This is a genomic window from Ornithinimicrobium sp., assembly GCF_030537745.1.
Classification (GTDB): Bacteria; Actinomycetota; Actinomycetes; order Actinomycetales; family Dermatophilaceae; genus Ornithinicoccus.
In genome coordinates this window covers 1-56335 of record NZ_JAUNVI010000002.1, presented here as the reverse complement: position 1 = coordinate 56335, position 56335 = coordinate 1, and the positions used below count along the sequence as shown (strand labels likewise).

The 56335-nt window shown below is 67.8% G+C and carries 54 protein-coding genes and 1 tRNA gene (1 of these 55 cut by a window edge); 36 read left to right on the top strand and 19 right to left on the bottom strand.

Annotated features, from left to right (window positions below):
• The 3 genes in view from Q4P07_RS00895 to Q4P07_RS00885 are tightly spaced (each overlapping or abutting the next) and all read right to left on the bottom strand, a layout consistent with a single transcriptional unit that may run on beyond the window.
• On the bottom strand, positions 1 to 1082 hold the 5' portion of the coding sequence (locus Q4P07_RS00895; RefSeq protein ID WP_303372999.1) for a branched-chain amino acid ABC transporter ATP-binding protein/permease. 802 nt of this gene lie to the left of the window's left edge; 1082 of the gene's 1884 nt are visible here — the first part of the coding sequence; the start codon lies at positions 1080 to 1082; its stop codon lies off the left edge, out of view.
• Complete coding sequence (locus Q4P07_RS00890; RefSeq protein WP_303372998.1) at positions 1082 to 1951, bottom strand: branched-chain amino acid ABC transporter permease; 870 nt, start codon at positions 1949 to 1951, stop codon at positions 1082 to 1084. Before Q4P07_RS00890 ends, Q4P07_RS00895 begins: the two co-directional genes overlap by 1 nt.
• A complete protein-coding gene (locus Q4P07_RS00885) occupies positions 1948 to 3162 on the bottom strand; it encodes an ABC transporter substrate-binding protein (protein ID WP_303372997.1) in 1215 nt (404 codons plus the stop codon). Before Q4P07_RS00885 ends, Q4P07_RS00890 begins: the two co-directional genes overlap by 4 nt.
• A gap of 84 nt (positions 3163 to 3246) precedes the next feature.
• Between Q4P07_RS00885 and Q4P07_RS00880 the strand changes: the two genes are divergently transcribed.
• The 12 genes from Q4P07_RS00880 to Q4P07_RS00825 all read left to right on the top strand — a co-directional run bounded on the left by Q4P07_RS00880 (position 3247) and on the right by Q4P07_RS00825 (position 16462).
• Positions 3247 to 3948 carry an IclR family transcriptional regulator gene (locus Q4P07_RS00880; RefSeq protein WP_303372996.1) on the top strand — a complete coding sequence of 234 codons (702 nt, stop codon included), beginning with the start codon at positions 3247 to 3249 and terminating at the stop codon, positions 3946 to 3948.
• 66 nt (positions 3949 to 4014) lie between these two features.
• Positions 4015 to 6969 (top strand): excinuclease ABC subunit UvrA, encoded by a 2955-nt coding sequence (gene uvrA / locus Q4P07_RS00875; RefSeq protein ID WP_303373034.1) that lies wholly within the window; start codon positions 4015 to 4017, stop codon positions 6967 to 6969.
• Between the two features lie 10 nt (positions 6970 to 6979).
• Positions 6980 to 7399: a Rieske (2Fe-2S) protein gene (locus Q4P07_RS00870; protein ID WP_303372995.1), complete on the top strand. Its 420-nt coding sequence runs from the start codon at positions 6980 to 6982 to the stop codon at positions 7397 to 7399.
• Entirely contained in the window at positions 7392 to 9350 is a 1959-nt protein-coding gene (uvrC, locus tag Q4P07_RS00865) for an excinuclease ABC subunit UvrC (RefSeq protein WP_303372994.1), read from the top strand. The genes Q4P07_RS00870 and uvrC overlap by 8 nt, the downstream gene beginning before the upstream one ends.
• A 46-nt stretch (positions 9351 to 9396) precedes the next feature.
• A complete protein-coding gene (gene rapZ / locus Q4P07_RS00860; RefSeq protein WP_303372993.1) occupies positions 9397 to 10332 on the top strand; it encodes an RNase adapter RapZ in 936 nt (311 codons plus the stop codon).
• Positions 10329 to 11288 (top strand): uridine diphosphate-N-acetylglucosamine-binding protein YvcK, encoded by a 960-nt coding sequence (yvcK, locus tag Q4P07_RS00855; protein WP_303372992.1) that lies wholly within the window; start codon positions 10329 to 10331, stop codon positions 11286 to 11288. Before rapZ ends, yvcK begins: the two co-directional genes overlap by 4 nt.
• A gap of 143 nt (positions 11289 to 11431) precedes the next feature.
• On the top strand, positions 11432 to 12412 hold the full coding sequence (gene whiA, locus Q4P07_RS00850; protein WP_303373033.1) for a DNA-binding protein WhiA: 981 nt from the start codon (positions 11432 to 11434) through the stop codon (positions 12410 to 12412).
• Between the two features lie 146 nt (positions 12413 to 12558).
• Complete coding sequence (gap, locus tag Q4P07_RS00845) at positions 12559 to 13563, top strand: type I glyceraldehyde-3-phosphate dehydrogenase (RefSeq protein WP_303372991.1); 1005 nt, start codon at positions 12559 to 12561, stop codon at positions 13561 to 13563.
• Between the two features lie 4 nt (positions 13564 to 13567).
• Positions 13568 to 14779, top strand: a complete 1212-nt coding sequence (gene pgk, locus Q4P07_RS00840) for a phosphoglycerate kinase (protein WP_303372990.1) — start codon at positions 13568 to 13570, stop codon at positions 14777 to 14779.
• Positions 14780 to 14781: 2 nt separating this feature from the next.
• On the top strand, positions 14782 to 15573 hold the full coding sequence (tpiA, locus tag Q4P07_RS00835; protein WP_303372989.1) for a triose-phosphate isomerase: 792 nt from the start codon (positions 14782 to 14784) through the stop codon (positions 15571 to 15573).
• 149 nt (positions 15574 to 15722) lie between these two features.
• The gene (gene secG, locus Q4P07_RS00830; RefSeq protein WP_303373032.1) at positions 15723 to 15965 is read left to right on the top strand and encodes a preprotein translocase subunit SecG; all 243 of its coding nucleotides are present in this window, start codon (positions 15723 to 15725) and stop codon (positions 15963 to 15965) included.
• 131 nt (positions 15966 to 16096) lie between these two features.
• Positions 16097 to 16462: an RNA polymerase-binding protein RbpA gene (locus Q4P07_RS00825; RefSeq protein WP_303372988.1), complete on the top strand. Its 366-nt coding sequence runs from the start codon at positions 16097 to 16099 to the stop codon at positions 16460 to 16462.
• 68 nt (positions 16463 to 16530) lie between these two features.
• Here Q4P07_RS00825 and pgl read toward each other — a convergent pair whose 3' ends face one another.
• The 5 genes from pgl to tkt are packed head-to-tail and all read right to left on the bottom strand — an operon-like array spanning position 16531 to position 25028.
• Complete coding sequence (gene pgl / locus Q4P07_RS00820) at positions 16531 to 18399, bottom strand: 6-phosphogluconolactonase (RefSeq protein WP_303372987.1); 1869 nt, start codon at positions 18397 to 18399, stop codon at positions 16531 to 16533.
• On the bottom strand, positions 18396 to 19943 hold the full coding sequence (gene zwf / locus Q4P07_RS00815) for a glucose-6-phosphate dehydrogenase (protein WP_303372986.1): 1548 nt from the start codon (positions 19941 to 19943) through the stop codon (positions 18396 to 18398). The genes pgl and zwf overlap by 4 nt, the downstream gene beginning before the upstream one ends.
• Positions 19940 to 21607: a glucose-6-phosphate isomerase gene (locus Q4P07_RS00810; protein WP_303372985.1), complete on the bottom strand. Its 1668-nt coding sequence runs from the start codon at positions 21605 to 21607 to the stop codon at positions 19940 to 19942. Before Q4P07_RS00810 ends, zwf begins: the two co-directional genes overlap by 4 nt.
• The gene (tal, locus tag Q4P07_RS00805; RefSeq protein ID WP_303372984.1) at positions 21604 to 22767 is read right to left on the bottom strand and encodes a transaldolase; all 1164 of its coding nucleotides are present in this window, start codon (positions 22765 to 22767) and stop codon (positions 21604 to 21606) included. The genes Q4P07_RS00810 and tal overlap by 4 nt, the downstream gene beginning before the upstream one ends.
• 11 nt (positions 22768 to 22778) lie before the next feature.
• Positions 22779 to 25028 carry a transketolase gene (tkt, locus tag Q4P07_RS00800; protein WP_303372983.1) on the bottom strand — a complete coding sequence of 750 codons (2250 nt, stop codon included), beginning with the start codon at positions 25026 to 25028 and terminating at the stop codon, positions 22779 to 22781.
• Between the two features lie 196 nt (positions 25029 to 25224).
• On the opposite strand from tkt, the gene Q4P07_RS00795 reads away from it, so the two are divergent.
• On the top strand, positions 25225 to 26193 hold the full coding sequence (locus Q4P07_RS00795; protein ID WP_303372982.1) for a heme o synthase: 969 nt from the start codon (positions 25225 to 25227) through the stop codon (positions 26191 to 26193).
• Between the two features lie 16 nt (positions 26194 to 26209).
• Entirely contained in the window at positions 26210 to 27205 is a 996-nt protein-coding gene (locus Q4P07_RS00790) for a heme A synthase (RefSeq protein ID WP_303372981.1), read from the top strand.
• A 146-nt stretch (positions 27206 to 27351) separates the two neighbouring features.
• On the opposite strand, the gene Q4P07_RS00785 is transcribed toward Q4P07_RS00790, so the two are convergent.
• Together Q4P07_RS00785 and Q4P07_RS00780 are read right to left on the bottom strand one after the other, a co-directional pair.
• On the bottom strand, positions 27352 to 28170 hold the full coding sequence (locus Q4P07_RS00785) for an ABC transporter permease (RefSeq protein WP_303372980.1): 819 nt from the start codon (positions 28168 to 28170) through the stop codon (positions 27352 to 27354).
• Complete coding sequence (locus Q4P07_RS00780; RefSeq protein ID WP_303373031.1) at positions 28167 to 28859, bottom strand: ABC transporter ATP-binding protein; 693 nt, start codon at positions 28857 to 28859, stop codon at positions 28167 to 28169. The genes Q4P07_RS00785 and Q4P07_RS00780 overlap by 4 nt, the downstream gene beginning before the upstream one ends.
• A 186-nt stretch (positions 28860 to 29045) precedes the next feature.
• Here Q4P07_RS00780 and Q4P07_RS00775 point away from each other — a divergent pair, with 186 nt between their 5' ends.
• From Q4P07_RS00775 to Q4P07_RS00735, 9 genes are all read left to right on the top strand, one after another.
• A complete protein-coding gene (locus Q4P07_RS00775; protein ID WP_303372979.1) occupies positions 29046 to 29837 on the top strand; it encodes a metalloregulator ArsR/SmtB family transcription factor in 792 nt (263 codons plus the stop codon).
• Entirely contained in the window at positions 29834 to 31255 is a 1422-nt protein-coding gene (sufB, locus tag Q4P07_RS00770; RefSeq protein ID WP_303372978.1) for a Fe-S cluster assembly protein SufB, read from the top strand. Before Q4P07_RS00775 ends, sufB begins: the two co-directional genes overlap by 4 nt.
• A complete protein-coding gene (gene sufD / locus Q4P07_RS00765; protein ID WP_303372977.1) occupies positions 31255 to 32484 on the top strand; it encodes a Fe-S cluster assembly protein SufD in 1230 nt (409 codons plus the stop codon). The genes sufB and sufD overlap by 1 nt, the downstream gene beginning before the upstream one ends.
• Entirely contained in the window at positions 32481 to 32876 is a 396-nt protein-coding gene (locus Q4P07_RS00760; protein WP_303372976.1) for a non-heme iron oxygenase ferredoxin subunit, read from the top strand. The genes sufD and Q4P07_RS00760 overlap by 4 nt, the downstream gene beginning before the upstream one ends.
• Positions 32877 to 32940: 64 nt before the next feature.
• Positions 32941 to 33702: a Fe-S cluster assembly ATPase SufC gene (gene sufC, locus Q4P07_RS00755; protein ID WP_303372975.1), complete on the top strand. Its 762-nt coding sequence runs from the start codon at positions 32941 to 32943 to the stop codon at positions 33700 to 33702.
• A gap of 33 nt (positions 33703 to 33735) precedes the next feature.
• The gene (locus tag Q4P07_RS00750) at positions 33736 to 35073 is read left to right on the top strand and encodes an aminotransferase class V-fold PLP-dependent enzyme (protein ID WP_303372974.1); all 1338 of its coding nucleotides are present in this window, start codon (positions 33736 to 33738) and stop codon (positions 35071 to 35073) included.
• Positions 35070 to 35555 carry a Fe-S cluster assembly sulfur transfer protein SufU gene (sufU, locus tag Q4P07_RS00745; RefSeq protein ID WP_303372973.1) on the top strand — a complete coding sequence of 162 codons (486 nt, stop codon included), beginning with the start codon at positions 35070 to 35072 and terminating at the stop codon, positions 35553 to 35555. Before Q4P07_RS00750 ends, sufU begins: the two co-directional genes overlap by 4 nt.
• A gap of 25 nt (positions 35556 to 35580) precedes the next feature.
• Positions 35581 to 35907, top strand: coding sequence for a metal-sulfur cluster assembly factor (locus Q4P07_RS00740; RefSeq protein ID WP_303372972.1), 327 nt, complete (start codon positions 35581 to 35583; stop codon positions 35905 to 35907).
• A 13-nt stretch (positions 35908 to 35920) separates the two neighbouring features.
• Positions 35921 to 36619, top strand: coding sequence for an acVLRF1 family peptidyl-tRNA hydrolase (locus tag Q4P07_RS00735; protein WP_303372971.1), 699 nt, complete (start codon positions 35921 to 35923; stop codon positions 36617 to 36619).
• Between the two features lie 4 nt (positions 36620 to 36623).
• On the opposite strand, the gene Q4P07_RS00730 is transcribed toward Q4P07_RS00735, so the two are convergent.
• Positions 36624 to 37496, bottom strand: coding sequence for a neutral zinc metallopeptidase (locus Q4P07_RS00730; RefSeq protein ID WP_303372970.1), 873 nt, complete (start codon positions 37494 to 37496; stop codon positions 36624 to 36626).
• Between the two features lie 161 nt (positions 37497 to 37657).
• On the opposite strand from Q4P07_RS00730, the gene abc-f reads away from it, so the two are divergent.
• The gene (gene abc-f / locus Q4P07_RS00725) at positions 37658 to 39256 is read left to right on the top strand and encodes a ribosomal protection-like ABC-F family protein (protein WP_303372969.1); all 1599 of its coding nucleotides are present in this window, start codon (positions 37658 to 37660) and stop codon (positions 39254 to 39256) included.
• A 76-nt stretch (positions 39257 to 39332) separates the two neighbouring features.
• A complete protein-coding gene (locus tag Q4P07_RS00720) occupies positions 39333 to 41198 on the top strand; it encodes an ABC transporter ATP-binding protein (RefSeq protein WP_303372968.1) in 1866 nt (621 codons plus the stop codon).
• A gap of 67 nt (positions 41199 to 41265) precedes the next feature.
• Here the strand turns inward: Q4P07_RS00720 and Q4P07_RS00715 are convergent, their stop codons facing one another.
• Positions 41266 to 42033 carry an SDR family oxidoreductase gene (locus tag Q4P07_RS00715; RefSeq protein ID WP_303372967.1) on the bottom strand — a complete coding sequence of 256 codons (768 nt, stop codon included), beginning with the start codon at positions 42031 to 42033 and terminating at the stop codon, positions 41266 to 41268.
• Positions 42034 to 42286: 253 nt separating this feature from the next.
• Here Q4P07_RS00715 and Q4P07_RS00710 point away from each other — a divergent pair, with 253 nt between their 5' ends.
• Genes Q4P07_RS00710 through Q4P07_RS00700 form a run of 3 tightly spaced genes read left to right on the top strand, consistent with a single transcriptional unit; the run spans position 42287 to position 44555 of the window.
• On the top strand, positions 42287 to 42430 hold the full coding sequence (locus Q4P07_RS00710; RefSeq protein WP_303372966.1) for a hypothetical protein: 144 nt from the start codon (positions 42287 to 42289) through the stop codon (positions 42428 to 42430).
• Positions 42427 to 43974: a sodium/proline symporter gene (locus Q4P07_RS00705; RefSeq protein ID WP_303372965.1), complete on the top strand. Its 1548-nt coding sequence runs from the start codon at positions 42427 to 42429 to the stop codon at positions 43972 to 43974. Before Q4P07_RS00710 ends, Q4P07_RS00705 begins: the two co-directional genes overlap by 4 nt.
• 5 nt (positions 43975 to 43979) lie before the next feature.
• Complete coding sequence (locus Q4P07_RS00700) at positions 43980 to 44555, top strand: hypothetical protein (protein WP_303372964.1); 576 nt, start codon at positions 43980 to 43982, stop codon at positions 44553 to 44555.
• A gap of 81 nt (positions 44556 to 44636) precedes the next feature.
• Here the strand turns inward: Q4P07_RS00700 and Q4P07_RS00695 are convergent, their stop codons facing one another.
• From Q4P07_RS00695 to Q4P07_RS00685, 3 genes are read right to left on the bottom strand one after another with little or no spacing between them, the layout of a single operon-like run.
• The gene (locus tag Q4P07_RS00695) at positions 44637 to 45494 is read right to left on the bottom strand and encodes an SURF1 family protein (protein WP_303372963.1); all 858 of its coding nucleotides are present in this window, start codon (positions 45492 to 45494) and stop codon (positions 44637 to 44639) included.
• The gene (locus Q4P07_RS00690) at positions 45463 to 45696 is read right to left on the bottom strand and encodes a hypothetical protein (RefSeq protein ID WP_303372962.1); all 234 of its coding nucleotides are present in this window, start codon (positions 45694 to 45696) and stop codon (positions 45463 to 45465) included. The genes Q4P07_RS00695 and Q4P07_RS00690 overlap by 32 nt, the downstream gene beginning before the upstream one ends.
• Positions 45693 to 46112, bottom strand: a complete 420-nt coding sequence (locus Q4P07_RS00685) for a DUF3099 domain-containing protein (RefSeq protein WP_303372961.1) — start codon at positions 46110 to 46112, stop codon at positions 45693 to 45695. The genes Q4P07_RS00690 and Q4P07_RS00685 overlap by 4 nt, the downstream gene beginning before the upstream one ends.
• Between Q4P07_RS00685 and fabG the strand changes: the two genes are divergently transcribed.
• Together fabG and fabI are read left to right on the top strand one after the other, a co-directional pair.
• A complete protein-coding gene (gene fabG, locus Q4P07_RS00680) occupies positions 46105 to 46875 on the top strand; it encodes a beta-ketoacyl-ACP reductase (RefSeq protein ID WP_303372960.1) in 771 nt (256 codons plus the stop codon). The two genes, Q4P07_RS00685 and fabG, sit on opposite strands and share 8 nt — an antisense overlap.
• Before the next feature lie 31 nt (positions 46876 to 46906).
• A complete protein-coding gene (gene fabI / locus Q4P07_RS00675; protein ID WP_303372959.1) occupies positions 46907 to 47662 on the top strand; it encodes an enoyl-ACP reductase FabI in 756 nt (251 codons plus the stop codon).
• A gap of 91 nt (positions 47663 to 47753) precedes the next feature.
• Here fabI and glgC read toward each other — a convergent pair whose 3' ends face one another.
• A complete protein-coding gene (gene glgC / locus Q4P07_RS00670; RefSeq protein WP_303372958.1) occupies positions 47754 to 49010 on the bottom strand; it encodes a glucose-1-phosphate adenylyltransferase in 1257 nt (418 codons plus the stop codon).
• Between the two features lie 66 nt (positions 49011 to 49076).
• Between glgC and glgA the strand changes: the two genes are divergently transcribed.
• On the top strand, positions 49077 to 50312 hold the full coding sequence (gene glgA / locus Q4P07_RS00665) for a glycogen synthase (RefSeq protein ID WP_303372957.1): 1236 nt from the start codon (positions 49077 to 49079) through the stop codon (positions 50310 to 50312).
• A 79-nt stretch (positions 50313 to 50391) separates the two neighbouring features.
• Here the strand turns inward: glgA and Q4P07_RS00660 are convergent, their stop codons facing one another.
• Positions 50392 to 51156 (bottom strand): hypothetical protein, encoded by a 765-nt coding sequence (locus tag Q4P07_RS00660; protein WP_303372956.1) that lies wholly within the window; start codon positions 51154 to 51156, stop codon positions 50392 to 50394.
• Between the two features lie 43 nt (positions 51157 to 51199).
• Here Q4P07_RS00660 and Q4P07_RS00655 point away from each other — a divergent pair, with 43 nt between their 5' ends.
• From Q4P07_RS00655 to Q4P07_RS00645, 3 genes are read left to right on the top strand one after another with little or no spacing between them, the layout of a single operon-like run.
• On the top strand, positions 51200 to 52033 hold the full coding sequence (locus tag Q4P07_RS00655) for an ABC transporter ATP-binding protein (protein ID WP_303372955.1): 834 nt from the start codon (positions 51200 to 51202) through the stop codon (positions 52031 to 52033).
• Entirely contained in the window at positions 52030 to 52794 is a 765-nt protein-coding gene (locus Q4P07_RS00650) for a sulfite exporter TauE/SafE family protein (RefSeq protein WP_303372954.1), read from the top strand. The genes Q4P07_RS00655 and Q4P07_RS00650 overlap by 4 nt, the downstream gene beginning before the upstream one ends.
• Entirely contained in the window at positions 52791 to 53654 is an 864-nt protein-coding gene (locus tag Q4P07_RS00645; RefSeq protein WP_303372953.1) for an RNA methyltransferase, read from the top strand. The genes Q4P07_RS00650 and Q4P07_RS00645 overlap by 4 nt, the downstream gene beginning before the upstream one ends.
• On the opposite strand, the gene Q4P07_RS00640 is transcribed toward Q4P07_RS00645, so the two are convergent.
• Both Q4P07_RS00640 and Q4P07_RS00635 read right to left on the bottom strand, forming a co-directional pair.
• Positions 53643 to 54188, bottom strand: a complete 546-nt coding sequence (locus Q4P07_RS00640; RefSeq protein ID WP_303372952.1) for a YbaK/EbsC family protein — start codon at positions 54186 to 54188, stop codon at positions 53643 to 53645. The genes Q4P07_RS00645 and Q4P07_RS00640 overlap by 12 nt on opposite strands.
• The gene (locus Q4P07_RS00635) at positions 54185 to 54715 is read right to left on the bottom strand and encodes a YbhB/YbcL family Raf kinase inhibitor-like protein (RefSeq protein ID WP_303372951.1); all 531 of its coding nucleotides are present in this window, start codon (positions 54713 to 54715) and stop codon (positions 54185 to 54187) included. Before Q4P07_RS00635 ends, Q4P07_RS00640 begins: the two co-directional genes overlap by 4 nt.
• Positions 54716 to 54799: 84 nt before the next feature.
• On the opposite strand from Q4P07_RS00635, the gene Q4P07_RS00630 reads away from it, so the two are divergent.
• Positions 54800 to 56203, top strand: a complete 1404-nt coding sequence (locus tag Q4P07_RS00630) for a DNA polymerase IV (RefSeq protein WP_303372950.1) — start codon at positions 54800 to 54802, stop codon at positions 56201 to 56203.
• A gap of 47 nt (positions 56204 to 56250) precedes the next feature.
• Positions 56251 to 56334, top strand: a tRNA-Leu gene (locus tag Q4P07_RS00625).
• Position 56335 lies beyond the last annotated feature (1 nt).

Genomic DNA, 56335 nt, shown 5'->3' with positions numbered 1-56335 from the left:
AGCCCACGCACCTCCAGCACGCGGCTCCCGGGGGGACCCACGTCAGCTTGGGCCAGCAACGCATCCAGCTCGGGCCCCAGTGCCTCCGGCGTCTCGGAGTCGTCAACGCCGGGGTCCTCGCGGATGCCCCGGACCCGGCGCCGGAGGATGTCCCAGAGCTGGGCTAGACCACCGGGGAGCAGGACCACGACCAGCACCAGCACCAAACCGAAGCCGAGCAGCTGGACTTCTCCGGACGCGCCCGGGATCAGGTGGGGGATGAGAGCGCGCATGCCCTCATCCATGGTCTCGACCAGGATCGCGCCGGTCAGTGCGCCCCAGATGGTGCTCAGACCGCCGAGCACGACCATGAGGAGGAAGGACACGGACAGCGGGAAGTTGGCGGACTCAGGGCTGACGACTGCGAGCCAGTGAGCGTAGAAGGCGCCAGCCAACCCGGCGTAGGCCGCCGCAAGGACGAAGACCTTGACGCGGAGCCGGAAGGTGTCGACACCGAGGCACTCGGCGGCGACCTCAGAGTCGTTGACCGCGCCGAGGGCGCGTCCGATCCGTGAGTGCTTCAGCTTGTCACCAAGAGCGACGGCGAGGACCACGACGGGAGAGATGAGCCAGAAAAATTCGGCAGGGGTGTTGTAGACCCGGCCGCCGAAGTCTGGTTTGGGGATGCCGTAGATGCCGGACGTCCCGCCCGTGTAGTCCAGCTCGCGGGCGACGATCGTGACGATGATGCCCAGGCCGAGCGTGGCGAGGGCGAGGAAATGTCCACGCAGCCGCAGCATGGGCAGACCGACGAGCAGCGCGACGACCATGGACATGAGCATCGAGACCGGGATGGCCATGAACATGTTCCAGTCGTGCTTGGTGACCAGGATGCCCTGGGTGTAGGCGCCGATGGAGAAGAACGCGGCGTGACCGAGGCTGACCTGGCCGGCCAACCCCATGAGCAGACTCAGGCCGACCGCAGCGATCGCGAAGATGAGGACGTAGACCCCGATGTTGACGACGCTGATGGGCGCGACCATTGGGAAGATGATGAGAGCGGCAATCAGGAGGGCGTAGGGGATGAGTTTCTTGACCGGCATCAGACCCGCACCCCGCTTCCGCGCAGCGCCAGCCCCTGCGGCCGGACCACCAGGACCAGGACGAGCACGACGAAGGCGACCGCATCGCGGTAGCCGCTGTCGAGATAGCCGGCGACCCAGTTCTCCAAAACCCCCAGGAAGAGTCCGCCGAGGAAGGCGACCCGGAAGGACACCAGGCCACCGAGGGTCGCGGCGACAAAGCCTTTGAGGCCCAGTGCCAGCCCGGACTCCCAGGAAGCGAAGTAGATCGGCGTCCCGATGACTCCGGCGACGGCACCGACCAGTCCGGCGATCGCGAAGGCAATCATGGTGGCCTTTTTCGGTGAGATGCCAACCAGGCGGGCCGCGATCGGCTGCTCGGCACAGGCCCGCAACGCCTTCCCGTAGAGCGTGTGCTCGTAGAACCACACGACGGCATACCCCAGTAGTGCGGAGATGCCCAGGATCCATAACTCCTGAGACCGGATGCTCACTCCACCGACGACGAAGTTGTGGCCGGGGAAGGGCTCGAGCGACTGCCCTTCGGGGCCCCACACCAGGAGCATGATGGCCTTCATCGCCGTAGAGACACCCAGGGTGAGGATGATCGACACCAGGGGCGTCATCTTCTTGACGGGGGCGATCGCGATGCGCTCGATGACGACCGAAACGATGACGACGAAGGGGACCACGAGCAGGATCGCTACCAACAGCGGCAGCCCGGACGCGACAGCGGTGATGGCCGCCAACCCAGCCAGGGACGAGTATTCGCCCTGAGCCAGGTTGACGATCTCGCGCACTGCGAAGACCGCGACAAAACCGAGCGCGACCAAGCCGTAAACGGCACCCTGCGCCAACCCGGAGAAGGTCAGCTGCAGGAAGTCGATCATCGGTTGCTGCCCTCCACCATCTTCCACTTCCCGTCCTCGACAGTGACGATCATGAGGGCTTCTTTAGTCAGACCGGAGTGGTCCTCAGGTGTCATCGTGAACACGCCCGAGACGCCTGGCCAGTCGGCCACCTTCTCGATCTGGTCGCGAAGCGCCTGCGGCTCCGTGCCGGCCTCGTCGATCGAGTTGACCGCGATCATGAAGCCGTCGTAGGCGTGGCCCGCGAAGGTGGACGGGCCCTTGTCGTAGGCCGCTTCGTAGTCCGAGATGAAGGTGGTCACGACTTCCTTCTGAGGGTCGTCGTCGTCAAGCTGGTCGGCGATGAGCATCCGACCGAGCGCTGCGCGCAGTCCGTTGGCGCTGTCGCCTGCCGCGTCGAGGAAGGCTTGGTTGCCGATGCCGTGGGACTGATAGACCGGCTTGTCGAGGCCGAGCTGAGCGTAGGCCTTCTGCGCGAGCGCGGCGGCTGGCGGAATGCCCCAGATGAGGACGGCGTCCGGAGCGCTGTTGCGGATGTTGACCATCTGGGCGGTGAAGTCCGTCGCATCGGGGGCGAACTTCTCCACCGCGACGACCTCGATCCCGGCGTCCTTGCCAATCTCGGTGAGCATCTCGGGGACGCCCTCGCCGAAGCCCGAGGCGTCCCGCGCGATGGCGATCTTGTGGTAACCGGATTTCTTCATGTCGTCCGCCATCCGCTCCAGGACAACGCGGTCGTTCTGCGCGGTCTTGAAGACCCAGGTGGAGCCGTCCACGATCTTCTGGTTGGCGGCGAGGGAGATCATCGGGATCTTGGCGTCCTCGGCGAGCGGCCTCATGGCGAGGCTGGGTCCGGTGCGCGAGGCACCGATCAGGATGTGGACCTTGTCGGAGGTGAGCAGCTTGCTGGTGGCCTTGGCGGCACCGTCCTCAGTGGACTGGTTGTCCTCGATGATGACGTCGAGCTGACGACCGTCGATCCCGCCGTCCCCGTTGACCTTCTTGGTCAGCATCTCGATGGTCTCGCGCTCGGCGACCCCCAGGCTGGCCCCCGCGCCGGTGATGTCGAGCACGACCCCCACCTTGATCGGACCCTCGTCCGCGGCAGCGCCACCGCCGGCTTGCGTCGAGGTGTCCTGATCAGGGCTCTGGGTCTCCTCTGCACATCCGGCCGTGGCCAGCGCGAGGCTGGCGACGGCGAGGACCGAGAAAATCTTGGGGTAACGCATCATTGCGATTCCTCACTTTGGGAGCTCTATAGTCGAGCAGCACGTTCGGTTGTCGAATACTCAAGAGACTAGAGGTCAGCAGACGCCATGACAAGGGACACGCGCGCACCACTGCCCCAAGGCGTCGGGTCGCAGACCCTCGATCGGGGACTGCATACCCTCGAGATCCTCGCGGGGGCTGCGTCGCCGTTGAGCGTCATCGAGATCGCCGAGCGTGCGGGACTGCACCGGTCGATCACCTATCGGATGGTGCGCACCCTCGAGCACCGAGGATTCATCGTGCGTGGGGAGGACGGCAGATACGTCGTCGGCGCGCGGCTGGCGGTGCTTGCCCGCGGGGTCGCCTCCACTCTGCGCGACGTGGCAGCTCCCAGGCTCGTGGAGCTGGCCGAACGCACCGGCAGGACCGCTTTTCTGGTAGTGCCGGAAGGCCAGCTCGCGCTGACTGTGCACGTCGAGGAGCCGCGGACGACGATGGCTCACATCGCCTACCGGCCGGGGGTGCAGCACCCGATCACCCAAGGTGCGCCCGGCCTAGCGATCCTCGCCGGCGAGGAGCCGCAAGCCGGGGAGCGCCCCGAGATCACGCTGGCCCGCGGTCGCGGGTGGGCACAGTCGCACGGTGAGGTCATCCCCGACTACCGCTCCTGCGCAGCGCCAATTCACGACGGTAGTGGTCGCTGCGTCGGTGCGATCGCCATCGTCTTCGTCGGCGCGGCACCCACCCCAGACTTGGGAGAGCAGGTCGTCGCTGCGGCCCGTGCAGTCGGGTCTGCGCTGCACGGCTGAGGGCGAGATCGCTCGGATGTGGGGTGTGTCAGTGCGGCGATCTACAGTGAGGTAGTGCCAACAGTCATGCCTACCTCCCGACCTCGCCACGACCGGATCGTGGTTCAGGGTGCGCGGGAGCACAACCTCAAGAACGTCACGGTCGACATCCCCCGTGATGCCTTCGTCGTCTTCACCGGGCTGTCCGGCTCGGGCAAGTCCAGCCTCGCCTTCGACACCATCTTCGCCGAGGGACAGCGCCGCTACGTCGAGTCGCTGTCGGCCTACGCCCGGATGTTTCTGGGTCAGATGGACAAGCCGGACGTCGACTTCATCGAGGGCCTGTCTCCCGCGGTGTCTATCGACCAGAAGTCGACCAACCGCAACCCACGCTCCACGGTCGGCACCATCACCGAGGTGTATGACTACCTCCGGTTGCTGTTCGCCCGCGTCGGGCGGCCTCACTGTCCCGTGTGTATGGAGCCGGTGGAGCGCCAGACCACGTCACAGATCGTCGACCGGTTGCTCGAGCTGCCCGAGCGCACCCGCTACCAGTTGCTCGCCCCCGTCGTGCGTGGCCGCAAGGGCGAGTTCGTCGATCTGTTCGAGGAGCTGCAGACGTCCGGTTTTTCCCGGGCGCGAGTCGACGGGGAGGTCATCACGCTGAGTGCGCCGCCCACGCTGGAGAAGCAGCGCAAGCACACCATCGAGGTCGTCGTCGATCGCCTCGTCGCCAAGTCGGCTGCCGACGGCTCGACGGACACGGCCTATGCCCGCCGGCTGACCGACTCCGTCGAGACGGCGCTGCGCCTGGCAGACGGGATCGTCGTGGCCGAGTTCATCGATGTGCCCGTCGAGGGGGGGGCACCGGTCGGCGATCGGCCGGTGCCCACGGACGCTTCCGGGGAGGTGCTGCCCCACGAGCGGCGGTTCTCCGAGCGGATGTCCTGCCCCAACGACCACCCCCTCAGCGTGGACGACCTCGAGCCGCGCAGTTTCTCGTTCAACAGCCCGTTCGGGGCCTGCCCGGTCTGTACCGGCATCGGTTCTGAGCTGGAGGTCGACCCTGAGTTGGTGATCCGCGGGGAGGACACCTCCATCGCGGAGGGCGCGATCATCCCCTGGTCGACGACCGCCGGCCTGAATGACTACTACAGACGGGTCCTGGGGGGGCTGGCCGATGATCTGAAATTTCGGCTCGAGGTGCCGTGGCGGCAGTTGCCGGCACGGGCCAAGGAAGCGATCCTGCACGGCTACCAGCACAAGGTGCATGTCCGCTACAAGAACCGATTTGGGCGGGAGCGGAGCTACTCGACGGGGTTCGAGGGCGTCGTCCCTTACGTCAAGCGCAAGCATATGGAGACCGACTCGCAAAACAGTCGAGAGCGCTACGAGAGCCTGATGCGGCGAGTGCCCTGCCCGGCCTGCCACGGGGCTCGCCTGAAGCCAGAGATCCTGGCCGTGCTCATCGGTGGCAAGAACATCTCCGAGGTCTGCGCGCTGCCCATCGATGAATGTGCGGAGTTTCTCGATGGAGTGGCCTACACACAGCGCGAGTCCTCGATCGCAGGCCAGGTCAACCGGGAGATCGCGGCGCGGCTGGGCTTCCTCCTCGACGTGGGCCTGGACTATCTCTCGCTCGACCGTCCCGCCGGGACCTTGTCCGGCGGCGAGGCGCAGCGCATCCGGCTGGCGACCCAGATCGGTTCTGGACTGGTCGGGGTCCTCTACGTGCTTGACGAGCCCAGCATCGGCCTGCACCAGCGCGACAACCACCGTCTGATCGAGACGCTGACCCGGCTGCGTGACCTCGGCAACACCCTGATCGTCGTCGAGCACGACGAGGACACGATCGCGACCGCTGACTGGGTCGTCGACATCGGGCCGGGTGCCGGCGAGCACGGTGGTGAAGTGGTGCACAGCGGCACGGTCGCTGACCTGCTGACCCACAAGACGTCCCTGACCGGGCAATACCTTTCGGGACGAAAGGCCATCCCGACCCCGACCTCGCGCCGTCCCCAGGACGGACGGCTCGTCACGGTCCGAGGTGCCCGCGAGCACAACCTTCACAACATTGACGTGTCTTTCCCGCTGGGCAACCTGGTCGCGATCACGGGAGTCTCAGGCTCGGGCAAGTCGACGCTGGTCAACGACATCCTCTACCACGTCATGGCCAACCAGCTCAATGGTGCGCGGCACGTGCCGGGCCGGCACCGCAAGGTCGAAGGGCTGCACCAGCTGGACAAGGTCGTGCACGTCGACCAGAGCCCGATCGGGCGAACCCCGCGGAGCAACCCCGCCACCTACACCGGCGTCTTCGACCACGTCCGCAAGCTCTTCGCTTCGACCCAGGAAGCCAAGGTGCGGGGCTACCTGCCGGGCCGGTTCAGCTTCAACGTCAAGGGCGGACGCTGCGAGGCCTGCTCCGGAGACGGCACCCTCAAGATCGAGATGAACTTCTTGCCGGACGTCTACGTCCCCTGCGAGGTCTGCAACGGCAAGCGCTACAACCGCGAGACCCTCGAGGTCCACTTCAAGGGCAAGACCATCGCCGAGGTGCTGGACATGCCCATCGAGGAAGCCTCGGAGTTCTTCGCGGCAGTCCCGGTGATCAGCCGCCACCTGACCACGCTTGTCCAGGTCGGACTGGGCTATGTGCGCCTGGGCCAGCCGGCCACGACGCTGTCCGGTGGTGAGGCGCAGCGTGTCAAGCTCGCGGCCGAGCTGCAGAAGCGCTCGACCGGGCGGACGATCTACGTCCTCGACGAGCCGACGACCGGACTGCACTTCGAGGACATCCGGCGACTGCTTGGCGTCCTCCAGGGCCTGGTCGACAAGGGCAACACCGTGCTCGTGATCGAGCACAACCTCGACGTGATCAAGTCTGCCGACTGGATCGTGGACATGGGTCCCGAAGGGGGCAACGGCGGGGGTAGCGTCGTCGTCGAAGGAACGCCCGAGAAGGTGGCCTCGCACCCAACCAGTTACACGGGCCGGTTCCTGGCCCCCTTGCTCGCCACCAACCGACGTACGAGTGCCTGAGGAGTTTGCCATGGACCAGCCCGTCACCTGCTGCCGCCGTCACCTTCTCCAAGCCGGTGGTCTGATTCTTGTCGCGGGCCCTCTCCTCGCGTCCTGCGGCGCTGCAGACTCCGCACCGGCCGCCACGACCGCGCCCGACGGGACGCTCCGGATCCCTACCTCGGCGGTGGCGGTCGGCAAGACCAGCTACGACAGCGAGCACAAGCTCATCGTGAGCCACCCTGCCGACGCGACCTTCATCGTGTTCGACTCGACCTGCCCCCACCAGGGCTGCGCGGTGTCCACGGTCAAGGACGGCCAGCTGGTGTGCCCGTGCCACGGAAGCATCTTTGACGCCGCCACCGGCGGCCTGATCGCGGGGCCCGCTCCCCGCGGCCTGACCGTGAAGCCGTCCACCGTGGAGGGCGAGGAGATCGTGATCGGTGGCTGACCCCTCCAGCTATCGCCCTGGACCGGGGGAGATCCCGACCGAGCCGGGGGTCTACCGGTTCCGCGACCAGCACGGGCGCGTCATCTACGTGGGCAAGGCCCGGTCGTTGCGTTCTCGGCTGTCGAGCTACTTCCAGGATCCAGCATCGCTGCATCCCCGCACTCGACAGATGGTCACTACCGGCGCGAGCGTCGAGTGGACGGTGGTGCGCAACGAGGTCGAGGCGCTCCAGCTGGAGTACTCCTGGATCAAGGAGTTCGACCCGCGGTTCAACGTCAAGTACCGCGACGACAAGTCCTACCCCTATCTGGCGGTCACGCTGGGGGAGGACTTCCCTCGCGCCCAGGTGATGCGCGGAGCCAAGCGCCCCGGCACTCGCTACTTCGGTCCCTACACGCACGCCTGGGCGATCCGCGAGACCCTCGACACGTTGCTGCCGGTCTTCCCCCTGCGGACCTGTTCCAAGGGGGTCTTCCGCCGCGCAGAGCAGGCTGGTCGTCCGTGCCTGCTCGGCTACATCGACAAGTGCTCGGCCCCGTGTGTCGGCAGGGTCACCGTCGAGGAACACCGCGAGATTGCCGAAGACTTCTGCGACTTCATGGCCGGCGACACACAACGCTTCGTCAAGCGACTTGAGGAGCGGATGCGCCAGGCGTCCGCCGGGCTTGATTTCGAGACGGCGGCCAGGATGCGCGATGACATCGCGGCGCTGCGTCGCGCGCTCGAGAGGTCTGCAGTGGTGCTCCCGGACCCCACCGATGCCGACGTCTTCGCCCTGGCTGACGACGAGCTGGAGGTCGCGGTCCAGGTGTTCCACGTGCGCGGTGGGCGCATCCGGGGCCAGCGGGGCTGGGTGAGCGAGAAGGGCGCCGAGAGCCTGGACTCCATCGTCGAGCACCTGCTCCAGCAGGTCTACGGTGGCGAACGCGGGGAGAACGTCCCGCGGGAGGTGCTGGTCCCCGTGCTCCCTACGGAAGTCGCCGATCTGCAGGACTGGCTTTCCCAGCTGCGCGGCTCCAACGTCAAGGTCCGCGTCCCGCAGCGCGGGGACAAAAGGACCCTGATGCAGACGGTCGCCCGCAACGCCCAACAAGCCTTGGCGCGACACAAAGTGGCGCGGTCGGGGGACCTGACGCTGCGCTCACAGGCGCTGCAGGAGCTGCAGGACCAGTTGGACCTAGAGGACGCACCGTTGCGGATCGAGTCCTTCGACATTAGCCACGTCCAGGGGACGGATGTCGTGGGCTCCATGGTCGTCTTCGAGGACGGCCTGCCACGTAAGTCCGAGTACCGCCGGTTCATCGTCCGGGAGGGGACCGGTGACGACACGGCGGCGATGCATGAAGTGCTGACCCGCCGCTTCCGGCACCTCGTCCAGGCACCGTCGCCCTCCGACGACTCCGTCTCCAGCCCTGCGGCGGACCTTGATGGGGCCGCCCCCACCGATGAGGTCAGGCACACCAAGTTCCGTTACCCACCCAACTTGGTCGTCGTCGATGGCGGTCTGCCACAGGTCAACGCCGCGCAGGCGGCCCTCACCGACGTTGGAGTCAATGACGTCACGGTGATCGGGCTAGCCAAGCGGCTGGAAGAGGTCTGGGTGCCGGGCCAGGAGTTCCCCATCGTCCTGCCGCGGACGAGCGAGGGCCTCTACCTGCTGCAACGTGTCCGCGATGAGGCGCACCGCTTCGCCAATACCTTCCACCGCCAGCGGCGATCCAAGTCGATGACCGTCAGCGAGCTGGACGGGATCCCCGGGCTCGGGCCGGCGCGACGGCAGGCACTTTTGGCGCGCTTCGGGTCGGTCAAACGCCTTCGTCGCGCCGAGCTCGAGGAGCTGGTGGAGGTTCCTGGTGTCGGAGCGGCAGTCGCGGCAGCGGTCCTCGCCAGGCTTCAGGGCACCGTGCAGCCTTCGGCGGTTAACCTGAGCACAGGAGAGGTTTTCGACTGACCCTCGATAACTTCGCGACCGAACCGACGACAGGATGGAGCCGGCGATGACCCTCCGGAGCACGGAGCCCGGCCAAGCACCGAGGGAGGGGACACCCGTGCACGACCCGCCGCCAGGGCGCAACGAGGTCGTCATCCTGACCGGGATGTCGGGCGCCGGACGGACGACTGCAGGTGACGTGCTGGAAGACCGCGGGTGGTATGTCGTGGACAATCTGCCTCCCACCATGATCCCCAGTCTGATGAAAGTGACAGAGGACGACCCGAAGCGTCAAAAGGTGGCGGCCATCGTGGACGTGCGCAGCCGAGACTTCACCGTCGAGCTCGCCCGCGCCCTGAAGTTGTTGACCACGTCCGGCTGGCGTCCGCGAGTCGTGTTCGTGGACGCGTCCGATGAAGCGCTGGTGCGACGCTTCGACGCGGTGCGCCGACCGCACCCGCTGCAGGGGGAGGGCCTGCTCCTGGACGGTATCCGTCGGGAGCGCCGGATGTTGGCGCAACTGCACTCCGACGCGGACGTCATCGTGGACACCAGCAATTACAACGTGCATCAGTTGACCGCCAAGATCGACTCGCTGCTCAGCGCGGACGACGCCGTCCGCCTTCGTCTGGCGCTGATGTCCTTTGGTTTCAAATACGGCATCCCCTTGGACGCGGACGTCGTGCTCGACCTCCGCTTCTTGCCCAACCCCTACTGGGACCCGGAGCTGCGGCCCTACACCGGCAAGGACGCCGCGGTGCGTGACTTCGTCCTGGGGCAGCAACTGGCAGTGGACTATCTGGCCCACGCGGAGCAGCTGATCAGGGTCGCGGTGCAGGGTTACCTCCTTGAAGGACGCCGCTATTTCACGGTGGCGCTCGGCTGTACGGGCGGGAAGCATCGCTCGGTGGCCGCTGCCGAGGAACTGGCCCGGCGGCTGTCCGACATCACCGACCTGGGCGCCCAACTGACGGCCTTCCACAGGGATCTGGGGCGCGAATGAAGCGTCCCCGGATCGTCGCTCTGGGAGGAGGCCATGGGCTCTCTGCATCTCTGCAAGCGCTGCGGCACAGCAGCGATGACATCACGGCCGTCGTCACCGTCGCCGATGACGGCGGATCGAGCGGACGCCTGCGCGAGCAGTTCGATATCCTGCCCCCCGGCGACCTGCGTATGGCCCTAGCTGCGTTGTGCGAAGACACAGCGTGGGGCAATCAGTGGTCGGCTGTCCTGCAGCACCGCTTTGGCGGCACCGGTGAGCTCGCGGGGCATGCTCTCGGCAACTTGCTGATCAGCGCACTGTGGGACCTGCTGCCCCAGCAGGAGGTGCGCGGGCTGGACCTGGTCGGTCGCCTGCTCAACACCCGTGGACGGGTGCTGCCGATGTCCCTGGTCCCCCTCAGCATCGAAGCCATCATGCAGACCCAGGACCTGGATGGCACAGTCCGGGAGGAGACCATCCGGGGGCAGTCGCAGGTGGCCGGCCATCCGGGCAAGGTCGTCTCGATCCGGTTGCTCCCAGACGCGCCGCCTGCCTGCCCGGAGGCGCTTGAGTCGATCAAGCTCGCTGACATGGTGGTGCTGGGTCCAGGATCGTGGTTCACCTCAGTGATGCCGCACCTGCTGGTCCCTGACCTGCGTGAAGCTCTGACCAACACGCCGGCCCTGCGAGTGCTGACGCTCAACGTCAGCCTCACCGACGACGAAGCCACCGGTTACACCGTGGCCGAGCACGTCGAGGCGATCACCGCGCACGCCCCCGGGCTGGCGTTCGACTACGTGATCGCGGACCCGGACGTGCTCCGTTCCGACGAGGAGCGGGCCGCGCTGGACGCCGCTGTGGATGGGGTGGGGGCCACGCTCGTGCTCTCCGGCGTCCGTAAGATGGCTACCCCCGGAGCGCACGACACGCTGCGACTGGCCGCGGCCTACCGCGATGTGCTGACGGTGGGACTGTGACCGGCGCGCGGCCCGGACCGGCGCCCGTCCACTCGACGGGTGCCGGATCCACACCGGCCCCGGCAACCCAGGACACTCGCAGTGGCCTGCCGAACGCGATGACGGGGCGACCTGTCAAGAAGTCTTCCAGGAGGATGAGCGCTGTGGCGATGACCGCCAGGGTGAAGGACGAGCTGGCCAGGCTGCCGGTCACCAAGACGTGCTGCCGCAAGGCAGAGGGATCGACCATGCTGCGCTTCGCTGGCGGTCTGCACATCGTCGGGGGGCGGATCGTGATCGAGGCTGAGCTTGACACCGCCCAGAGCGCCCGGCGCCTGCGCGCCTTCATCGCCGACGTCTACGGCACCTCCAGCGAGGTCGTCGTCATGAGCCCCGGCGGTTTGCGTAAGACCACCCGCTACATCGTTCGGGCCACGGGCGACGGGGAGTCGCTGGCGCGGCAGACCGGGTTGATCGACGGGCGAGGACGCCCCGTGCGGGGGTTGCCGCCGCGCGTCGTGGGTGCCGCGGTCTGTGACGCCGAGGCCGCGTGGCGCGGAGCCTTCCTCGCGCACGGCTCCATCACCGAACCGGGCCGATCCTCAGCCCTCGAGGTCACCTGCCCGGGTCCCGAGGCCGCCTTGGCGCTGGTCGGTGCCGCCCGCCGGCTAGGCATCCAGGCGAAGGCGCGCGAGGTCCGCGGCGTCGATCGGGTGGTCCTGCGCGACGGTGACGCAATTGGTGCGATGCTGACCCGGCTCGGCGCCCACGACGCGGTCCTGGCCTGGGAGGAGCGCCGGATGCGCCGTGAGGTGCGGGCCACCGCCAACCGCCTCGCCAACTTCGACGACGCCAACCTGCGACGCTCTGCGCGGGCCGCGGTAGCCGCGGGAGCACGGGTGGAGCGGGCCTTGGAGATCCTGGGTGAGGACGTGCCGGACCACTTGCGGGTCGCCGGTCGGCTCCGTCTCGAGCACAAGCAGTCCAGTCTGGAGGAGCTCGGGACGCTGGCTGATCCGCCGATGACCAAGGACGCGGTCGCCGGACGGATCCGTCGGCTGCTGGCAATGGCCGACAAGCGGGCCGATGAGCTCGGGGTCGAAGGCACGGAGGCGCACCTCACCCCCGAAATGTTCGAGGACTGAGCAGGCCCGCACGGCCCGCCATGACGGACATCGACCGTTGCTGAACCCGAGGGTAGCCGCCGACGTGCGTGACGGTAGATTTGGACTAGGACGACGTCTCGGCGCGCAAAGGGTGCGTCGGGAATTACCCCAGGGAAGGTTGTCACATGACCGTACGCGTAGGTATCAACGGCTTCGGGCGGATCGGGCGCAACTTCATGCGCGCCGTCATCGCCTCTGGCGCTGACATCGAGATCGTGGGGGTCAACGACCTCACCGATAACGCCACGCTGGCCCACCTGCTCAAGTACGACTCCATCCTGGGCCGCCTGGACGGCGAAGTGACCTCCACGGACGAGGACATCACGGTCAACGGCAAGACGTTCAAAGCCTTCGCGGAGCGCGACCCCTCGGCACTGCCGTGGGGTGAGCTGGGGGCCGACATCATCATCGAGTCCACCGGCATCTTCACTGACGCGACCAAGGCCAAGGCCCACCTCGATGCTGGTGCGAAGAAGGTCATTATCTCGGCCCCGGCCAAGAACGAAGACATCACCGTCGTCATGGGTGTCAACCATCAGGACTACGACCCGGCGGCGCACACCATCATCTCCAACGCGTCCTGCACCACCAACTGCCTGGCGCCGATGGCCAAGGTCCTCAACGACGAGTTCACCATCGTCAAGGGCCTGATGACGACAATTCACGCCTACACCGCCGACCAGAACCTCCAGGACGGTCCGCACCAGGACCTGCGTCGCGCCCGCGCCGCCGCGATCAACATCGTGCCGACCAAGACCGGTGCCGCCCAGGCGGTGGCACTGGTGCTGCCCGAGCTCAAGGGCAAGTTCGACGGGTTCGCCTTCCGCGTCCCGGTCCCGACCGGCTCGGCCACGGACCTCACTTTCCAGGCTGGCCGCGAGGTCACCGTGGAGGAGGTCAACGCCGCCATGAAGAAGGCCGCCGAGGGTGAGTTGAAGGGGATCCTCTACTACACGGAGGACCCGATCGTGTCCAAGGACATCGAGACCGACCCACACTCCTGCATCTTTGATGCAGGACTGACCAAGGTGATCGGTGACCAGGTCAAGGTGGTCGGCTGGTACGACAACGAGTGGGGTTACTCCAACCGTCTCGTCGACCTCACCGCTCTCGTCGGCGCGAGCCTCTAGAGCCGTGCGCACCATCCAGCAGCTCGCCGACGAGCTCGGAGGCCTGGCCGGCAAGACCGTCCTGGTCCGCAGCGACCTCAACGTGCCGCTGGACGGCGCGACAATCACTGATGACGGCCGGATCCGCGCGTCCGTCCCGACGATCGTCGCGCTGGCCGAGGCGGGGGCACGCACCGTCGTGTGCGCCCACCTCGGCCGGCCGAAGGGCACGCCGGAGCCAAAGTACTCTCTGGCGCCAGTGGCCGCGCGCCTGGGCGAGTTGCTCGGACGTGCGGTGATCTTCGTGGAGGAGACCGTCGGACCGAAAGCGGCCGCCGCCATCTCCGGCATGGCCGACGGCGATGTCCTGGTCCTGGAGAACCTCCGCTTCAACCCGGGGGAGACCGCAAAGTCCGATGAGGACCGGGCGGAGTTCGCAGGTCAACTCGCGAGTCTCGCGGACGCCTTCGTCTCCGACGGGTTCGGCGTCGTGCACCGTGCGCAAGCATCGGTGTATGACGTGGCTCGGCTGCTCCCGCACGCTGCCGGGGGTCTGGTCGCCTCCGAGGTGGACGTGATGCGCCGGCTGCGGGAAGATCCCGAGCGGCCCTACGTCGTGATCCTCGGTGGCGCCAAGATCAGCGACAAGCTGGGTGTGATCGAGTCGCTGATCACCGTGGCTGACCGGCTACTGATCGGTGGCGGAATGGTCTTCACGTTCTTGGCTGCTCAGGGCCACGAGGTGGGCAAGAGTTTGCTGGAAGAGGACCAGGTCGAGACCGTGAGGGGCTACCTCGCGAGCGCGCAGGAGCAAGGCGTGGAGATCGTCCTGCCGACCGACATCGTCGTCGCGGACTCCTTCTCCGCGGAGGCCGCCCACGAGGTGGTGCCCGCGGACTCCATACCCGCTGACCAGATGGGCCTGGACATCGGCCCAGAGTCGGAGAAGCTGTTCGTCGACAAGCTCGCCGACGCGCAGACCATCTTCTGGAACGGCCCGATGGGTGCCTTTGAGATGGAGCCCTTCGCCTCCGGGACCAAGGCGGTCGCGGCGGCCCTGGTCGCACGCACCGCAGACGGGGCGATGACGGTCGTCGGCGGAGGAGACAGTGCTGCCGCTGTGCGTGACTTCGGTTATGCCGATTCTGACTTCGGGCACATCTCCACCGGTGGTGGGGCGAGCCTGGAGTATCTCGAGGGTAAAGAACTGCCCGGACTTGCCGTACTGGAGGATTGATCGTGACGACACGGATCCCGCTCATGGCGGGCAACTGGAAGATGAACCTGGACCACCTCCAGGCCACGCACCTCGTGCAGAAGCTGGACTGGACGCTCAAGGACGGCAAGCATGACTACGGGTCGGTCGAGGTGGTGGTGCTGCCGCCCTTCACCGACCTCCGCACGGTCCAGACACTGGTCCAGGGCGACAACATGCGACTCGAGTACGGCGCCCAGGACGTGTCCCGCCACGAGGAGGGCGCCTACACCGGCGAGATTCCGGCCGCCTTCCTGGCCAAGCTGGGATGCACCTATGTCCTCGTCGGGCACAGCGAGCGGCGGGAGTACCACCAGGAGACCGACGAGCTGGTCGCCGCCAAGTTGCTGATCTCGCTGCGGCACGGTCTGACCCCGATCCTTTGCGTGGGTGAGCCGCTCGAGGTCAGGGCGCGTGGCGAGCAGGTCCCGCACGTCGTGGCCCAGCTGAAGGCGGCGCTGCAGGGCCTGGAGGCCGAGCAGATGGTCAAGGTCGCGGTCGCCTACGAGCCCATCTGGGCGATCGGCACCGGCGAGGTCGCCACTCCTGCCGATGCGCAGGAGGTCTGCGCGGCCATCCGCAGTGCCATCGCCCAGACCTACGCTGCGGACGTCGCAGCTGCGGTGCGGGTGCTCTACGGCGGATCGGTCAAGCCCTCGAACGTGGCCGAGATCATGGCGCAGGAAGATGTCGACGGCGCTCTCGTGGGCGGAGCCTCGCTCTCGGCGGAAGACTTCGCCTCGATCTGCCGCTACCAGCACCACCACGGCGGTTAGAGCTGAGCAACGGTCCCTCGGCGACCCCCCAAGGACGCGGTGTGCGCACGTTGCTTGGGTCGATGACCACCCCCTGAGTTAGGCTGTCGGACGGCGCAGTTCCCTGAATGACGCCGCCAATCTTCCCCAACGACGAAGGTGTGCCCCGCGTGGAGTATGTGCGCTGGTTCCTCAATACGCTGCTGGTCCTGACCAGTTGCTTCCTGGTGCTCCTTATCCTGATGCACAAGGGCCGCGGCGGCGGCATGTCCGACATGTTCGGTGGTGGCATGAGCAGCAGCCTGGGCGGCTCCTCGGTGGCCGAGAAGAACCTCAGCCGCATCACCATCGCCATCGCGCTCATCTGGGCCGCTGTCGTCGTCGGCCTGGGTGTCCTGACCCGCTTCAGCTGAGAGTGCCTGTGGGGACACGCCCCACCACCTGCCACGCGCAGAGGCAGCGCGGTTTAGGCTCACCCCACGAGGTGACCCGCGCTGTGGCACGCGCGAACCGGTCTGGCCGCACGCGCACACAGGAGGCATCGATGGCTGGCAACAACGCGATCAAGGGCAGGCGCGTGGGCTCAGGTCCGATGGGGGAGAGCGAACGCGGCGAGTCCGCGCCGCGGGTCTTCGTCAGTTTCTGGTGCGGGAACGGCCACGAGACGCGCCCGAGTTTCTCCGGTCACAACGAGGTGGAGATCCCGCAGGTCTGGGACTGCTCTTCCTGTGGTTTGCCGGCCGGCCAGGACAAAGAAAACCCACCGGCCCGGGTCCAGACCGAGCCCTACAAGACCCACCTGGCCTACGTCAAGGAGCGTCGCAGCGACACCGACGGCGCCGCGCTGCTCGATGAGGCGATCGCCACCATGCGGGCCCGTGGGGTGGGCCGAGGCGCGCAGGGGTCCTGACGGACTGCACGACCGGCTCGCCACAGCCTCGCAGCAGAGCGCCCCGCCTCGATCGAGTCTGAGTTGCCTCAGCGGCCCCCGGCTGCCTCGTCGGTCCACCAGATCGTCTCCGACCGCCCGCGCACGCAGGACGCAGGGACCTGATGGTCGTCGCGAGTCGCGAGGGCCCGGCGCACCGCCTCCGCCTTATCGTCTCCCGCGACCACGAACCACACCGCGCGGGCGAAATTCAGGGCCGGCAGCGTCATGGTCACCCGCAACGGTGGCGGCTTGGGCGAGTTTTCGACCGGCGCGGTCGTCGTGGAGGTGAGGGAGAGCTCGCGGCGGCCGGGAAACAATGAGGCCACGTGGGCGTCGGGACCGACGCCGAGCATGAGGACGTCGAAGGCCGGGACAGCGGGGGCATCCGCGGGCCGCTCCGCCTCCTCATTGGCCGCCGCTGCTGCCAACTCCGTCGCGTAGTCGGCAGCAGCCGTTGCCAGCCGGGCCGGGTCCTCGCCGCGGGCGTACGCCACTCGGTGCACATTCTTCTTGAGCACCGGGAGATCACTCAGGCCGACCTCGTCGGCCTGGCCGTCCGTGCGGTCCGGGTCGCCGGCGGGGACAAAACGCTCGTCACCCCACCACAGATGCACTTTTCTCCACGCCGAGCGGTCCAGCTCGCCGGCCCTGGCACGGCTGCCCAGCGCAGCCATCACGGCTGTCCCCATAGAGCCGCCGGTCAGCACGACGTGGCAGATGCCGCGAGCCCTGACCACGTCCTGCACCCGGGGCAGGAGCTCGTCGACGACCGCCTGGGAGACCGCTTTCGCGTCGGGGTAGACCCGCAGGTCGGCCTTCCTGGCAGCGGCGAGCTCGGCGTCGACCAGCTCTCGCAGCTCGTCGGTGTCGGTCTGGTCCGAGGGCGGTGCCCCTTCAAACTCGGAGGAGGAGAAGCGGTCCCGGTCGGCGATGTCGACGTCGGCGGGTCCGTCGGGGACTTTCCCGTCGCGGACCGCCTCGGACCTCGAGGCTCCCTTACGCACCAGCGGGAGTCCCACGCAGAGCGCCCGGGCGTAGACCTCGTCGGCATCCAGCCGCCGGAGCTCCTCGGCGAGAACGTCCGCCAGGGTGAGGGTATGGAGCGCCACCAGCCTGGGCAGGGTGTCGGGACGGCTCAGGGTCGCGGTGTCGCCGCCGCCGTCGGTGCGCACCAGGTCGATCGGCCCCGAGGCGCGGTCCAACCGGACGCTGACTAGCCCACTGCCCGGCGCACTGCGGACCCGGGTGACCCGCGCCCCCAGGGAAGCGGCGAGCCAGCCTGCGAGGAGGTCGGCGCTGGGTTCATCTGCCTCGGCCGTGACGTGCACCTCCTCGACCTCTTCGTAGGGTGCTCCCTCGAGGGCGGCCGCGAGCAGCGCGCGCCACCGCGTCACCCGGGTCCAGGCCAGGTCGGTGTCGCCATCCAGGTAGTTCTTCCCGCGACGACGCAACGCAGCACCCCGTTTCGGCGCAGCAGCAGCATCGGTGATGCGGCGGTGTGACATCTGGCCCAGTGGCGAGCTGCCGACATCGCTGGGGGCGTCCGCCGGCCACCAGGTCACGATCGGTGAGTCAGGCAGGAGCAGCGGGGTGACCACTGCAGCAGGCTGCCCACTGAGCTCACCGAAGAGCCGAAGCACCACGATCTCGCTCGCCCCCGCATCGCCGCCGATCCGGATCTGGGCGTCCAACCGTCCTTTGCCCCGGCTGTTGGCCGAGACGAGCACCAGGATCCGCGCGGGGTGCTGACGGGTGGCTTCGTTGGCAGCGGCGATCGCCTGGTCCGCGTCGTCCTCGCCCACCGCGACCAGCAGGGTGAGGACGCGGCCCATTGCCATGGCCCCCACGTCGTTGCGCAACCGCAGCAGTTCCTTGGTGACGGCGCGCGTCGAGGTGCTGGGCAGGTCTTGGATCATGGGAGTCTCCACTCGCGGCCATCGCGCCGCATCAACTCGTCGGCCGCGTCCGGCCCCCACGTGCCCGCGGGATACGGGTGCGGCGGGACCGGGCTGGCCGCCCAGTGCTGGATGATCGGGTCGAGGATCCGCCAGGACGACTCGACTTCCTGGTGCCGCGGGAACAGCGGGGGCTCGCCGAGCAGTACGTCGAGGATGAGCCGCTCGTAGGCCTCCGGACTGGACTCGGTGAAGGAGGCGCCGTAGCCGAAGTCCATCGTGACGTCACGCACCTCCATCTGGCTGCCGGGCACCTTGGACCCGAAGCGCATGGTCACGCCCTCGTCAGGCTGGACCCGGATGACGACTGCGTTCTGGCCCAGCTCTTCGGTCGCGGTGTCAGTGAACGGCAGGTGCGGCGCCCGCTTCAGGACGATAGCGATCTCGGTCACCCGCTTGCCGAGCCGCTTGCCGGTGCGCAGGTAGAAGGGCACACCCGCCCATCGCCGGGTGTGCACGGCGAGTCTCATCGCGGCATACGTCTCTGTGGTGGAGCCCGGGTCGACACCCTCCTCCTCGAGGTAGCCGCTCACCAGCGCATCGCCCTGCCAGCCGGCGGTGTACTGCCCTCGGCAGGTCCCCTCCTCAAGGTCCTCGGGGAGCTTGACCGACATCAGGATCTTTTCCTTCTCGCTCCGCACCGCCTCGGCGGTGAAGGCGACGGGTGCCTCCATCGCGGTGAGCGCGAGGAGCTGGAGGAGGTGGTTCTGGATGACGTCTCGCGCCGCCCCGACCTCGTCGTAGTAGCCGGCGCGACCCCCGATGCCGATGTCCTCGGCCATCGTGATCTGCACGTGGTCTACATAGTGACTGTTCCAGATCGGCTCGAACATCTGGTTGGCGAAGCGCAACGCCAGGATGTTCTGGACGGTCTCCTTGCCGAGGTAGTGGTCGATGCGGAAGACCGAGTCCGGCGGGAAGACCTCCTCGACGATCTTGTTGAGCTCCACGGCGCTGGCCAGGTCATGCCCGAACGGCTTCTCGATGACCACCCGCCGCCAGGTGCCCGGTTGCGCGTCGGACAGACCCGACTCCTTGAGCTGGTGGCACACGGGCGCAAACCAGTCCGGCGGGATGGAGAGGTAGAAAGCGTGGTTGCCCCCGGTCCCGCGCTCTTCGTCAAGCCGGTGCACCGTCTTGGACAACAGCTCGAAGGCGTCCGGGTCGTCGAAGGTGCCGGGGACGAAACGGAAGCCTTCCGCGAGGGATCGCCATACCTCCTCCCGAAACTCTGTCCTCGCGTGCGCTCGGACGGAGTCGTGGACCACCTTGGCGAAGTCTTCGTCGGCCCACTGCCGCCGGGCAAAACCGACGAGGGAGAAGCCTGGCGGCAGCAGACCGCGGTTGGCCAGGTCGTAGATGGCCGGCATGAGTTTCTTGCGGGCAAGGTCGCCTGTGACGCCGAACATCACCATGCTGCACGGCCCGGCGATGCGCGGCAGCCGCTTGTCGTCCGGGTCCCGCAGCGGGTTGTGCTCGACCGTGACCGGAGCTAGCTTCGTCACGGGCTGAGGACCTCTCGCAGTTGCTCGAGGCCACGGGTCTGATCGGTGAGGTGCAGCCGCAGCACTGGCCGGCCATGGTCAGCGAGGACGGAGGCGTCCCCGGCGGCCTGGGCGGCAATGAACTCCCCGAAGGTGAAGTCCTTGCCGGGGACGGTGAGGTCCTGCTTCGGGGCGGCGGTGACCTGCAGGTAGACGCCCTGCGCGGGGCCGCCCTTGTGGTATTGACCCGTCGAGTGGAGGAACCGTGGACCCCAGCCGAAGGTCACCGGGCGGCCGGCACGCTGCACCAGATCTGCCTGGACCTGCGCCAACTCGGCGTGCTCGAGTCGGTCGAGATAGACCATCACGGCCAGATAGCCGCGCTTCGGGTCGAGTTGGGACAGCAGCGCGTCGAGGGCACCAGAGACCGTGCTGGTCCCGGCTGGGAGCCAGTCACCACCGACCGCGCGGATCTCGACCGCGCCGTCGACGGCAGCAGCGTCGCTCGCCGCGCCGCCGCCGGCATCCATGATCTCGCGGGCTGCGTCCTTGGCGCTCTCGACATCAGGTTGGTCGAACGGGTTGATGCCCAGGATGCGCCCCGCGACGGCGGTGGCCGCCTCCCAGAGCAGGAGCTGTGCCCCGAGGCTGCCGGCGACGGACACCTGGGAGCCAGCCTCGGTCGCGGCCGCGAGGTCGGGGACCTCATGGTGGTCGTCATCCTCATCGTCATCGTCGTCGTCGTCGGCAGCGAGCACGACGACCGTGCAGTCCGCGGGGTCGGTGATGCCGACGGTGGCAGAGACGCCCTGCGGCACGACCACCGGCAAGACACCGGTGCCCTGCTTGCCCGTGGACTCGGCGATCAGCTGCTCGGCCCAGTCCGCGAGACCGACGATGCCCGAGCCGGCGTCGGTGAACAGCAGTTTGTCGCGGAGCGGCTCGGTGCCCGCGATGGCGGCGCCGAGCCGCAGCGCCGGGTTGGCCTCGTCGTCCTCGGCCAGCAGGTCGCTGACCATCTCGGCCTCGTCGAGCAGGGCCTCGATGTCAGCCCCGGCCAGCCCGGAGGGCACCAGCCCGAAGGCGGTGAGCGCGGAGTAACGTCCGCCCACGTCCGGGTCGGCGTTGACGACCCGGTAGCCGTCGGCACGGGACTGCTTGTCGAGAGGGCTGCCGGGATCGGTCACGATGACGACGCGTTCGGTGGGGTCGATCCCGGCCTGGCTGAAGGCGTGGACGAAGACCCGACGCTGAGAGTCGGTCTCCAGGGTGGACCCGGACTTGGAGGAGACGACGACGGCCGTGGAGGAGAGGTCCCCGGCCAGCGCGTCCCGGACCATGTCGGCGTCCGAGCTGTCCAGGATCACGAGGGGGACCCCGGCAGTGGCGCAGATCACCTCAGGAGCCAGCGACGAGCCCCCCATGCCGCACAGCACGATGCGGGTCACTCCACGCTCGCGCAACTGCTCGCGTAGCGCGGCGATCTCGCCCAGCAGCGGCCGGGAGGTCCGCGGAAGACCGACCCAGGAGAGCCGGACCGAGGCTTCCGCCTCGGCCTGCGGTCCCCACAGCGTCGAGTCCTGGGCAAACAGGCGGGAGGCCACCTGCTCCTCCACGAGGGTGGGGAGGTGTCGCACCACGGCGTCCGCAGCCGCGCCGACGGCTTGGACGATGACGCTGCTCATGCGTCACCGGCTGGGCCGTCGTCCGCGGTGCTCGCGTCGGTTGCGCCCTCGGTCTTGGCCAGCTGGCCCTGCACCTGCTCGAGCAGCTCTGACCAGGACTTGTCGAACTTCTCCACACCTTCGGTCTCCAGCAGTTCCACGACGTCGTTGTAGGAAACCCCGACCCGCTCAAGGTCGTCGAGCACCTGCTGCGCCTCCGCGTAGGAGCCGGTCACAGTGTCGCCCCGCAGCTCGGCGTGGTCGATGGTTGCCTCCATCGTCTTGTCCGGCATGGTGTTGACGGTGTGCGGCGCGACCAGCTCGGTGACGTAGAGAGTGTCGGGGTAGTCCGGGTTCTTCACGCCCGTGGAGGCCCAGAGCGGTCGTTGCACGTGGGCTCCGTCATCGGCGAGGTTCTGCCAGCGCGGTGTGCCGAAGACCTCTTCGAACGCCTGATAGGCCAGTTGGGCGTTGGCGACCCCTGCCTTGCCCCGCAGTCCCAGCGCCTCGGGGGAGCCGATCTTTTCCAGGCGTGCGTCCACTTCGGTGTCGACGCGGGAGACGAAGAAGCTGGCCACCGAGTGGATCGTGGACAGGTCCAGACCCTTCTCCCGGGCCTGCTCCAGTCCGGTCAGGAAGGCGTTCATCACGCCGCGGTAGCGGTCGAGAGCGAAGATCAAGGTGACGTTGACGCTGATCCCCTCGGCGAGCAGCTGGCTGATGGCGGGCAGACCTTCGAGGGTGGCGGGCACCTTGATGAACAGGTTGGGGCGGTCGACTGCGGCCCACAGCCGCTTGCCCATCGCGACCGAGCCGGCGGTGTCGGCGGCGAGAGAGGGCTCGACCTCGATCGAGACCCGACCGTCGACGCCGTCGCTGTCGGCAAAGAGCGGGGCGAAGATGTCGCAGGCGCTGCGGACGTCTTCGGTGGTCAGGGTGAAGACGGCCTCGTCGGCGTTCTGGCCGGTGAGCGTGGAGAGCTGCTCGTCGTAGGCGTTTCCTTCGGAGAGCGCGTTGGCAAAGATCGTGGGGTTGGTGGTCATGCCACGGACGCCGCGGTCGATATAGCGCGCGAGGTCGCCGCTGGTGATCATCGGACGGTTGAGGTCGTCGAGCCAGACGGAGACGCCGAGGTCGGCAAGGTCGTGCAGCGTGGTCCTGGTGCTGGGGGAATCGATCATCGTCACATCACTCACTTCTGGGACTGGTCGGTGGAGGTGGTGCCCTCGCCGGCATCACCCAGAGGGTTCTGTCCGCCGGAGGGCTCGGGGGGTGTGGAGTGGCCAGGGGTGCTGCCGTTGGCGGCGCCGGAGGCAGCCTTCAGCGAGTCCTGCGCGGCGGCCACGACGGCGTCGGCAGTGATCCCGAACTCTCGGAAGAGGGTCTGGTAGTCGGCGGAGGCGCCGAAGTGGTCGATGCTGATGATCCGGCCCGCATCACCGACCAGCTCTCGCCAGCCCAGGGCGATCCCGGCCTCCACGGAGACCCGCGCGCGCACCGCGGGCGGCAGCACGTCATCGCGGTAGTCCTGGTCCTGGGCCTCGAACCACTCGCGGCACGGCAACGACACCACGCGGGTGGGGATGCCCTCGCCCTGGAGTCGTTCACGGGCCTCGACGGCCAACGCCACCTCGGAGCCGGTGCCGATCAGGATCACCTCGGCCTCGCCTCCCTCGGCCTCAGCCAGCACGTAGCCGCCGCGGGCGGTCCCCTCCGCCGCGCCCATGACGGAACGATCGAAGGTCGGGACGTTTTGACGGGTCAGGGCCAGTGCGGTCGGTCGGTCGTGGATACCCAGGATGGTGCGCCAGGCAACCGCGGTCTCGTTGGCGTCCGCGGGGCGGATGACGTCTAGACCCGGGATCGCACGCAGCGAGGCTAGGTGCTCGATCGGCTGGTGGGTCGGTCCGTCCTCACCCAGGCCGATGCTGTCGTGGGTCCAGACGTAGATGACCGGCAGCTGCTGCAGGGCGGCGAGCCGGACGGCCGGACGCATGTAGTCGGAGAACACCAGGAAGGTGCCCCCGTAAGGGCGGTTCAGACCCTCCAGTGCCATGCCGCTGAGAATCATCCCCATCGCGTTCTCGCGGATGCCGAAGTGCAGCGTGCGGCCGTAGGGGTCGCCCGGGAACATCTGGGTGGACCACGTCGACGGGACGAAGCTGACCGCACCCTTCATCGTGGTGTTGTTGGAACCGGCCAAGTCGGCCGACCCGCCCCACAGCTCGGGCAGCACCGGTGCCAACGCGGACAGGATGTCGCCGGAGGCCGCGCGGGTGGCCAGGCCCTTCTCGTCGGCCGGGAAGACGGGGATCGCCTCGTCCAAGTCCTCGGGGAGCTCCTGGGCCAGCAGCCGGTCGAGCAGTGCCGCGCCATCCGCGTTCTCTGACCGCCAGGCCTGGTAGGTCGAGTCCCACTCGGCGTGCGCAGCCTGGCCGCGTTCGATGACCCTCCGGGCGTGGGCCAGGACCTCTGGTTCCACCGGGAAGCTGACGTCGGCCTCGAAGCCGAGCAGCTTCTTGGTCGCCGCGACTTCGTCGTCGCCCAGCGCCGAGCCGTGGGCGGCTCCGGTGTCGCGTTTGGTCGGGGCGGGCCACGCGATGATCGTGCGCAGGATGACCAGAGTGGGACGGTCGCTCGTGCGGGAGGCCTGCAGCGCGGCAGCCAAGGAGTCGACGTCCTCGGTGTAGGGCTCCGTGCTGCGCCAGTCGATGGTTACCACCTTCCAGCCGTAGGCCTCGTAGCGCTTGCCCACGTCCTCGCTGAAGGAGATGTCGGTGTCGTCCTCGATGGAGATCTTGTTCTGGTCGTAGACGACCGTCAGGTTGCCGAGCTCCTGATGCCCGGCCAGTGAGCTGGCCTCTGAGGTCACGCCCTCCATGAGGTCACCGTCAGAGGCGATGACCCAGATGTGGTGGTCGAAGGGTGACTTACCCGCCTGGGCCTGCGCGTCGAAGAGTCCGCGCTGACGACGCTGCGCCATCGCCATGCCGACGGCGCTCGCCATACCGGAGCCCAGGGGACCGGTGGTGATCTCCACCCCGGTGGTGTGGTGCACCTCCGGATGGCCTGGGGTCTGGCTACCCCAGGTGCGCAGCGCCTTCAGGTCGTCCATCTGCAGCCCGTAGCCGGACAGGTAGAGCTGGACGTACTGGGTCAGGCTCGAATGCCCGCAGGACAGCACGAAGCGGTCCCGTCCCAGCCAGTGCGGGTCCGTAGGGTCGTGGCGCATGATGTTTTGGTAGAGCAGATAAGCGAGCGGAGCCAGGCTCATCGCGGTGCCCGGGTGACCGTTGCCGACCTTCTGGACGGCGTCAGCGGCGAGGACGCGTGCCGTGTCGACCGCGCGCACGTCCGCGTCGGTCCACCCGATCTCAGAAGCGACCGGGCGGGCGAGGCTGTCGTCCCGGGTGGATGTGTAGGGCGAGGTGGTTTCGCTCACGAAGACTCCTTGACGCGTGCAGGATGTGGACCTGTTCGGCCGACCGAGGTGGGGCGGAACGGCATGCTTCGACCTTACCTGTGACCTCACGCGGGTGTCTGGTCCGACCGCCGCACGGAGTACCATCACAGGTGAAACGTCGGGGCCTTGCTGCGAGCCGCCCCCACCTGATCCCACCGGTAGACCTAAGGACACCGTGACCACGCTCGACCCGCGTTCCGCGCGCCAGACCGACGGCACCTCTGAGACCGATGGGCCAGGTGCGGCTCGCGGCTGGCGGGATGTCGTCGGGGACTACATCTCCTTGACCAAGCCCCGGATCATCGAGTTGCTGCTCGTCACGACTTTTCCCGTGATGTTCCTGGCCGAACGTGGGATCCCCCCGGTCTGGCTGATCATCGCGACCCTGATCGGCGGCACCCTGGCCGCCGCGTCCGCCAATGTGCTCAACTGCTACGTCGACCGCGACATCGACGCGCACATGCACCGCACCTCCAACCGGCCTCTCGTGCGCGGGACGGTCACGCCACTGGCGGCGATGACCTTCGGCATCACCCTGGGGATAGCGTCCGTGCTGTGGCTCGGGCTGCTGGTCAACTGGGTCTCAGCGGCGCTCGGGCTCGGCGCGATCCTGCTCTACGTCGTCCTCTACACGATGCTCCTCAAGCGTCGGACCAGTCAGAACATCGTCTGGGGTGGTGTCGCTGGATGCATGCCCGTGCTGATCGGATGGTCGGCCGTGACCGGCTCCGTGTCGTGGGCCGCGGTGATCCTCTTCCTAGTCGTCTTCTTCTGGACACCGCCCCACTACTGGCCGTTGTCGATGCGTTTCAAGGAGGACTACGCGGCCGCGCACGTGCCGATGCTGCCCGTCGTCGCTACCGACGTCGCAGTGGGCCGGCAGATCGTGCTGTATGCATGGGCGACGGTGCTTGTCTCCCTGGTCCTGGTGCCGGTCGCGCCGATGGGTTGGATCTACCTGGTGACTGCGGTCGTCTCCGGTGCACTCTTCGTGGTCGAGTCTCATCGGCTGCTTGGTCGGGCCCGGGCCGGGCTCACCGGCTCCGCGCTCGGAGCGATGCGCTTGTTCCACTACTCCATCAGCTATCTGACCCTGCTCTTCCTCGGCGTCGCCGTGGATCCGCTTCTGCACTTCCCGCTGTGAGGAAGGACGGACCGCGATGACCCTGGACACCACCTCCCACGCCCCTGCGCCGCAGGACGGCCTAGGCGCTCCCTCGCGCTCGCTGCTGCGCGCCGAGCCGGACGGCTGGGTCCGGGCCATGGCGTGGGGGTCGGTCGCGGCCAATGCGCTCCTGGTCCTGACCGGCGGATTGGTCCGACTCACGGGCTCCGGCCTGGGCTGCTCCACCTGGCCGCAGTGCACGCCCGACTCCTGGACCCCGACAGCGCAGCTGGGGATTCACGGCCTCATTGAGTTCGGCAACCGGACCCTGACCTTCCTGGTCGCGCTCGTCGCGATCCTGGCGTTCCTGGCCGTGGTCCGGATGCGCCGAGCGCACGCGGACCTCTTCTGGTTGACCTTCGCCCTGGGGATCGGCGTGGTCGTCCAGGCCGTGGTGGGTGGCGTGACCGTCCGCACCGGCCTCAATCCCTGGGTGGTGGGTGTGCACTTCGTGCTCTCCTCCGTCATGATCGCGCTGGCGATCTTCCTGGTATGCCGCGCCCGCCGACTCTCCCTCCCCAGCGTCGCGCAGGCGGAGCGTCGAGGACAGGTGACCGGGGGAGCGCGCCGGTCCCTTCGCACTCTGGTGCTGGCCATGGGGGTGCTGGGCTTCCTGGTCGTTTACGTCGGGACGCTCGTGACTGGCACCGGGCCACACGGGGGAGACGCCGGTGACGTGGCTCGGCACGCGTTCGACCCCTACTGGGTCACCCGCCTGCACACCGCACCTGCCTATCTTCTGCTCGGATGCACCGTGGGTGGACTCGTGCTCGCCGTCAAGGATCGCTGGCCCTCCACCCTGAGGCGGCTCCTGGGCATGCTCGGCGTGGTCCTGATCGTCCAGGGCCTCATCGGCTACTACCAGTTCTTCAACGGGCTCCCGGTCCTGGCAGTCACCGTCCACCTGGTCGGTGCTGCCGTCATCGTGGCGGTCCTGGCAGCTCTGATCGACAAGGCGTTTGCGGTCTCGGCCGACCTGCCCGCAGCCTGATCGACGGCATCGCGTCCACGGGCGGGACCAGCATCAGGTATGACGTTCGACCCCCGGAAACATGCATGAGCCCACTGTTATAGCAGGGGGCTCATCGACGTTTCGGGTGCGTGCGACCTTCCCGGAGGCCCGGCTCAGGCCGGACCTCAGTCGGACCAGCGCAGGAAGCGCCGCGCCACCGCTGCCGCGGCGAGACCCCACACCAGCAGCACCATCATCGGGCCCCAGGCCAAGGTGCCGTGCACGAGAGCGTCACGCAAGGCGTCCCCGAGGGCAGCCGAAGGCAGGAGGCTAGCCACGGTGGACATCCCGGCCGGGAAACTGGCTGCCGGGACGAGCACGCCACCACCAGCCGCGAGCAGGACCCACACCAGGTTGGACAGCGCCAGGACCGCCTCGGCCCGCAGGGTGCCGCCGAGGCAGGCTGCCAGCAGCGCGAAGACTGCAGCGCCGATGATCAGGACAGCCAGGGCCGGGAGCAGGCCGAGGAGCGAGGGGTGCCATCCCAGCACGAGGCCGACCGCGCCGATCACCACCAGCTGGACGGCGAGGACCACGAGCACCGACAGGGCCTTGGCAGCGAGGAGACCGTCACGCCCGAGGGGCGTGGTGCCGAGCAGACGAAGGACGCCCCAGCGTCGCTCGAAGCCGAGCAGGATCGCCTGCCCCGTGAAAGCGGTGGACATCACGGCCAGGGCCAGGACGCCAGGAACGAGCACGTCGATCCGTCTGGCGTCAGCCCATGGCCCGACCGCCAGCTCCGGGAAGGGTGCGTAGGCGAGTCCGATCAGGGCCAGGAGCGGCAGCACCATCGACACTAGGAGCTGCTCCCCGTGGGCGAGCAGGCCAGCCGCTTCGAACCTCGCCTGCGCCAGGACCCTGACCCGGGTCGTCGACGCCGCCGGCACGGGCTGGTGGGTGGAGGTCAGGTCCGGGGCAGCGGGATCGACTGGTGGTTCGTTCATCGGCGTGCTCCGTCGGTGAGTGCGAAGTAGGTGCTCTCCAGTCCGTCTGCCCCGGCTACGTGCTCCGGGGTGCCGTCGGCGACGACCTGACCGGCCACAATGATGACGATCCGGTCCGCGAGGCGCTCGGCCTCATCGAAAGAGTGGGTGGTCACCACCGTCGCAGTGCCGGCCGTTGCCGTCTCGCGGATGATCGCGTGCACCTCGCGACGGGCGTGGGGGTCGAGGCCCGCCGTCGGCTCGTCCAGGAAAGCGACGTCCGGGCGGCCGATCAGCGCGGCTGCCAGGGCCACCCGCTGCCGCTGCCCCCCGGAGAGACGGCGGATCGAGGTGCCTGCGAACGCGTCGATGCCTAGGCGTTGGACGAGCGTGTCCACGTCGGCGGGACATTCCCAGAAGCTGGACAGGTGGACCAGCAGCCGGACGGGCCGGACGGACTGCGGCAGTCCGCCGTCCTGCAGCATCACGCCCACTCGTGCTCGATGCGCGGCTGATGAGCGCCACGGGTCGGCGCCGAGGACCGAGACCGTGCCCGCGTCGGCCCGCTGCAACCCGGACGCGATCTCCACGGCCGTCGTTTTTCCGGCGCCGTTAGGTCCGAGGATGCACGTCACTTCTCCGGCCCGCGCGCTCCAGGACAGGCCGCGCAACGCCTGCGTCGTGCCGAACCGACGGGTGACGTCGGCCATGACCAGCAGGTGGGAGGGAGTCACGAGCAGGCAGTCTAGAGCGCCGGGCAGTGAGCTCCCGGGCCCCCCGCCGCTTGCGCGTGGTTCGCGCCGGCCTGAACGCATCGGTGGCGAGATCGACGACGGGAGGACAGGTGAGGCACACCTACCTTTGAACCTCCCAGGGAAATACGTCACAATGGGATGGTGAATTTGGTAGAGGTGCGCTCCGAGTCCCGGACACGGGACCGCGTTCGCCTCGCCGTGGGGGAGCAGGGGCCGGTCAGTGCCAGCGCGCTGGCGCGGGAGCTTGGCCTGACGGCGGCGGCTGTGCGGCGTCACCTGGACGCCCTTGAGGAAGCCGCCTTGATCGTCGAGCACGAGGGTGTGCAAGGCCTCAAGCGTGGTCGGGGGCGTCCGGCGCGATCCTTCATCCTGACCGATCTTGGGCAGGATGAGTTCCGCTCGACCTACGACGGGGTGGCCACCGCGGCTCTGCACTTCCTGGCCGACCAAGCGGGGGAGGGAGCCGTCGAGGACTTCGCCGAGCTGCAGATCGCCGCGCTCGAGGAGCGGCTCCTGGCCGATGTCGAGAAGCGGCTGGCGACCGCCGGGGCAGACCCCGAAGATCTCGACGCCCGCGCCCAGGCACTGGCGGGGGCACTGTCGCTGGAAGGTTTCGCCGCGACGGCTCGACCAGTAGGGCAGGGCACCGGGCTGGCAGGCATCCAGCTGTGCCAGGGACATTGCCCGGTCCGATCGGTCGCGACCGAGTTCAGACACTTCTGTGACGCAGAGACTGATGCGTTCTCCCGCATCCTCGGCGTGCACGTCCAGCGGCTGGCCACCTTGGCTGGCGGCGAGCACGTATGCACTACCTTCATCCCGACCGGGACCCTCGGGACCGGTCCACCCACGGACGAGGAACGGGCGCGAGCCCGGCCCTACGTCATACCCCGAACCGATCACACCGCCGACGACGAGAGGCTAGAGCGATGAGCACGAGGATCGAAGAGCTAAACCCAGGGATTCAAGGCCTGGGCAACTACGAATATGGATGGTCCGACGCCACTGACGCCGGAGTCTCCGCCCGGCGCGGCCTGAGCGAGGACGTCGTCCGCGACATCTCCTCACGCAAGGACGAGCCGCAGTGGATGCTCGACCTGCGTCTGAAGGCGCTGCGCCTGTTCGACAAGAAGCCGATGCCGCACTGGGGCGCCGACCTGTCCGGACTCGACTTCGACAACATCAAGTACTTCGTCAAGTCGACCGAGAAGCAGGCCACTAGCTGGGACGACCTGCCCGAGGACATCCGCAACACCTACGACCGTCTAGGCATCCCAGAGGCCGAGAAGGCGCGGCTCGTCGGCGGCGTCACCGCGCAGTACGAGTCCGAGGTCGTCTACCGGCAAATACGCGACGACCTCACCGAGCAGGGCGTCATCTTCGTCGACACCGACACGGGCCTGCGCGAGCACGAGGACCTCTTCAAGGAGTACTTCGGCTCGGTCATCCCCACCGGTGACAACAAGTTCGCGGCGCTCAACTCTGCGGTCTGGTCGGGCGGATCGTTCGTCTACATCCCCAAGGGTGTCAAGGTCGAGATCCCGCTGCAGGCCTACTTCCGGATCAACACCGAGAACATGGGCCAGTTCGAGCGGACCCTGATCATCGCCGAGGAAGGCTCCGACGTGCACTACGTCGAGGGTTGCACGGCTCCGGTCTACAGCACGGACAGCCTGCACAGCGCCGTCGTCGAGATCATCATCAAGAAGGACGCCCGCGTCCGCTACACGACCATCCAGAACTGGTCCAACAACGTCTACAACCTGGTCACCAAGCGTGCGACCTGTGCCGAGGGCGCGACCATGGAGTGGATCGACGGCAACATCGGCTCCAAGGTCACGATGAAGTACCCGGCCGTCTTCCTCCTGGGCGAGCACTCCAAGGGAGAGACGCTCTCCGTCGCCTTCGCGGGCGAGGGACAGCACCAGGACGCCGGCTCGAAGATGGTGCACGCCGCGCCGTATACCTCCTCGACCATCGTGTCCAAGTCGGTGGCCCGCGGCGGTGGACGTTCCTCCTACCGCGGCCTGGTGCAGGTGCTCGAGGGCGCCCACCACAGCAAGTCCAGCGTCGTGTGCGACGCCTTGCTGGTCGACCAGATCTCCCGCTCTGACACCTACCCGTATGTCGACGTCCGTGAGGACGACGTGCAGATGGGCCACGAGGCCACGGTCTCCAAGGTCAACGCGGACCAGATGTTCTACCTCATGTCCCGAGGCATGACCGAGACCGAGGCCATGGCCACGATCGTGCGTGGGTTCGTCGAGCCCATCGCCCGAGAGCTGCCCATGGAGTACGCCCTCGAGCTCAACCGCCTCATCGAGCTGCAAATGGAAGGAGCCGTCGGCTGATGTCGCTTCTCTTGGACCAGACCGTCGAGAAGTCCGTGGATCACCAGGATCCACAGTCGCAGTACGGAAGGGGGCTCGTCCCAGACTCTTCCCGTGCGTCCCGACCACGATCGTTCGCGGTCGCTGACTTCCCGGTGCCTACCGGCCGCGAGGAAGAATGGCGTTTCACGCCGGTCGACCGGCTCGGCAACGTCCTGTCAAACGAGCCGTCGGACGACCGCGACGGGGACGTCGCCGTGGACTACGACGTGCAGCACGCCGACCAGGCTGGCGTGAGCATCGCCACCCTGGCTCCCGGCCAGGCGCCGCGCGGCACCGCATTGATCCCCGAGGACCGGGGAGCCGCGGTCGCGAGCGAGCAGACCGGCGACGCGCTGCACCTGAGCATCGCCGCGAACGCCGAGCTGGCTGAGCCGGTGCGCCTCAATGTGCACGGCAATGGAGCGGGACGGCGCAGCAACGCGCACTACGTCCTGCAGGCTGGCGCCAACAGCCGCGGGATGGTCATCGTGAACCACACCGGTTCCAGCGACCACACCGGCAACCTCGAGGCCATCGTCGGAGACGGTGCGCACCTGACGGTCGTCACCTTGCAGCAGTGGGAGAACGACGCGATCCACCTGGGCCAGCACGAGGCCAAGGTGGGCCGGGACGCTACCTACAAGCACATCGCCATCACCCTCGGTGGCGGCATCGTGCGGATGAACTCCAACGTCAGCTACGACAGCTCCGGCGGAGAGGCCACCCTGCTGGGCGTCTACTTCGCGGACGCCGGGCAGCACCTGGAGCACCGCTCGTTCGTCGACCACAATGTGCCCAACTCGACCTCGCTGGTGACCTACAAGGGTGCGCTGCAGGGCGATACGGCGCACACGGTCTGGGTCGGTGACGTGCTCATCCGCAAGGAGGCCTCGGACATCGAGACCTACGAGCTGAACCGCAACCTGATCCTCACCGACGGCGCCCGCGCCGACTCCGTCCCCAACCTGGAGATCGAGACCGGCGAGATCAAGGGCGCGGGACACGCGAGCTCCACGGGTCGCTTCGACGACGAGCAGCTCTTCTACCTGATGTCGCGCGGCATGGACGAGAAGAATGCGCGGCGTCTGGTCGTGCGGGGCTTCTTCGCCGACATCATCGCCAAGATCGGTGTGCCCGAGGTGCAGGAAGCACTCATGGAAGCGATCGACGACGAGCTGACCCTGACGATGGGCACGTCGGCCGCATGAGTAGTGCTGCAGAGATCGACGACAGCGTGGCCGAGCCGGACACCGCCGGGAGCCTCGCTCCCGGCGCCGGCGCCGTGCTGGTCTGCCAGCTCGACGAGCTCCCCTCCGTGGGGGCCGTCGTGGCGGAGATCGAGGGGCGGAAGGTCACGATCGCCCGGGATTCGGCTGGCGAGATCCACGCCTTTGACGACACCTGCACCCACGCCAATGTCAGCCTCGCCGAGGGCGAGTTGGACGGTGAGCTCATCGAGTGCTGGCTGCATGGGTCTGTATTCAACATGCGGACCGGCCAGCCCAAGACCCTGCCCGCCACCGTTCCCGTCGCGGTCCACACCGTGACGATCACCGGCGACGACGTCTACGTCACGCTGTCGGACTCAGCCCGCAGCTGAGCCGACAGCGCGCCCACCCACCCGACCTACTTCCTACCCGCACCACCGCTCACGAAGGAGCACCATGACCACCCTGGAAATCCGCAACCTTCACGTCAGCGTCGACACCGACGACTCCACCAAGGAGATCCTCCGTGGCGTCGACCTGACCATCAACTCAGGTGAGACACACGCCATCATGGGCCCGAACGGCTCCGGCAAGTCCACCCTCGCCTACGCCATCGCCGGCCACCCCAAATACACCGTCACACAGGGCGAGATCCTGCTTGACGGCGAGGACGTCCTGGCGATGAGCGTCGACGAGCGTGCCCGCGCCGGCCTGTTCCTGGCGATGCAGTACCCCGTTGAGGTGCCCGGCGTGACCGTCTCCAACTTCCTGCGCACCGCCAAGACCGCCATCGACGGCGAAGCCCCCAAGCTGCGCCATTGGGTCAAGGACGTGAAGACCGCGATGGCCAAGCTGCGGATGGACCCGGAGTTTGCCGAGCGCAACGTCAACGAAGGCTTCTCCGGCGGCGAGAAGAAGCGCCACGAGATCCTTCAGATGGAGCTCCTCAAGCCGAAGATCGCCATCATGGACGAGACCGACTCCGGCCTCGACGTCGACGCCTTGCGCGTGGTCTCCGAGGGCGTCAACCGGATCAAGGAGGACACCGGCCTGGGTGTCATGCTCATCACGCACTACACCCGCATCCTCAACTATGTGGAGCCGGACTTCGTGCACGTCTTCATCCACGGACAGGTTGCCGAGTCCGGTGGCGCCGAGCTGGCCACCCGCCTGGAGAACGAGGGCTACGACCGCTTCCTCACCACGGCTGCGGTCTGAGCCTCCGATAGGCCTGGCACCAGGAGTTCAGGTATGACGACCCGCTGGCCGACCGATCCCGCTCCCACGGGGTTGCAGCTGAGCCGGGAAGAGCTCGCCGCCGTGCGAGCGGACTTTCCGCTGCTCGCGCGCACCGTGCGGGACGGTCGGCCGCTCGTCTACCTCGACAGCGGCGCCACTGCGCAAAAGCCGAGCGTCGTGCTGGATGCCGAACGCGAGTTCTACGAGCGGCACAACGCCGCGGTGCACCGTGGCGCGCACCAGCTTGCGGAGGAGGCCACCGAGGCCTTCGAGGGTGCCCGGGAGACGGTGGCCCGCTTCTTGGGGGCCTCGCCCGGCGAAGTCGTCTTTACCAAGAACGGCACTGAGGGCCTCAACCTGCTCGCGTACTCCTTCTCCAACGCCAACGCACCGGGGGCGTTGGACGGAGTCGACGCGAGGTGGGCAGATCGGCTCCGGCTAGGTCCGGGGGATGAGGTCGTGGTGACCGAGATGGAGCACCACGCCAACCTCGTGCCGTGGCAGGAACTGTGCCGCCGCACCGGTGCCACCCTCCGCTGGATCGGCATCACCGACGACGGCTACCTCACTGACCCGGCCGAAGCGGTGGGGGAGCGGACCAAGGTGGTTGCCGTCACGCAGGTGTCCAACGTCCTCGGCACCCTCAACGACCTTAGGCCCGTCATCGCGGCCGCCCAAGCAGTCGGGGCGTTGGTGGTTGTCGATGCCTGCCAGTCGGCTCCGCACCTGGACATCACGGACCTGACCGCCGCGGGCTCCGGCGTGGACGCGCTGGTCTTCACGGGCCACAAGACGCTGGGACCCTCCGGGGTAGGCGTGCTCTGGGCCCGACGGGCGCTGCTCGAGGCGATGCCACCGTTCCTGACCGGAGGCTCGATGATCGAGATCGTCCGGATGGAGGGCTCGACGTGGGCGCCGCCCCCGCAGAAGTTTGAGGCCGGGGTGCCGATGGCCGCCCAGGCGGTCGGCCTCGCAGCCGCTGTGGACTACCTGATGGAGCTCGGGCTGGACCGCGTGCACGCTCACGATCAGGCCCTCATGCGTCATACCCTCCAAGGTTTGGCGCAGCGACCCTGGGTGCGGGTGCTAGGCCCGGCCGACCCGGCCGATCGGGTCGGGGCCGTCTCCTTCACCGTCGACGGGGTGCACCCGCACGATGTCGGGCAGGTGCTCGACGACGACGGGGTCGCCGTGCGCACCGGACACCACTGCGCGTGGCCGCTGCACCGTCGGCTCGGCGTGCCCGCGACGACCCGAGTCAGCTTCGGGGTCTACACGACGACCGAGGAGATCGATGTGTTCCTGGCTGCGCTAGACAAGGTGCGGGCAGTCTTCGGGGTGACCGGATGAAGGATCTCTACGGCCAACTCATCCTGGACCACGCCAAGAATCCCCAGCACGCCGGATTGCGCGAGCCCTACGACGTGCAGATCCATCAGGTCAACCCCACCTGCGGCGACGAGGTGACCTTGCGGGTCCGGCTCGCCAACGGTCCCGACGGGCAGGTGCTGGAGGATCTCTCCTACGACTCGCTGGGGTGCTCGATCTCGATCGCCTCTGCCTCGATCCTGGCCGAGGAATGCCTCGGCCGGCCGGTCGCTGAGACCCTGGAGACCTACCGGCACCTGCGGACGATGTTGGCCAGCAAGGGCAAGGACCCCGGAGACATCGAGCAGATCGGTGACGGCGTAGCCTTTGCCGGGGTCTCGCGCTATCCCGCGCGCATCAAGTGCGCCCTGCTGGCCTGGACCGCCTACGTCGATGCGCTCGCACGCGCAGGCATCGACATCTCCGAACTCTTCGCCGCCACCGGTGACGACCAGACCCACTGACCACTCACCACCTCAGGAGGAAGCAATGACTACCCAGCCCAGCCCGCCCAACGTCGCCGACGTCGAGGAGGCCCTGCGCGACGTGATCGACCCCGAGCTCGGCATCAATGTCGTCGACCTCGGCCTCGTCTACGGCGTGACTGTCGATCAGGGCGCGCACACCGTGATCGACATGACCCTTACCTCCGCGGCCTGCCCGTTGACCGACGTCATCGAGGACCAGATCGCCCAGACTCTGGAGGGTCTGGTCGCCAGCCACCGCATCAACTGGGTCTGGATGCCGCCGTGGGGTCCGGACAAGATCACCGATGACGGGCGCGAGCAGTTGCGTGCCATCGGCTTCAACGTCTGATCCAGATCACCTGATGAGCTCGACCCAGCGGGTGGAGGTCGCTCCCGAGCGACTCACCGGCTGGGTCGATCGCTTTGTCGCCTCCCACGGGGAGATCGCCTGGTCGGCAGAGGTGCTCCGTCCAGGACCGGTAGAACCATTGCTTGCAGGTGCGCCGCCGGCGCGAGGCACTGCCTGGCGCGGGGAGGCGTCCGACGGCTCGTGGGTGAGATGTCAAGGGTGGGGGCCCGCCCAGGGAGAGTGGTCGGCGACTGGTCCCTGGGTGGCGCCGCCGGGGGCGCTCCTCGTGCTGCTCGTACGACGTGGGGGGTATGCGGTGGCCGTCACCACTGCGGCCGGTGAGCTCTTGGCGCACAAGGTCGGCACGCGGCACGTCCAGTCGCGCACGGCGGCCGGGGGCTGGAGTCAGCAGCGTTTTGCCCGGCGCCGCGCCAACCAGGCCGATGCGCTGGTCGATGGTGTCGTGGGGCATGCCGCAGACATCCTGGAACGCGCAGAGTCCGCCAGCAAGGGTCGCGTCGCTGCGCTCGTGACCGGAGGGGACCCAGGCCTCATTGGCAAGGTGGTCCACGCCCTGGCGAGCGGACCCCGAAGGCGGCTCCTCGGCCTACCTCGCCTGGAACTGCGAGACGTAGCCGACCCCCGCCGGGTTGTCCTCGACCGCGCCATCGAGCGGGCACGAGCGGTGCACGTCGAGGTCTTCAACGCCTGAGGGCTCAGAAGTCGTCGACGCTGGCGGCCTGCAAGGTGTTGCACTGGTTGGCGTCGCCAGTCTTGTAGCCCTTCATGAACCAGCCCACCCGCTGCTCGGCGGAGCCGTGCGTCCAGTTGTGCGGCGTGACCTGACCTTGCATCTTCTCCTGGATCGAGTCGTCGCCGACCGCCGAGGCAGCAGAGATCGCGGAATTGACGTCCTCCTCGGTCAAGGGCTCGAGCAAGGTGTTGCCGTCAGGGTCCTTGGTGGTCGCAGCGTTGCCAGCCCAGGCACCAGCGAAACAATCGGCCTGAAGCTCGACACGGACGGCGCCGGACTCTGGTCCCTTGGGGTCCTGCTGGGAGGACTGGAGGGCCCCGGTGTAGTTCTGGATGTGATGGCCGTACTCGTGGGCAAGGACGTACATCTGGCTGAAGTTGCCGCCGTCAGCGCCCAATTGCCCCTCGAGCTGGTCGAAGAAACTAGTGTCGAGGTAGATCTTCTGGTCCAGCGGGCAATAGAAGGGGCCGACCTGGCTCGTCGCCTGGCCACACTGGGTGCTGACGGCCCCGCTGAACAGGATCGCCTCGGTGGGCTTGGCCTTGGGATAGGTCTCTGCCCAGTAGTCCTCCAGAGACAGCATGGTGGCCTTCATCCGACAGTCGACCCGGGCGTTGGCGTCCGCGCCGGTCTGGCACTGCGCGAGGTCGACGTTCTCCGCCTGCGATTCTGTCTGCTGGCCTCCGCCAAGGATGGCGCCCGGGTCGCCGCCCAGCAGCAGGACGACCAGCGCGAGGAGCAGCGCGCCGATGCCACCGCCGACGGCCAGGCCGCCACCGCCACCCCCGCCTCGGGCCCTGCCCGAACCGATGTTGGCGTTCTCCCTGAAGGTCATGTGTGCACCTTTGCCATCGCAATTCGTGCTGGTCGGACGACCACCACCTAGCGCGTAGACTATCTACCTGGCCTGACGTCCGCATTCGCAGTACGCGGCGCGCCGTCTCATCCCTCACCCAGCACGCAGCATTCCGTGCTGCCCGCACCCAGGAGTCCTAGATGATCACCGCGTCCGACGTCGAGGTCCGCGTGGGCGCGCGGCTGCTCATGGATGATGTCAGCTTCCGCGTGGGCTCCGGCGACCGGGTCGGACTCGTCGGGCGCAACGGGGCCGGCAAGACCACCCTGACCAAGATCCTGGCCGGGTATGGCGAGCCGTCGGCGGGCACGATCACGCGCACCGGTGAGATCGGCTACCTTCCGCAGGATCCGCGCACCGGGGACACGCATGTGCTGGGCCGGGACCGGATCCTGTCGGCGCGCGGCCTGGACGACGTGATCCGCGGCCTGCGCAAGGCGGAAGATGCGATGGCTCACGGTGAGGGCCCGACGCGTGAAAAGGCCATGCGGCGCTACGGCACCCTAGAAGCGGAGTTCATCTCCCGCGGCGGCTATGCCGCCGAGTCGGAGGCAGCATCGATCGCCAGCTCCCTGGGCCTGCCAGACCGCGTCCTCGGTCAGGCGCTGAATACCCTCTCCGGCGGTCAGCGGCGCCGCATCGAACTGGCGCGGATCCTCTTCTCCGGCGCGGAGACACTGCTCCTGGACGAGCCGACCAACCACCTCGACGGGGACTCGGTGGTCTGGCTGCGCGACCACCTGCGGACCTACGCGGGCGGCTTGCTCGTCATCTCTCACGACGTGGCGCTCATCGAGACCGTCGTCAACAAGATGTTCTACCTCGACGCCAACCGGCAGGTCCTGGACGTCTACAACATGGGGTGGAAGAACTACCTCGCACAGCGTGAGGCTGACGAGCGGCGCCGTCGCCGCGAGAGGACCAACACCGAGAAGAAGGCGTCCGCGCTGTTGCTGCAGGCGGACAAGATGCGAGCGAAGGCGACCAAGGCCGTGGCTGCTCAGAACATGGCTCGCCGAGCCGAGCGCATGCTGGCCAGCCTCGAGGGGGAGCGGGCCGTCGACCGGGTGGCCAAGCTACGCTTCCCCAAGCCAGCCGCGTGCGGCAAGACACCGTTGATGGCAGAGGCGTTGTCACGCTCCTACGGGTCGCTGGAGATCTTCACCGACGTCGACCTGGCGATCGACCGCGGCTCCAAGGTGGTCGTGCTGGGTCTCAACGGCGCCGGCAAGACGACGCTGCTGCGCATCCTGGCAGGCGTCGACGAGCCGGACACCGGCGATGTCATTGCTGGTCACGGCCTCAAACTGGGCTACTACGCCCAGGAGCACGAGACCCTCGACGTCAAGCGCTCCGTGCTGGAGAACATGAAAACTGCGGCGCCGGACCTGGACGAGACCGAGACGCGCAAGGTGCTCGGCTCCTTCCTGTTTAGCGGGGATGACGTCGACAAGCCGGCAGCCGTGCTCTCGGGTGGCGAGAAGACACGGCTGGCGCTGGCCACCCTCGTGGTGTCTGCCGCCAATGTGCTGCTCCTCGACGAGCCCACCAACAACCTCGATCCCGCTTCGCGGGAAGAAATCTTGTCGGCACTGCGCTCCTACGAGGGTGCGGTCGTCCTGGTCAGCCACGACGAGGGTGCCGTCCAAGCCCTCGAGCCCGAGCGGGTGCTGCTGCTGCCCGACGGCGTCGAGGACCTGTGGGGCCGCGACTACGAAGACCTGATCGCCCTCGCCTGACCGGGCGGTCGCTCTTGCCAGACCGGGCGGTCGCTCTTGCCAGACGAGCACGACATACCTAAAGGAGGAACTCTCGATGACCTTCGTCGGAGGTGGACGCGGCACGTCCTTCCGCAGTTTCTCCAAGGACCCGTCGGTCAAGGGGCACCTGCTCAAGCCGGGGACTGCGCGGCGGGTGGCGACGTATGGTCGGCCGTTCGCCAAGGACATCGCGATCTACCTCGCGCTGACGATCGTCGCGGGAGTCCTGGTCACGGCAGTCCCCCTCTTGCTCAAGCAGATCATCGACGACGGCGTGACCCCTCGCGACCGTCAGGTGGTGATCACCCTGGGCCTGATCGTCGCTGGTGTCGCCGTCGTCGAGTCGGTCGTGACGGTGGTGACGCGCTGGTTCGGTTCACGGATCGGTGAGGGCTTGATCCTCGGACTGCGCACCCAGGTCTTCAGCCACGTGCTCCAGCAGCCCATCGCGTTCTTCACCCGCTCGCAGACTGGCGCGCTCGTGAGCCGGCTCAACAGTGACGTGATCGGGGCGCAGACGGCCTTCACGTCGATCCTTTCCGGGCTGGTCAGCAACGTTGTCCTGATCGTCCTGATCCTGGTGGCGCTCTTCTCGATGAGTCCCATCATCACGATCCTCGCGCTCATCCTGCTGCCGATCTTCCTCATCCCCGCGCGCCTGATGGGCGACCGTTTGTCGAAACTGACACGGCAGCAGATGAACCTCAATGCAGATCTGCAGACCAGGATGACCGAACGATTCAACGTGGCCGGAGCGTTGCTCGTGCGCCTCTTCGGCCATCCAGCGCAGGAGAACGAGGAGTATGAGGTGCGCGCCCGCGGAGTGCGGGACGCGGGTGTCGCGATTGCGGTCAACAGGGTGGTCTTCATGGCCGGTCTTGGGCTCGTCGCGTCGTTAGCGACCGCACTGGTCTACGGGATGGGTGGTCTGATGGCGGTGGCGCAGCAGTTGACAGTGGGGACCCTGGTGGCGATGGCCGCGTTGCTCTCTCGGCTCTACGCGCCGCTGACCGCACTGTCCAACGCGCGCGTCGACATCATGACCGCACTCGTCTCCTTCGAGCGGATCTTTGAGGTGCTCGATCTGCGGCCGTTGGTCCGCGAGGTGGACAACCCTGTGGAGCTGCCGACCGGTCAGGTCGGCATCACGCTGGAGAACGTCTCGTTCAGTTATCCGCCCGCCAGCGAAGTCTCCATCCCTTCCCTGGAGCAGCGGTCGGAGACCGAGTCCGTGGATGGCCGTATGGTGCTCTCCGGGGTGAGCGCGGACATCCCGGCTGGGTCGATGGTCGCGCTGGTCGGACCGTCCGGGGCGGGCAAGACGACGCTCACTTCCTTGGTGGCGCGGCTCTTCGACCCGGTCTCTGGCGTGGTGCGGATCGGGGGAGTGGACCTGCGGGAGACGTCCTTCGACTCGCTCCGAGCGACGATCGGCGTGGTCACTCAAGAAGCCCACATGTTCAACGACACGGTGCGCGCAAACTTGCGCTATGCCCGACCGGAGGCCACGGATGCCCAGATCTGGAGTGCGCTGCGTGGCGCCCGCATCGACGGCCTGCTGGAGCGGCTGCCAGACGGTCTCGACACCGTGGTCGGGGACCGCGGTCACCGACTTTCCGGCGGTGAGAAGCAGCGCCTCGCCATCGCCCGGCTGCTCCTGAAGTCACCGTCGGTCGTCGTGCTGGACGAAGCCACTGCGCACCTGGACAGCGAGTCCGAGGTCGCCGTGCAGCGGGCCCTCAATGACGCCTTGGCGGGACGGACCTCGATCGTCATCGCCCACCGTTTGTCCACGGTCCGGGACGCCGATCTCATCCTCGTGATGGAGGGTGGCCAGATCGTCCAGCGCGGCACCCACGAAGAGCTGCTCGCCGCTGGTGGTCTCTACAAGACTCTGCACGACACCCAGTTCCGCGACTGACCTCCCGGTCTGCGATGGGGCAGGCGGGTTCTTGGACCTGGCGCACCTCTCGTCGGGAAGGGCCAGGCTAAAGAGCCCGGGTCGAGCCTCCGTCTACGGTGATCGCCGACCCGCTGACATAGGACGCCATCGGTGAGGCCAGGAAGGCAACAACGGCACCGAACTCTTCGGGTTGTCCATAACGGCGCAGGGGGATGCTCGCCATCGATCGCTCCCGCAGCGCTACCGGGTCGGGCGCCGCCGACTCCAACTCTGTGAGCCGGTCCGTCTCGATCCTGCCGGGCAGGACCACGTTGACGCGGTGGCCCTGCGGGCCCCACTCATCGGCCAGCGTCTTGGCCACCATCGCCAGGCCCGGGCGGAGACCGTTGGAGATCGCGAGGCCCGCGATCGGCGTCCTCACCGACGTCGAGAGCACGAGGGTGACCGACAACGGCGCGGTGGCATGCTGCAGCGCGGTCCGAGCCAGCCGGACAGCGCCGAGAAAGACGCAGTCGAAGGCATCCCTCCATTGCTCGTCCGTCGCGGCCGTCGCGGTGGCTCCCGGAGGACCGCCGACACTGATGATGACCCCGTCCAAGCGCCCGAAGTGTTCATCGGCTGCCGCCATGAGCAGGTCCGCACTCTCATCGTCACCCAGGTCAGTTGCGAGTCCGATCGCCTGACCTGGCCCGGCCTCGTTCAGGTTGGCGGCGGCCAGGTCTATGGCGTCCTGGTTACGCGACGCGACGATGACGTCCGCCCCATCGTGGACGAGATGCTCGGCGGTCGCGAAGCCAAGTCCACGTGAAGCACCAGTGATGATGTAGGTGCGGCCAGTCAGTCCAAGGTCCATGGCCCCATCGTGTCAGGCCGGGCGTCGATGCCGGCCACGCCTGCACTCCGGCGCGAGTTCACGACCGGGGCCCCGCTCACCCGGCCCGCGGTCCGGGCACCGTGGCATACTGCTGTCCATGTCGCCCACGACCGGTGGGCCGTTGTCCCGGCCTGGCGGTACTTGCTGCAGCACTCACCGTGACCGACGCGCACGTGGGCTGACAAGCCGCGACCGGCGTCCGTCTCACGAGAGCGACTAAGGAGAGAGCGACATGTTTGGGTTACCGGCAACGACGACGGCGATCATGGTGGGCGTCCTGGGATTCTGGGTGGTCTACACCTTGGTCTTCTACTTCAGCACAAAGAACTGGGCTGTCGAGGACGCGGACGGCGACCACGAGGGAGTGGCAGGATGAGTATCGAACTCGGCTTCCTCATCCTGTATTTCGCTGCGATGCTCGGCATCGGAGTGTGGGCGGCCCGCAGAAAGAGCGCGACGACCGAGGGCTTCCTGCTGGCGGACCGGAGTCTGGGACCGGCGGTCACCGCACTGCGCCTGCAGAGTTCTTCGATGTCGGGTTATATGTTCCTCGGCGCCGGGTCTCTGGGTTACACCCAGGGCTACTTCGGTATGTGGTACGCCCTCGGAGACGTGGGGGGCGGGGTGCTCAACCTGTCGATCCTCGGGCGACGAATGCGCAAACTGTCCGCGATGTTGGGTTCGATCACCTCTATCGGTTACCTGGAGCACCGCTACCCGTCCCCATGGGTGCGGGCGGTTGCTGCGGTGGTCGCATTGTTCTGCATGTTCTTCTACGTCCTAGCCCAGTTCCTCGCCGGCGGCCAGGGGCTGGCCATGGTCACGGGACTGTCGGTCGACGTCTCGATGATCGTTGCGGTCGGGGTGATCGTGGGCTACACCTTCCTCGGCGGCTACCTGGCCGTTGCCTACACCGACTTCGTGCAGGCGATCGTCATGGTGATCGGGATGTTGTGGATCCTCATTGCCACGCTGCAGTACCTCGGTGGGCTCACCGCCGGCCACCAGCGCCTCGGCGCCATCGATGCGGACCTCCTGACCATGTGGGGCGTTGACCAGCAGTATCTGGGTCAATGGGGAATCATCATCGGTGCGGTACTGATTTTCTCGATCGGCTATATGGGTTGGCCGCACGTCAACGTCAGTCACATGGCGATGCGTCGGCCGTCCGTCGCGCGTCGTGCCGGGCTCTACTCCACGACCTTCAACCTGTTGTTCATCCCCGCCGCTTACCTGATCGGGATGATGGGCCTGGTCATCGTCCCCAACCTGGACAACCCGGAGCTGGCGATCTTCGAGGTCGCCGAGATTGTCCTGCCGCCGGTCGCGCTGGGTGTGGTGATGGCCGCGATCATGGCGGCGATCATGTCCACCGCCGACGCCCTACTGTTGCAGGCCGGGACAATCGCCTCCCACGACCTGTGGGGCCGGTTCCGGAAGCAGAAGACGGACGAGCGCACCGCCGTGACCATCTCCCGGATCACCGTGTTAGCGCTTGCCGTCATCGGGACGATCCTGGCGATCACCGAGCCACCCGGGGTGTTCGACATCGTGGTGTTCTCCACCAGCGTGCTCGGGGCTGCGTTCGTGCCGGTTTACGTGTGCGCCGTGTGGTGGAAGAAGGCGAACAGCGCCGGGGCCCTCGCCTCGATCGTCGTCGGCACAGTCGCCGCGGTCACCGCTCAGCTGGTCGGCTCAAGCGACAGCATCGGATTCGATCCCATGGGGATCGGGATCACCTGTTCTGTGATCGCCATCGTCGTGGTGTCATTGGCCACGCAGCGGTCACACCCTGTGCCCGAGCACGTGCTCCGAGCCGTGGAGGAGACCGCACGCGTCCGGCGCGTTCCGGCACGTCTGGCCGCAGGCGAGGACCCGAGCCTGGCCGCCCAAGTGCCGGATATGGACGGCCCCCGGTGATGACGGTGCGCAACGATCTGGCGACGGCGTCGGATCTCGTCTGGCCAGCAGCCGTTCCCCCCGAGGTCGCTGTCCGCACGGTGGCCCGGCGCCTTCAGCCAGGGGTCGATCTCACGGCCCGCCTCTATCACCACCCGTTCCTGGGGATGATGTTCCTCTGCGGCGCTGACACCGGCAGGTTGCGGCGGAGGGTCACCGCCGGGCCGATCCTGGCGGCCGTCGTGGTGGACCTGGTCAGCGGTCGCGCATTCCTGAGCGACCCGTGGAACAAAGAGGACTTCACGACTCGAGACGTCGCCCTGCGTGCAGTCACTGCCGGCAGCCCTGAAGGCACAACTGTTGCCGTGCGTGGCCCAGCCCCACGGTTGACGGAGGCGGAGGCCATCGAGGCCGGTCGAGCGCTGCTGCCCGGGTTGCTAGCGCGTCGGCGCCGGCTCGACCGACTCGGCGCGGCCCGGCTAGCGGGTCCGCCAGTCCAGTTCGGGAAACCGAACTGGTGGGTGACCGGTCGTCACGGTGAGCGTCACATAGAGGTCGTGGTCGACGCCCTCAGCGGACGACACTACGTCTCCTCGGCCTGAGGACCAGCCCATCGTGCAGCCCTAAAGATCCTGCTCGCCTGGGCGGCCCGTTCGGTGTGGCTGGGCGGCCCGTCCGGTGGGTCAGGCGTCCTCTTCGTCCCAGATGCGGACCTTCTTGGGCTTGGTCCGCTTGCCGCTCGAAGTGCCACTCCGCATCGCGTCCGCTTTGACGAGCTGCTCGCCATTCTCGTCCCGCGCCGTCTGGCGCGCCATGACGACCACGAGGATCACGCCCGCCGGGACGGTCAGCCACCACTGCAGGGCGTAGGCGAAATGGGAGCCAAGGCCGGTGTCCGGTGGCTCGAGCGCCGCCGGTCGCGTCGGCGGCGCGGGCGACTCGGAGGCGAGAATCACATACGCCTGGAGAAAGGTTCGCCCGGTGGCCGAGGCAAGCTCGGGCACATCGATGGAGGCGAGTTGCCCGGCGGGCAGTTGGCGCCCGAGGTCAGGCTCGGAGGGACGCAACCAGCCGATCACCGTGACCTGACCTGAGGGTGGGGCCGGCACGTCGGGCAGCGTTGCGGCGTCGGCGGCGTTGGGGACCCAGCCCCGGTCGACGGCCACCGCCGAGCCGTCGGCGAGCACGAGCGGGACGAGCACCTCATACCCGTAGACGCCGAACTGGGGACGGTTGCGTATGACGTGCTGGTCCGCAGCCGCATAGCTCCCGACCGCCTCGATCCGTCGCCACTGATCCTGGTGCCTCAACGGGGTGTCAGGCTGCGTCAGAATGTCGTTCAGCGGCACGGGGGTGCCGTCGTAGTTGGCCTCGATCAGGGTCCGACGGTCGAGCTTGTAGCCGTGGCGGTGCCACTGCCAGAGCCCGAGATTGGCGGTGAGCACGCCGAAGAGGACAGCGATGAGCAGATAGGCGATCCATCGGGGTCGCCGCAGCACCGCCAGCACGTCAGCCGTCCGCCTCGGAAAGTTGGTCGACACCAATGACCTCGAGCAGGAAGCCGCGCAGGCTGATGAAGCCGGTGAGCTGGTCCACGTCTTCGTCGCAGGCGAGCCACACCTTGCGGCGGCCTTCCACGTGCAGGGTGGGATTGCGCCAGACCACGGCTTGGGTGGCCTGGCGGCGACACCCCTTGGCGCTGCAGACAAGGCCTGCTGGGGAGGGCGCAGGGATCAGGCTCATGCGGCTGGCTGTCCCGGGTGCTCGTCGGTCGCCGGGTGGTTCTTGACGACAACCCCCCGGATCGTGCCCGGCGCCGGGCCCGCGTTCTCGCGCTGCGAAATGAGGGGGGCATCGAGGCGGCGCACCGGCGAGGTCGGGCCGCCGACGGCTGGCCGGGTGCGCAGATCCACCGCATTGGCGAGCGCCACCGCGAAGTAGGGGATGAACACGGCGTTGAAGACAAAGATCCATCCCAGCACCGGATGGTCGGACATGAACGCCCACACCCCGAGCGGGAAAGAGACAGTGCGGATCCCCATCGCAATGAGGTAGTTCCTCATGCGACGACGACGGTCCACTTCCAGTGAGCTCGGCGCAGTCGTGACGGCCTGCGCAGGCCGACTCGCCGATCCGTGGCGCGACGCGTTGATGGGCACCCTCCAACGATACGACTACGGTGGCACCGTGAGCGACACGACCACTACCCAGCAGCAGCCCAAGGCCGTCCTGGTCACCGGAGGCAACCGCGGCATCGGCCTGGCGATAGCGCGCAGTTTTGCCGAGGCGGGCGACGACGTCCTCATCACCCATCGAAGCGGCACCCCCCCAGCGGGCTTGCGCGGCGTGATCTGTGACGTCACCGACAGCGAGAGCGTCGACCGGGCCTTTACCGAGGCCGAGCAGATCCTGGGCCGTCCCATCGAGGTCCTGGTCGCCAACGCCGGCATCACCAAGGACACCCTGTTGATGCGGATGAGCGACGAGGACTTCGAGGCCGTGATCGACACCAACCTCACCGGCGCCTTCCGCTGCGCCAGACGCGCCGCCAAGGGCATGATCCGCGCCCGCGCAGGGCGGATCATCCTGATTTCCTCGGTCGTCGGTCTCTACGGTTCACCCGGCCAGACCAACTACGCCGCGTCCAAGGCGGCGCTCGTCGGGCTGGCCCGCTCGATCACTCGGGAGCTCGGTGGCCGCGGGATTACCGCCAACGTGGTCGCCCCCGGCTTCATCGAGACCGAGATGACCGAACAGTTATCCGAGGAACTGCGCAAGTCCTACCTCGCTGGCATCCCGGCGGGCCGGTTCGCGACGACGCAGGAGGTTGCGGGCGCGGTGCGTTTCCTCGCCGGCCCCGACGCTGCCTACATCTCCGGCGCCGTGATCCCGGTCGACGGCGGTCTCGGCATGGGTCACTGACGGATCACGCAGTGTGGTTTAGAGTCTGCGCATGCTCCTTGACGGCAAGAAACTTCTGATCACCGGGGTCCTGATGGACTCCTCTATCGCCTTCCATGTGGCTCGACTGGCCCAGGAGCAGGGTGCGGAGGTGATTCTGACCTCGTTCGGACGCACCTTCAGGATCACCCAGACAATCGCCAAGCGCCTGCCGGCTCCCGCGCCCGTCATCGAGTTGGACGTTTCCGACACGGAGCACCTCGCGACCCTTGCCGACCGGCTCGGCGAGCACGTCGACCATCTCGACGGCGTGCTGCACTCGATCGGTTTCGCGCCCAAGGGAGCCTTCGACTTCATGAACGCACAGTGGGAGGACGTCTCGACTGCACTTCACGTGAGCGCCTACTCCCTGAAGGCTCTGGCCGCTGCGTGCCTGCCCAAGATGGGGCCAGGCGGCTCGGTCGTCGGTCTCACCTTCGACGGGCAGTACGCCTGGCCGGTCTATGACTGGATGGGGGTGTCCAAGGCGGCGTTCGAGGCGACCAGCCGATACCTCGCGCGGGACCTCGGCCCCCAGGGGATCCGCTCCAACCTCGTCTCGGCCGGGCCGGTCGCGACGACCGCCGCCAAGTCGATCCCAGATTTTGATCAGTTCGCCAAGTGGGGCGAGCACAGCCCGCTCGGGTGGGACGTGCAGGACCCGGTGCCGGCAGCCAAGGCGTGCGTGGCACTGCTCTCCGACTGGTTCCCAGCGACGACCGGTGAGATCGTGCATGTCGACGGCGGCTTCCACGCGATGGGCTTCTGAGCGCGGACAGCCTTTAGGTATGACGTGCCGCACCTAGTGCCTAGGTGCCCCCGCCGCGTCATACCCGCCGCTCTCCTCGCGTCAGGGCAGCCTAGGAGGAGATGACCGACCCCTTGCCGACCACGACGATGCCGGTGTCGGTCACCTTGAAGCCGCGCGCCCGGTCATGGTCGTGGTCGACGCCGATGTGCACTCCGGCGGGGACAAAGACGCCCTTGTCGATGATCGCCCGGTGGATCTGGCAGGAGCGCCCGATCTGCACGCGATCCAGCAGGACCGAGCGAGTGACGTGGCTAAAGCTGTGCACGGTGACTCGTGGCGACAGCACGGAGTCGGACACGGTCGAGCCTGAGATGACGCAGCCGGGGGAGACGGCGGAGTTGACCGCGTGCCCGATCCGGTCGCCCGAGCCGTGCACGAACTTGGCTGGCGGGTGGGGGCCGTAGTTGGTGTAGATCGGCCAGGCCTCGTTGTAGAGGTTGAAGATCGGGTGGACCGAGATGAGGTCCATGTGCGCGTCGTAGTAGGAGTCGATCGTCCCCACGTCGCGCCAGTATCCGCGGTCCCGGTCGGTGGCACCGGGGACCTCGTTGTTCTTGAAGTCGTAGACCCAGGCGTCGTTGGCGGCGACGAAAGCGGGCACGATGTCGCCACCCATGTCGTGCTTGCTCTCCTCCGCCGTGGCGTCCGAGCGCACCGCATCCTCAAGGGCGTCAGCAGTGAAGACGTAGTTGCCCATCGAGGCGAGCACCTCGTCGGGGGAGTCCGGCAGGCCCGCAGGGTCGGTGGGCTTCTCCCGGAACTTGCTGATCCGCCGCGGCTCGTCCGCGTCCACCTCGATCACGCCGAACTGATCGGCCAGCCTGATGGGCTGGCGGATGGCGGCGACGGTGCAGCCGACACCGCTGTCGAGGTGTTGCTGGACCATCTGGCTGAAGTCCATGCGGTAGACGTGGTCCGCACCCACCACCACCACGATGTCCGGGCGCTCGTCGTGCACGAGGTTGAGACTCTGGTAGATCGCGTCGGCCGACCCGGCGAACCAATGCTTGCCGACCCGCTGCTGGGCGGGCACCGAGGCAACGTAGTTGCCCAGGAGCGTCGACATCCGCCAAGTCTTGGTGATGTGGGCATCGAGGGAGTGCGACTTGTACTGCGTGAGCACGACGACCTTGAGGAAACCGGAGTTGACGACGTTGGACAAGGCAAAGTCGATGAGCCGGTAGATGCCCGCGAACGGCACGGCAGGCTTGGCACGATCGGCCGTCAGCGGCATCAGCCGCTTGCCCTCCCCACCAGCCAGGACGATCGCCAGGACCTTGACACGAGAACCACGCTGAGCCGCCATGGGTCCAACCTAGAGCCTGACGACGGGCTCTGGCGAGAGGCAGTGCCGGAGCACTAGGTTGGGATGGTGCGCATCGACATCCTGACCCGTGAATACCCGCCCCACATTTATGGAGGGGCCGGGGTGCATGTCGCCGAGCTGACCCGGGCGCTGCGTGCCGTGGACGGGGTGCAGGTGCAGGTGCGGGCCTTCGACGACCCGGTCGAGGAAGACATGACCACGGGGTATGCCGTGCCCGCGGGCCTGGAGGACGCCAACAGTGCGCTTAGGACGCTCGGGGTCGACCTGCTGATGGCGCGCGACGTGGCCGCCGGCGGCGCGGACCTGGTGCACTCACACACCTGGTACGCCAACTTGGGCGGCCACCTGGGGGCGCTCCTGGCCGGGATCCCGCACGTGATCAGCGCGCACTCCCTGGAGCCGATGCGGCCGTGGAAGGCCGAACAGCTCGGCGGCGGGTATGGCGTCTCCTCCATGGCGGAGAAGGTGGCCTACGAGGGTGCGGCGGGGATCGTCGCGGTGTCAGCGGGCATGCGCGAGGACATCCTGAGGTCTTACCCATCGGTCGACCCGGCGAAGGTGCACGTGGTCCACAACGGGATCGACTCTGCCCTCTGGCAGCGCGACACGTCTGCGCAGGCCGCAGACTTCGTGCGTTCCCAGGGACTGGATCCGTCCGCGCGGACCGCCGTCTTCCTGGGGCGAATCACCCGGCAGAAGGGGCTGCCCTATCTGCTGCGCGCGCTGCGCCAGCTCGAGGACGACGTGCAGATCGTGCTGCTCGCGGGAGCACCGGACACCCCCGAGATCGAGGCGGAGGTCATCGGTCTGGTCGACCAGCTCCGGTCTGACCGGGGGCAAGGGGCGGCCCCCGTCGTGTGGATCGGGGAGATGCTGCCGCGCAACAAGGTGATCGCGGTGCTCTCGCACGCGACCGTCTTCATGTGCCCCTCGGTCTATGAGCCGCTGGGCATCGTCAACCTCGAAGCCATGGCCTGCGGGGCGCCGGTGGTGGCGACGGCCACGGGCGGTATCCCCGAGGTCGTGGTAGATGGTGAGACGGGCTGGCTGGTGCCGATCGAGCAGGTGCAGGACGGCACCGGCACGCCGGTGGACGAGGAGAAATTCGTCGCCGAGCTGGGTGCTGCGCTCGTCGCCGCGCTGTCGGACCCGGCGGAGGCCGCCCGTCGCGGTGAGGCCGGACGTCAGCGCGCCGTGGAGAGCTTTAGCTGGACGACCATTGCCGAGCGGACCCTGGAGGTCTACCGGGCCGTCCTGGAGGGTCGCTCGCCGCAGCTCTGAACACTTCGGCCCGTCCGGTCCGCAGGGGCGGCGAGCAGGCGTGCCGCCAGCCCGCGCGCACGCCTACTGAGAGGGCCGGTCAGGACCGGAAGGCCAGGTGAAGGGCCGCGGCGTTGGTGGCATCGGCCAGGGCCGAGGATGCATGCGCGGCGATCCGATGGAGCAGTTGCGTGCGGCTGGCCGTGGTGGAGGCGTCCAGCGACGCTGTCACGGCATCCAGACCGGCGTCCGTCAGGGCAAGCACGCTCCCGGCCAGGTTGATGACTCGCAACGCCCTCGGAGGCAGCCCCTCCGGGACCCCCCACCTGGCGGCGCCCAGATGTGAGCGAGCCCGTGACGCGCCCCGCTCGGCCGCCGAGCCGAACGGCGGAGCCCCCGCGGAGATCAGTTGGTCGGTCAGCTCAGCGAGCTCGGTCCGCAAAGACAGCTCTATGCGACCCAGGTCGAGCGCCTCGACGCGGTGCGTCGGGACCGGCTCGGCAGCAAAGGAGGCCCACTGTGCCAGCCAGCCCTGGTCACCCACCGGCCCGAAGGTGCTCAGCGTCGGCACCAGCGCCCCTCCGACGCCGGGGACATACACGCACTCCCGCGACTGAGTCGCCGCAGCGAGCAGCTCGACCGAGCCTCTCGGCATACCGGTCACATCGCCGGGCCGAGGTAGGGCCGCCAGCACCACGCGCTCCCCGAGCGAGGCCCACAGTTCGAGGGGTTCCAGGAGGCCGACACAGTCGTCGATGTCCGGCAGTGCGCGTCGGGGCACCTCACGCTGCGGCACGCGTCCGCCGAGGGCTGCGGTCGCCCACAGGGCGACGCGAATGCTGGCTGGCAGCTCATGCTCGGACATGTCGTCGATGGTAGGCACTGTCACGTCGCTAGAGTGGGCGATCATGAGCGACGTCCTCGAATTTGCCGGTGTAGGTGTGCGCCGTGGCACCTCTGACCTCCTACGGGACGTCACCTGGTCCGTCGAGGAGGGGGAGCGGTGGGTGGTCATCGGCCCCAACGGCGCCGGCAAGACGACCCTGCTCCAGCTCGCGGCCGCCCGCATGCACCCCACGACCGGCGTCGCCGGAGTCCTCGGCGAGGTGCTGGGCACGGTCGACGTCTTTGAGCTCCGTCCCCGCATCGGCGTGTCCAGCGCCGCCGTCGCGGACCGGATCCCGGACGAGGAGCGCGTCAGCGACGTGGTCGTGACCGCTGCCTACGGGGTGCTCGGCCGGTGGCGTGAGGAGTATGACGAGTCCGACGAGCGTCGCGCCGCGGGGCTGCTGGACGCACTCGGCGTCTCACATCTTGCCCAGCGCCGCTTCGGCACGCTGTCCGAGGGTGAACGTAAACGTGTTCAGATCGCACGTGCGCTGATGACTGATCCTGAGCTGATGCTGCTCGACGAGCCGGCCGCGGGGCTCGACCTGCGTGGTCGCGAAGACCTGGTGAGTCGGCTCAGTCTGCTTGCCGAGGACCTCGAGGCACCCGCCATGGTGCTCGTGACCCACCATGTCGAGGAGATCCCCCCAGGTTTCACCGACATCCTCATGCTGCGTGACGGAGAAGTCGTCGCAGCCGGCCCGATCGAGGTCACGCTGACGGCAGACAACTTGAGCCGCACCTTCGACATACCTCTCGTGGTGGACCGCCACGGCAACAGGTGGTCCGCGCGCGCGGCCAGTCCCCAGGAGGCCCCCGCGGCGTCGCACGTGCCCGCCGGCAACCTCGCGTGAGTTTCTGGGAGATCACCGCCATCATCCTGGCGGGGTTCATGGCTGGCACGATCAACACCATCGTCGGTTCGGGGACGCTGATCACCTTTCCGACGCTGCTGTTCTTCGGCTACCCGCCGGTGATGGCCAACATTTCCAACAGCCTCGGGCTGGTGCCCGGCGGGGTGACCGGTGCGTGGGGCTATCGCAGCGAGCTGCGGTCCCTTGGGCCGATGCTGCGACGGCTGGCGCCGGCTAGCTTCGTGGGCTCCATCATCGGGGCGCTGCTGCTCCTCGTGCTGCCGGCGGCGGCCTTTGAGGCGATCGTGCCGATCCTGATCCTGCTCGCGCTGGTGCTCGTCGTGCTCGGACCGCGTCTGTCCAGGTGGGCGGCGTCGCACCACGTGGAGGCCGTCACCCGGGGTCGGTGGGTGGCGCTCATCCTCGGTGTCGTGTTTGCCGGGATGTATGGCGGGTATTTTGGGGCCGCGCAGGGCGTCCTGCTGTTGGGTCTGATGAGCATCCTGCTGCCCCTGGGACTGCAGCAGATGAACGGCATCAAGAACGTCCTCGGAGCGATCGTCAACTTCGTGGCAGCCATGGTCTTCCTGATCGTCGACCCGAGCCAGGTGGACTGGACGATCGTGCTGCTCGTCGGCATCGGCTCCATCCTCGGCGGTCTCATCGGTGCCCGCATCGGCAAGGCCATGGCCCCCTGGGTGCTGCGTCTGGTGATCGTCGTCGTCGGCGTCACCGCGATCATCTTCCTGCTCGTCACATGAGCCCAGCTGATGAGCCGGGGCAGCGCTTGCCGTCCGGCTGCACCTGGGTGGCCGACCCGGGGGACCCGCGGCTGCGGGATTACGTCTCGCTGACCGACGTCGCACTGCGCCGGGTGCTGGAGCCGGAGCGCGGCCTCTATATGGCCGAGTCGGAGAAGGTGATCCGCCGGGCGCTGACAGCCGGGCACCGGGTGCGGTCGTTGCTCATGACGCCCCGTTGGATCGAGGAGTGGCCCGACCTGCTGGAGACGGCGGCCGAGCAGGACGCACCTGTCTTTGTCGTGCCTGCACCGGTCGCGGAGGCGTTGACGGGCTATCACCTGCACCGGGGGATGCTGGCGGCCATGCACCGCCCGTCCCTGCCGTCGCTGGAGTCGGTGATGGCCGGGGCACGACGGGTGGTCGTGCTGGAGGACATCGTCGACCACACCAACGTTGGCGCCGCCTTTCGTTCAGCGGCCGCCCTCGGGATCGATGCGGTCCTGGTGACCCCCCGGTGCGCAGACCCGTTCTACCGTCGCAGCGTGCGGGTCTCTATGGGCGCCGTCTTCCAGGTGTCGTGGACCCGGATCGACCCCTGGCCGGGAGGGGTCGGGGTGCTGCAGGAGATGGGCTTCACGGTGGCGGCGCTGGCGCTGTCGGAGGACGCGGTGAGCCTGGACGACCTCGAGCGCCGCCCACCCCAGCGACTGGCCCTGGTGCTGGGCACCGAGGGCGATGGTCTTTCAGCACGCACCGTCGAGGCGGCCGACCTGGTCCTGAAGATCCCGATGGGCGGGGGAGTGGACTCGCTCAATGTGGCGGCGGCCTCCGCGGTCGCGTTCTGGGCCCTCCGCCCGAGGATCGCTTCAGACCGCTAGGGCCAGTCCCTCGATGACCTCGACGCCGTGTAGGTGCGCGGCGAGACGCCCTGGCAGCCGCAGTTTGGACCGTCGCACCCCTGAGCCGATCACGATCATCGCCCGCTCCACCACGCGAGAGTCGACGAGCACCGGCCAGGTGCTCGGGACACCGATCGGGGTGATCCCGCCGTGCTGCATACCGGTGCGAGACACCGCCTCATCCATCGACATGAACGAGCACTTGCGCACATCCAGACGCTTGCGGATCACCTTGTTGACGTCGGCTCGCGTCGTGCCCAGCACGAGGGCGGCACAGACGCGCTCCTGCCCGCCTCGTGCCCCGTCGATGACGATGCAGTTGGCCATGTCGGCTAGGTCCAGGCCGCTCGCCGCCACCAGCGCGGCGGTGTCTGCCAGGCTCGGGTCGATCTCGGCGACCTCGACGGCGGATACGTCCACCTGGCTTGCGTCGTCCAGTGCCTGTAGCGCAGAGCGCGTCGGCTCGGCGAGCAGGTCCGGACGGTCCAGGGCCGGGACCCAGTCGAGCCTCACAAGGCGTAGGTGCCCGTGAGGGAGCCGCGGGCCAGGACGTTGCCGAGCGTGGCGAACTGCGCCTTGGCGATCGAGGTGCTCGAGTCAAGCCCCGTCTGGTCAGTGTCCAGTGCCCAGACCGTGAAGATATAGCGGTGCGCCGGGTCGCCCACGGGTGGTGCGGCGCCACCGAAGTCGCGTGTCCCGTAGTCGTTGGCTAGCGTGATGGCGCCAGCGCCCAGGGGATTGCCGAGGGACCCGGCTCCGGCGGCCAGGGAGTGGACGTCGGCGGGGATGCCGAGCACCGCCCAGTGGCCGAAGCCGCCGATGACTGGCGCGTCGGGGTCGTGGCAGAGGAGGAGGAAAGACTTGGTGCCCTCCGGCGCACCGCTCCAGGACAACTGAGGGGAAGTGTTGCCAGCGCCGTAGCCGGCGCTCTTCGGCAGTGGATCGCCATCGTTGAAGTCGTCGCTGGTCACACTCAGGGTGGCCGGTGCGGCGGGCAGGTGATCCAACGGGTGCGGTGGGTAGGTGCGGTCCAGGCTCATGCTTCGACCCTACCCACCGGTTGTGAGGAGTTGCGGGCCTGGTGGCGCTGCAGCGTTGCCGGACGAGCATGGCACAGTGTGCCCATGTCGTCCGGCCAGCGGTGCATCATGCACCTGGACCTGGATGCGTTTTTCGCCGCGGTCGAGCAGCGGGACAAGCCGTCCCTGCGAGGCAAACCGGTGGTGGTCGGTGGCACGGGCGGTCGAGGCGTGGTCGCGACGGCATCGTATGAGGCCCGCACGTATGGCGCGCGCTCCGCGATGCCCACCGTCGAGGCGCGGCGGCGATGCCCGTCGGGGACTGCGTTCCTGTCACCGCGATTTGAGGCCTACCGGGCCAGTTCGTTGGTCGTGATGGAGATCCTGCGCACCCGCTCCCCGCTGGTCGAGCAGGTGTCGGTGGACGAGGCGTATGTCGACCTGTCGATCGCCACTGACCCACCCGGTTGGGCAGAGGGTCGGCTGGAGTCCTGGACAAGGGAGTTGGTGGAGGAGATCCGCGCGGCGACCGGCGGGCTGACCGCCTCCGTCGGAGTGGCGACCTCCAAGATGATGGCCAAGCTGGCCAGCGAGATGGACAAACCGGGGGGTCGGACCATCCTGCGCCCGGGCACCGAGCTGGAGATCTTGCACCCCATGTCAGTGCGGGCAATCGCGGGCGTGGGGCCTGCGACGGCGGCCCGCCTGCGGACCTTCGGGATCGAGAGCGTCGGCGATCTGGCAAAGGTGTCGCAGGCCGATCTCGTCGCGATCTTCGGGACCTCCCATGGCGCCGGGCTGCACGCCCTGGCCATGGCCCAGGACGAGCGCGAGGTCGTGGCCGAGCGGGAGGCCAAGAGCATCTCCGTGGAGGAGACCTTCGAGACGGACATCACTGACCCGCACTTCCTGCAGACCGAGCTGTTGCGCATGTCTGCCAAGGTCGCCGCACGTCTCGGCTCGGCGGAGCTCTTCGCTCGGACGATCACGGTCAAGGCCAGGCACCACGATTTCAGCACGCAGACCCGCGCGTCGTCGCTGCCGTTTGCGACCGGTGACGACGCTGTGATCCTGCGGGAGGGTCGACGTCTGCTGGCCGGCCTCGACGTCACCGGGGGGTTGCGCCTCCTGGGCTTGGGTGTCTCTGGGCTCACCGGGCACGCGCAGGAGGAGTTGGAGTTCGAGGGGAGGGGCACCGCATACCCACAGGACGTCCTGGACCTGCCGGACGTGCGAGGGGTGATCGAGACTGCAGAGGAACCACAGGGGGCTGAGGTCGCCGGTGAGCTGGCGACCCGGGTGCGGTCAGGGTGGAGGACCGGGCAGGACGTGCGGCACGCAGATCACGGTGCGGGCTGGGTGTGGGGCAGCGGTCTTGGACGGGTCACGGTCAGGTTTGAGGGACCACGCACCTCGCCCGGACCCATCCGGACCTTCCCGGTGGATGATCCTCGACTTGCGTCAACGACGGTCCCGGACTGGCGTGAGACCCCCTCGGCAGCGTGCTAATCTAGGCCGTCGTTGCCCACTTTTGTCGAAGTGCGCAACACACACCCGTCCGGGTGGCGGAATGGCAGACGCGCTAGCTTGAGGTGCTAGTGCCCTTAGCGGGCGTGGGGGTTCAAGTCCCCCTCCGGACAC

Bases quoted from the DNA above. Each gene is read 5' to 3' on its own strand.
- Q4P07_RS00890 (WP_303372998.1), bottom strand. From the start codon at position 1,951: ATGATCGACTTCCTGCAGCTGACCTTCTCCGGGTTGGCGCAGGGTGCC.
- Q4P07_RS00885 (WP_303372997.1), bottom strand. From the start codon at position 3,162: ATGATGCGTTACCCCAAGATTTTCTCGGTCCTCGCCGTCGCCAGCCTC.
- Q4P07_RS00880 (WP_303372996.1), top strand. From the start codon at position 3,247: ATGACAAGGGACACGCGCGCACCACTGCCCCAAGGCGTCGGGTCGCAG.
- uvrA (WP_303373034.1), top strand. From the start codon at position 4,015: ATGCCTACCTCCCGACCTCGCCACGACCGGATCGTGGTTCAGGGTGCG.
- Q4P07_RS00870 (WP_303372995.1), top strand. From the start codon at position 6,980: ATGGACCAGCCCGTCACCTGCTGCCGCCGTCACCTTCTCCAAGCCGGT.
- rapZ (WP_303372993.1), top strand. From the start codon at position 9,397: ATGACCCTCCGGAGCACGGAGCCCGGCCAAGCACCGAGGGAGGGGACA.
- yvcK (WP_303372992.1), top strand. From the start codon at position 10,329: ATGAAGCGTCCCCGGATCGTCGCTCTGGGAGGAGGCCATGGGCTCTCT.
- gap (WP_303372991.1), top strand. From the start codon at position 12,559: ATGACCGTACGCGTAGGTATCAACGGCTTCGGGCGGATCGGGCGCAAC.
- Q4P07_RS00825 (WP_303372988.1), top strand. From the start codon at position 16,097: ATGGCTGGCAACAACGCGATCAAGGGCAGGCGCGTGGGCTCAGGTCCG.
- pgl (WP_303372987.1), bottom strand. From the start codon at position 18,399: ATGATCCAAGACCTGCCCAGCACCTCGACGCGCGCCGTCACCAAGGAA.
- Q4P07_RS00810 (WP_303372985.1), bottom strand. From the start codon at position 21,607: ATGAGCAGCGTCATCGTCCAAGCCGTCGGCGCGGCTGCGGACGCCGTG.
- tal (WP_303372984.1), bottom strand. From the start codon at position 22,767: ATGATCGATTCCCCCAGCACCAGGACCACGCTGCACGACCTTGCCGAC.
- Q4P07_RS00790 (WP_303372981.1), top strand. From the start codon at position 26,210: ATGACCCTGGACACCACCTCCCACGCCCCTGCGCCGCAGGACGGCCTA.
- Q4P07_RS00785 (WP_303372980.1), bottom strand. From the start codon at position 28,170: ATGAACGAACCACCAGTCGATCCCGCTGCCCCGGACCTGACCTCCACC.
- Q4P07_RS00780 (WP_303373031.1), bottom strand. From the start codon at position 28,859: ATGGCCGACGTCACCCGTCGGTTCGGCACGACGCAGGCGTTGCGCGGC.
- sufB (WP_303372978.1), top strand. From the start codon at position 29,834: ATGAGCACGAGGATCGAAGAGCTAAACCCAGGGATTCAAGGCCTGGGC.
- sufD (WP_303372977.1), top strand. From the start codon at position 31,255: ATGTCGCTTCTCTTGGACCAGACCGTCGAGAAGTCCGTGGATCACCAG.
- Q4P07_RS00760 (WP_303372976.1), top strand. From the start codon at position 32,481: ATGAGTAGTGCTGCAGAGATCGACGACAGCGTGGCCGAGCCGGACACC.
- sufC (WP_303372975.1), top strand. From the start codon at position 32,941: ATGACCACCCTGGAAATCCGCAACCTTCACGTCAGCGTCGACACCGAC.
- Q4P07_RS00750 (WP_303372974.1), top strand. From the start codon at position 33,736: ATGACGACCCGCTGGCCGACCGATCCCGCTCCCACGGGGTTGCAGCTG.
- sufU (WP_303372973.1), top strand. From the start codon at position 35,070: ATGAAGGATCTCTACGGCCAACTCATCCTGGACCACGCCAAGAATCCC.
- Q4P07_RS00740 (WP_303372972.1), top strand. From the start codon at position 35,581: ATGACTACCCAGCCCAGCCCGCCCAACGTCGCCGACGTCGAGGAGGCC.
- Q4P07_RS00735 (WP_303372971.1), top strand. From the start codon at position 35,921: ATGAGCTCGACCCAGCGGGTGGAGGTCGCTCCCGAGCGACTCACCGGC.
- Q4P07_RS00730 (WP_303372970.1), bottom strand. From the start codon at position 37,496: ATGACCTTCAGGGAGAACGCCAACATCGGTTCGGGCAGGGCCCGAGGC.
- abc-f (WP_303372969.1), top strand. From the start codon at position 37,658: ATGATCACCGCGTCCGACGTCGAGGTCCGCGTGGGCGCGCGGCTGCTC.
- Q4P07_RS00720 (WP_303372968.1), top strand. From the start codon at position 39,333: ATGACCTTCGTCGGAGGTGGACGCGGCACGTCCTTCCGCAGTTTCTCC.
- Q4P07_RS00715 (WP_303372967.1), bottom strand. From the start codon at position 42,033: ATGGACCTTGGACTGACTGGCCGCACCTACATCATCACTGGTGCTTCA.
- Q4P07_RS00710 (WP_303372966.1), top strand. From the start codon at position 42,287: ATGTTTGGGTTACCGGCAACGACGACGGCGATCATGGTGGGCGTCCTG.
- Q4P07_RS00705 (WP_303372965.1), top strand. From the start codon at position 42,427: ATGAGTATCGAACTCGGCTTCCTCATCCTGTATTTCGCTGCGATGCTC.
- Q4P07_RS00690 (WP_303372962.1), bottom strand. From the start codon at position 45,696: ATGAGCCTGATCCCTGCGCCCTCCCCAGCAGGCCTTGTCTGCAGCGCC.
- fabG (WP_303372960.1), top strand. From the start codon at position 46,105: ATGGGCACCCTCCAACGATACGACTACGGTGGCACCGTGAGCGACACG.
- fabI (WP_303372959.1), top strand. From the start codon at position 46,907: ATGCTCCTTGACGGCAAGAAACTTCTGATCACCGGGGTCCTGATGGAC.
- glgC (WP_303372958.1), bottom strand. From the start codon at position 49,010: ATGGCGGCTCAGCGTGGTTCTCGTGTCAAGGTCCTGGCGATCGTCCTG.
- Q4P07_RS00660 (WP_303372956.1), bottom strand. From the start codon at position 51,156: ATGTCCGAGCATGAGCTGCCAGCCAGCATTCGCGTCGCCCTGTGGGCG.
- Q4P07_RS00655 (WP_303372955.1), top strand. From the start codon at position 51,200: ATGAGCGACGTCCTCGAATTTGCCGGTGTAGGTGTGCGCCGTGGCACC.
- Q4P07_RS00645 (WP_303372953.1), top strand. From the start codon at position 52,791: ATGAGCCCAGCTGATGAGCCGGGGCAGCGCTTGCCGTCCGGCTGCACC.
- Q4P07_RS00635 (WP_303372951.1), bottom strand. From the start codon at position 54,715: ATGAGCCTGGACCGCACCTACCCACCGCACCCGTTGGATCACCTGCCC.
- Q4P07_RS00630 (WP_303372950.1), top strand. From the start codon at position 54,800: ATGTCGTCCGGCCAGCGGTGCATCATGCACCTGGACCTGGATGCGTTT.